At 52.7% G+C, this 57,671-nt stretch carries 47 protein-coding genes and 1 other RNA gene (2 of these 48 cut by a window edge); 22 read left to right on the top strand and 26 right to left on the bottom strand.

All coding sequences use genetic code 11. The annotated features are described in order from the left end of the window. Positions 1 to 1,406 carry the 5' portion of a DNA methyltransferase gene (locus ACOQPM_RS01935; protein WP_420627537.1) on the bottom strand. It extends 574 nt beyond the left edge of the window, so 1,406 of the gene's 1,980 nt are visible here — the first part of the coding sequence; its start codon is at positions 1,404 to 1,406; its stop codon lies off the left edge, out of view. A 263-nt stretch (positions 1,407 to 1,669) separates the two neighbouring features. On the opposite strand from ACOQPM_RS01935, the gene ACOQPM_RS01930 reads away from it, so the two are divergent. The 3 genes from ACOQPM_RS01930 to ACOQPM_RS01920 all read left to right on the top strand — a co-directional run bounded on the left by ACOQPM_RS01930 (position 1,670) and on the right by ACOQPM_RS01920 (position 5,684). Then, positions 1,670 to 2,617 carry an AAA family ATPase gene (locus tag ACOQPM_RS01930; protein ID WP_420627536.1) on the top strand — a complete coding sequence of 316 codons (948 nt, stop codon included), beginning with the start codon at positions 1,670 to 1,672 and terminating at the stop codon, positions 2,615 to 2,617. A gap of 77 nt (positions 2,618 to 2,694) precedes the next feature. Then, positions 2,695 to 3,978 carry a DUF58 domain-containing protein gene (locus ACOQPM_RS01925; RefSeq protein WP_420627535.1) on the top strand — a complete coding sequence of 428 codons (1,284 nt, stop codon included), beginning with the start codon at positions 2,695 to 2,697 and terminating at the stop codon, positions 3,976 to 3,978. Next, positions 3,975 to 5,684, top strand: coding sequence for a DUF4129 domain-containing protein (locus tag ACOQPM_RS01920; RefSeq protein WP_420627534.1), 1,710 nt, complete (start codon positions 3,975 to 3,977; stop codon positions 5,682 to 5,684). Before ACOQPM_RS01925 ends, ACOQPM_RS01920 begins: the two co-directional genes overlap by 4 nt. Before the next feature lie 229 nt (positions 5,685 to 5,913). Here ACOQPM_RS01920 and ACOQPM_RS01915 read toward each other — a convergent pair whose 3' ends face one another. Beyond that, entirely contained in the window at positions 5,914 to 7,149 is a 1,236-nt protein-coding gene (locus ACOQPM_RS01915; protein ID WP_420627533.1) for an MFS transporter, read from the bottom strand. Between the two features lie 29 nt (positions 7,150 to 7,178). Then, positions 7,179 to 7,325 carry a hypothetical protein gene (locus tag ACOQPM_RS01910; RefSeq protein WP_420627532.1) on the bottom strand — a complete coding sequence of 49 codons (147 nt, stop codon included), beginning with the start codon at positions 7,323 to 7,325 and terminating at the stop codon, positions 7,179 to 7,181. A 150-nt stretch (positions 7,326 to 7,475) separates the two neighbouring features. Here ACOQPM_RS01910 and ACOQPM_RS01905 point away from each other — a divergent pair, with 150 nt between their 5' ends. From ACOQPM_RS01905 to ACOQPM_RS01875, 7 genes are all read left to right on the top strand, one after another. Beyond that, a complete protein-coding gene (locus ACOQPM_RS01905) occupies positions 7,476 to 10,109 on the top strand; it encodes an ABC transporter substrate-binding protein (protein ID WP_420627531.1) in 2,634 nt (877 codons plus the stop codon). Positions 10,110 to 10,341: 232 nt separating this feature from the next. Next, the gene (locus tag ACOQPM_RS01900; RefSeq protein ID WP_420627530.1) at positions 10,342 to 11,457 is read left to right on the top strand and encodes a CehA/McbA family metallohydrolase; all 1,116 of its coding nucleotides are present in this window, start codon (positions 10,342 to 10,344) and stop codon (positions 11,455 to 11,457) included. A gap of 20 nt (positions 11,458 to 11,477) precedes the next feature. Beyond that, the gene (locus ACOQPM_RS01895; protein WP_420627529.1) at positions 11,478 to 12,221 is read left to right on the top strand and encodes a 1-acyl-sn-glycerol-3-phosphate acyltransferase; all 744 of its coding nucleotides are present in this window, start codon (positions 11,478 to 11,480) and stop codon (positions 12,219 to 12,221) included. 8 nt (positions 12,222 to 12,229) lie between these two features. Beyond that, positions 12,230 to 13,006, top strand: a complete 777-nt coding sequence (locus ACOQPM_RS01890; RefSeq protein ID WP_420627528.1) for a lysophospholipid acyltransferase family protein — start codon at positions 12,230 to 12,232, stop codon at positions 13,004 to 13,006. Between the two features lie 72 nt (positions 13,007 to 13,078). After that, a complete protein-coding gene (locus ACOQPM_RS01885) occupies positions 13,079 to 13,870 on the top strand; it encodes an SDR family NAD(P)-dependent oxidoreductase (RefSeq protein ID WP_420627527.1) in 792 nt (263 codons plus the stop codon). A 55-nt stretch (positions 13,871 to 13,925) separates the two neighbouring features. After that, positions 13,926 to 15,383: an FAD-binding protein gene (locus ACOQPM_RS01880; RefSeq protein WP_420627526.1), complete on the top strand. Its 1,458-nt coding sequence runs from the start codon at positions 13,926 to 13,928 to the stop codon at positions 15,381 to 15,383. Between the two features lie 199 nt (positions 15,384 to 15,582). Further along, entirely contained in the window at positions 15,583 to 17,118 is a 1,536-nt protein-coding gene (locus ACOQPM_RS01875; RefSeq protein WP_420627525.1) for a hypothetical protein, read from the top strand. 20 nt (positions 17,119 to 17,138) lie between these two features. Here the strand turns inward: ACOQPM_RS01875 and ACOQPM_RS01870 are convergent, their stop codons facing one another. The 4 genes from ACOQPM_RS01870 to ACOQPM_RS01855 all read right to left on the bottom strand — a co-directional run bounded on the left by ACOQPM_RS01870 (position 17,139) and on the right by ACOQPM_RS01855 (position 20,304). Beyond that, positions 17,139 to 17,501 carry a hypothetical protein gene (locus ACOQPM_RS01870; RefSeq protein ID WP_420627524.1) on the bottom strand — a complete coding sequence of 121 codons (363 nt, stop codon included), beginning with the start codon at positions 17,499 to 17,501 and terminating at the stop codon, positions 17,139 to 17,141. 128 nt (positions 17,502 to 17,629) lie between these two features. Further along, positions 17,630 to 18,730 (bottom strand): ABC transporter ATP-binding protein, encoded by a 1,101-nt coding sequence (locus tag ACOQPM_RS01865; protein ID WP_420627523.1) that lies wholly within the window; start codon positions 18,728 to 18,730, stop codon positions 17,630 to 17,632. A gap of 247 nt (positions 18,731 to 18,977) precedes the next feature. Next, the gene (locus ACOQPM_RS01860) at positions 18,978 to 19,319 is read right to left on the bottom strand and encodes a helix-turn-helix domain-containing protein (RefSeq protein WP_420627522.1); all 342 of its coding nucleotides are present in this window, start codon (positions 19,317 to 19,319) and stop codon (positions 18,978 to 18,980) included. Positions 19,320 to 19,329: 10 nt separating this feature from the next. Next, positions 19,330 to 20,304 carry a serine/threonine-protein kinase gene (locus ACOQPM_RS01855; RefSeq protein ID WP_420627521.1) on the bottom strand — a complete coding sequence of 325 codons (975 nt, stop codon included), beginning with the start codon at positions 20,302 to 20,304 and terminating at the stop codon, positions 19,330 to 19,332. A gap of 249 nt (positions 20,305 to 20,553) precedes the next feature. Here ACOQPM_RS01855 and ACOQPM_RS01850 point away from each other — a divergent pair, with 249 nt between their 5' ends. After that, the gene (locus ACOQPM_RS01850) at positions 20,554 to 21,198 is read left to right on the top strand and encodes an FHA domain-containing protein (protein WP_420627520.1); all 645 of its coding nucleotides are present in this window, start codon (positions 20,554 to 20,556) and stop codon (positions 21,196 to 21,198) included. A 26-nt stretch (positions 21,199 to 21,224) separates the two neighbouring features. Here ACOQPM_RS01850 and ACOQPM_RS01845 read toward each other — a convergent pair whose 3' ends face one another. Together ACOQPM_RS01845 and ACOQPM_RS01840 are read right to left on the bottom strand one after the other, a co-directional pair. After that, positions 21,225 to 22,364, bottom strand: a complete 1,140-nt coding sequence (locus tag ACOQPM_RS01845) for a LysM peptidoglycan-binding domain-containing protein (RefSeq protein ID WP_420627519.1) — start codon at positions 22,362 to 22,364, stop codon at positions 21,225 to 21,227. Further along, positions 22,364 to 24,226, bottom strand: a complete 1,863-nt coding sequence (locus ACOQPM_RS01840; RefSeq protein ID WP_420627518.1) for a PilN domain-containing protein — start codon at positions 24,224 to 24,226, stop codon at positions 22,364 to 22,366. The genes ACOQPM_RS01845 and ACOQPM_RS01840 overlap by 1 nt, the downstream gene beginning before the upstream one ends. Before the next feature lie 296 nt (positions 24,227 to 24,522). On the opposite strand from ACOQPM_RS01840, the gene ACOQPM_RS01835 reads away from it, so the two are divergent. Next, positions 24,523 to 25,884 carry a hybrid sensor histidine kinase/response regulator gene (locus ACOQPM_RS01835; protein WP_420627517.1) on the top strand — a complete coding sequence of 454 codons (1,362 nt, stop codon included), beginning with the start codon at positions 24,523 to 24,525 and terminating at the stop codon, positions 25,882 to 25,884. Next, entirely contained in the window at positions 25,877 to 26,287 is a 411-nt protein-coding gene (locus ACOQPM_RS01830) for a hypothetical protein (RefSeq protein WP_420627516.1), read from the top strand. Before ACOQPM_RS01835 ends, ACOQPM_RS01830 begins: the two co-directional genes overlap by 8 nt. A gap of 117 nt (positions 26,288 to 26,404) precedes the next feature. Here ACOQPM_RS01830 and ACOQPM_RS01825 read toward each other — a convergent pair whose 3' ends face one another. After that, positions 26,405 to 27,493, bottom strand: a complete 1,089-nt coding sequence (locus tag ACOQPM_RS01825) for a hybrid sensor histidine kinase/response regulator (RefSeq protein ID WP_420627515.1) — start codon at positions 27,491 to 27,493, stop codon at positions 26,405 to 26,407. A gap of 11 nt (positions 27,494 to 27,504) precedes the next feature. Then, the gene (locus ACOQPM_RS01820; RefSeq protein WP_420627514.1) at positions 27,505 to 31,059 is read right to left on the bottom strand and encodes a response regulator; all 3,555 of its coding nucleotides are present in this window, start codon (positions 31,057 to 31,059) and stop codon (positions 27,505 to 27,507) included. A 332-nt stretch (positions 31,060 to 31,391) separates the two neighbouring features. Between ACOQPM_RS01820 and ACOQPM_RS01815 the strand changes: the two genes are divergently transcribed. After that, positions 31,392 to 32,729 (top strand): glycosyltransferase family 39 protein, encoded by a 1,338-nt coding sequence (locus tag ACOQPM_RS01815; RefSeq protein WP_420627513.1) that lies wholly within the window; start codon positions 31,392 to 31,394, stop codon positions 32,727 to 32,729. A gap of 48 nt (positions 32,730 to 32,777) precedes the next feature. Here ACOQPM_RS01815 and ACOQPM_RS01810 read toward each other — a convergent pair whose 3' ends face one another. The 3 genes from ACOQPM_RS01810 to ACOQPM_RS01800 all read right to left on the bottom strand — a co-directional run bounded on the left by ACOQPM_RS01810 (position 32,778) and on the right by ACOQPM_RS01800 (position 36,463). Continuing rightward, positions 32,778 to 34,493 carry a nucleoside kinase gene (locus ACOQPM_RS01810; protein WP_420627512.1) on the bottom strand — a complete coding sequence of 572 codons (1,716 nt, stop codon included), beginning with the start codon at positions 34,491 to 34,493 and terminating at the stop codon, positions 32,778 to 32,780. A gap of 113 nt (positions 34,494 to 34,606) precedes the next feature. Continuing rightward, positions 34,607 to 35,344, bottom strand: a complete 738-nt coding sequence (locus ACOQPM_RS01805) for a zinc dependent phospholipase C family protein (protein WP_420627511.1) — start codon at positions 35,342 to 35,344, stop codon at positions 34,607 to 34,609. Between the two features lie 150 nt (positions 35,345 to 35,494). Then, entirely contained in the window at positions 35,495 to 36,463 is a 969-nt protein-coding gene (locus tag ACOQPM_RS01800) for a lytic transglycosylase domain-containing protein (RefSeq protein WP_420627510.1), read from the bottom strand. Positions 36,464 to 36,632: 169 nt separating this feature from the next. On the opposite strand from ACOQPM_RS01800, the gene ACOQPM_RS01795 reads away from it, so the two are divergent. Continuing rightward, a complete protein-coding gene (locus ACOQPM_RS01795; protein ID WP_420627509.1) occupies positions 36,633 to 37,022 on the top strand; it encodes a response regulator transcription factor in 390 nt (129 codons plus the stop codon). A gap of 100 nt (positions 37,023 to 37,122) precedes the next feature. Here ACOQPM_RS01795 and ACOQPM_RS01790 read toward each other — a convergent pair whose 3' ends face one another. Beyond that, positions 37,123 to 38,262 (bottom strand): peptidoglycan DD-metalloendopeptidase family protein, encoded by a 1,140-nt coding sequence (locus ACOQPM_RS01790; RefSeq protein ID WP_420627508.1) that lies wholly within the window; start codon positions 38,260 to 38,262, stop codon positions 37,123 to 37,125. Positions 38,263 to 38,350: 88 nt separating this feature from the next. Then, positions 38,351 to 40,711: a TolB family protein gene (locus ACOQPM_RS01785; RefSeq protein WP_420627507.1), complete on the bottom strand. Its 2,361-nt coding sequence runs from the start codon at positions 40,709 to 40,711 to the stop codon at positions 38,351 to 38,353. A 420-nt stretch (positions 40,712 to 41,131) separates the two neighbouring features. On the opposite strand from ACOQPM_RS01785, the gene ACOQPM_RS01780 reads away from it, so the two are divergent. Beyond that, positions 41,132 to 43,060: a protein O-mannosyl-transferase family gene (locus ACOQPM_RS01780; protein ID WP_420627506.1), complete on the top strand. Its 1,929-nt coding sequence runs from the start codon at positions 41,132 to 41,134 to the stop codon at positions 43,058 to 43,060. A 62-nt stretch (positions 43,061 to 43,122) separates the two neighbouring features. Here the strand turns inward: ACOQPM_RS01780 and trhA are convergent, their stop codons facing one another. After that, positions 43,123 to 43,794, bottom strand: a complete 672-nt coding sequence (trhA, locus tag ACOQPM_RS01775) for a PAQR family membrane homeostasis protein TrhA (RefSeq protein WP_420627505.1) — start codon at positions 43,792 to 43,794, stop codon at positions 43,123 to 43,125. 129 nt (positions 43,795 to 43,923) lie between these two features. Between trhA and cyoE the strand changes: the two genes are divergently transcribed. The 5 genes from cyoE to ACOQPM_RS01750 all read left to right on the top strand — a co-directional run bounded on the left by cyoE (position 43,924) and on the right by ACOQPM_RS01750 (position 47,499). After that, the gene (gene cyoE, locus ACOQPM_RS01770; RefSeq protein ID WP_420627504.1) at positions 43,924 to 44,865 is read left to right on the top strand and encodes a heme o synthase; all 942 of its coding nucleotides are present in this window, start codon (positions 43,924 to 43,926) and stop codon (positions 44,863 to 44,865) included. A 13-nt stretch (positions 44,866 to 44,878) separates the two neighbouring features. Continuing rightward, the gene (locus ACOQPM_RS01765; RefSeq protein WP_420627503.1) at positions 44,879 to 45,118 is read left to right on the top strand and encodes a glutaredoxin family protein; all 240 of its coding nucleotides are present in this window, start codon (positions 44,879 to 44,881) and stop codon (positions 45,116 to 45,118) included. Between the two features lie 106 nt (positions 45,119 to 45,224). Further along, positions 45,225 to 45,415: non-coding RNA, 6S RNA (gene ssrS / locus ACOQPM_RS01760), on the top strand. 168 nt (positions 45,416 to 45,583) lie between these two features. Then, the gene (locus ACOQPM_RS01755; RefSeq protein ID WP_420627502.1) at positions 45,584 to 46,441 is read left to right on the top strand and encodes an MBL fold metallo-hydrolase; all 858 of its coding nucleotides are present in this window, start codon (positions 45,584 to 45,586) and stop codon (positions 46,439 to 46,441) included. Continuing rightward, entirely contained in the window at positions 46,438 to 47,499 is a 1,062-nt protein-coding gene (locus ACOQPM_RS01750) for a hypothetical protein (protein WP_420627501.1), read from the top strand. Before ACOQPM_RS01755 ends, ACOQPM_RS01750 begins: the two co-directional genes overlap by 4 nt. 200 nt (positions 47,500 to 47,699) lie before the next feature. Here ACOQPM_RS01750 and ACOQPM_RS01745 read toward each other — a convergent pair whose 3' ends face one another. The 9 genes from ACOQPM_RS01745 to ACOQPM_RS01705 form a co-directional block, all read right to left on the bottom strand. After that, on the bottom strand, positions 47,700 to 48,587 hold the full coding sequence (locus ACOQPM_RS01745; protein WP_420627500.1) for a diacylglycerol/lipid kinase family protein: 888 nt from the start codon (positions 48,585 to 48,587) through the stop codon (positions 47,700 to 47,702). Next, the gene (locus ACOQPM_RS01740; protein WP_420627499.1) at positions 48,577 to 49,305 is read right to left on the bottom strand and encodes a glycerophosphodiester phosphodiesterase; all 729 of its coding nucleotides are present in this window, start codon (positions 49,303 to 49,305) and stop codon (positions 48,577 to 48,579) included. Before ACOQPM_RS01740 ends, ACOQPM_RS01745 begins: the two co-directional genes overlap by 11 nt. A 3-nt stretch (positions 49,306 to 49,308) precedes the next feature. Then, positions 49,309 to 50,619: an ATP-binding protein gene (locus tag ACOQPM_RS01735; RefSeq protein ID WP_420627498.1), complete on the bottom strand. Its 1,311-nt coding sequence runs from the start codon at positions 50,617 to 50,619 to the stop codon at positions 49,309 to 49,311. Positions 50,620 to 50,709: 90 nt separating this feature from the next. Next, positions 50,710 to 52,125, bottom strand: a complete 1,416-nt coding sequence (gene pyk / locus ACOQPM_RS01730; RefSeq protein WP_420627497.1) for a pyruvate kinase — start codon at positions 52,123 to 52,125, stop codon at positions 50,710 to 50,712. A 143-nt stretch (positions 52,126 to 52,268) separates the two neighbouring features. Beyond that, on the bottom strand, positions 52,269 to 52,607 hold the full coding sequence (locus tag ACOQPM_RS01725) for a hypothetical protein (protein WP_420627496.1): 339 nt from the start codon (positions 52,605 to 52,607) through the stop codon (positions 52,269 to 52,271). 95 nt (positions 52,608 to 52,702) lie between these two features. After that, positions 52,703 to 53,614 carry a lipoyl synthase gene (gene lipA, locus ACOQPM_RS01720; RefSeq protein ID WP_420627495.1) on the bottom strand — a complete coding sequence of 304 codons (912 nt, stop codon included), beginning with the start codon at positions 53,612 to 53,614 and terminating at the stop codon, positions 52,703 to 52,705. Beyond that, a complete protein-coding gene (gene lipB, locus ACOQPM_RS01715; protein WP_420627494.1) occupies positions 53,596 to 54,300 on the bottom strand; it encodes a lipoyl(octanoyl) transferase LipB in 705 nt (234 codons plus the stop codon). Before lipB ends, lipA begins: the two co-directional genes overlap by 19 nt. A 20-nt stretch (positions 54,301 to 54,320) precedes the next feature. Next, complete coding sequence (locus ACOQPM_RS01710) at positions 54,321 to 55,658, bottom strand: CpXC domain-containing protein (protein WP_420627493.1); 1,338 nt, start codon at positions 55,656 to 55,658, stop codon at positions 54,321 to 54,323. A gap of 90 nt (positions 55,659 to 55,748) precedes the next feature. Further along, complete coding sequence (locus ACOQPM_RS01705) at positions 55,749 to 57,347, bottom strand: ATP-binding protein (protein WP_420627492.1); 1,599 nt, start codon at positions 57,345 to 57,347, stop codon at positions 55,749 to 55,751. A 220-nt stretch (positions 57,348 to 57,567) separates the two neighbouring features. Here ACOQPM_RS01705 and ACOQPM_RS01700 point away from each other — a divergent pair, with 220 nt between their 5' ends. Next, on the top strand, positions 57,568 to 57,671 hold the start of the coding sequence (locus ACOQPM_RS01700; RefSeq protein WP_420627491.1) for a GNAT family N-acetyltransferase. It continues 1,486 nt past the right edge of the window; only the first 104 of its 1,590 coding nucleotides appear in the window; the start codon lies at positions 57,568 to 57,570; its stop codon lies off the right edge, out of view.

Raw genomic sequence — 57,671 nt, 5'->3', positions numbered from 1 at the left:
TCCACGCTACCATCGGGCAAATCCAACTGCGTCGAAGAGCCTTGCAGCAGCAAAAACCGCTGACTGCTCTCCGGCGTCATCTCCCTCACGGAATCCACCTCCACTCCACAATCCTGCTCCCCCACAATCGCCACAAAATTCTGCTTATTATTTACCGACAACTGCTCACGGATTACTCGCTCGCGCGGCTGCTGTGCCCACGAACGGCCGTTGCGAATGCGCGACTGAAACAACTTTTGTAGTGTTCCGGATGCCTTACGCGGGTAAACTGGATTGTTCTCCAGCGCAGTATACGGGAGTGAGTAAGCATGGTGGGAGAAGGTGTGCCGGATGGCACCCGCCCGCCGTTTGTTTTTGCCTTTATAACCGCACAGCATCGAGTTAAATTCCAACGAGGTTGAAACCAGCAGCCCCAAATTGAGCCGTATTTCAGCCGGGAATTGAGGCGGCAGTTGAACGGCGTGGTGCAAATAGAGAAGCTGGCGGCTGGAGAAGAGATCGAGGTAGTTGTGAATGCCGCGTAGCGTAAGCTGCCGCGATTTTCGTCCCGGCTCGATGGCAAAATCGGCGTGATCAAACGGCAGCGACTGGCGCAATTCATCCGCCTGTGCCAAACGTGCCAAATCATCTGCGTCTGGTACTTTGAATTTTAGCTTTTTCTGGCGAGGGCAGCGGGTGACTAAAACCAGCGGTTTGTACCGCTGATAAAATGGCAACGATAAATCATCCTCAAACGTGGCAGGTTCGCCAGCAAAGGTTTTGCTCCCTTTTTCCAGCAGTGGCGGCTTGTCGTTTGTGTGGCAATGGCAAACGGCCGTATCCACCAAAACCGCATGGCAGCGCGGACAAAGCTGGATAGTTGAACCGTCACTCTCAATTCGCAACACTAGCGAATCCACCATGATAACGGGACGGCCGTTACATTTTCTTTGAACCCCGTAGAGTGTGTAATTTACGGCCGTTTCTACACCACAATCTGCACATTTCGTTTGAAAAAACGGGGCAACCGCCTGACGCAAAGCGGTGTAAAAATCCTGATACGCTTGCTCCATTGCTGCCATATCCACTGGTGTTAAGGTAGCACGCGCCTGCAGCACCGGAATTGGCTCCAAATCCGCCCCGATGACGTGCGCCCCTAGCCGAATCGCCTCATGCAGCGTCGTGCCTCCCCCCATCATCGGGTCTAGAATGATTTTGCCAGCCAAGCCGCCCGGTGCATAATAATTTCGCTGCGCCTCATCGTCCACAAGCTGCTTCAAAATCAGGCGGAAGGTGCTGCCGCAGCGTCGCGCCCACCATTTGTGCAAATAGCTGTTGGGGCGATAATGATGCTTGTTGTACGCTTCCAGTTGGGCAATCTGGTTGGCAAAATCGGTGTCAAAATCGGTGTCGAGTGGTATTTTCATGCTGCGGCTATTTTATGCCGCGTTACTTGCCTGTGCCATACGAGTCTGAGAGTGGCGAGTGAATGTTAAACGGAACCAAGGTTTCTTAAATGCCCACATTTCTAGCCAATAGGACGCGGATGAACGCGGACGAGCGCAGATGACGCGGAAAATTGCTTGTAATCTGCGCTCGTCCGCGTCCTAAAATTGCGGTTACTGAAAAGTCCTATAATCTGAACTGACTAACTTGCAAACCCACCTACTTATGAGGGACAATAACCCTAATGAAAGAAATTCAGGATTTCGCCCAGACGTTATTTGATAATGTAGAAAATGTGATCATCGGCAAACGGCCGAATTTAGAGCTGCTGGTCGTCTCTTTGCTATGCGAAGGGCATACGCTGCTGGAAGATGTGCCTGGCGTGGGCAAGACGATGCTTGCACGCGCCTTTGCCGTGAGCTTGGGCATCCAGTTCAAGCGGCTGCAATGCACCCCCGACCTGCTGCCCAACGACGTGACCGGTGTTTCCATTTTTGACCAGCAAAAGCAGGGCTTCACGTTTGTCCCTGGCCCCGTTTTCAGCAATATTTTGCTGGCAGATGAGATCAACCGGGCCACGCCGCGCACGCAGTCGGCTCTGCTGGAAGCGATGGGCGAGCGGCAGGTAACGGTGGACGGGGTGACGCATCAGTTGGAACGGCCGTTTTTCGTCTTGGCCACGCAAAATCCAGTTGAATATGAGGGGACGTTCCCGCTGCCAGAGGCGCAGCTAGACCGCTTCTTCATGAAGTTGAGCCTGGGCTACCTGGATGAAGCCAGCGAAAGCCAAATGTTGCTCAACCTGGGTCGCGATCATCCCATTGAGAGCTTGCAGCAGGTGGTGGATGGCAACGACCTGCCCCAACTGGCGCGGCAGGTGTGGGATGTGCATGTAGATGACACCGTGCGCGACTACATTGTGCGGCTGGCCTTTGCCACGCGGCGGCACAAAGACCTTATTCTGGGAGCCAGCCCGCGCGGCAGCCACGCCCTATACCGGGGCATTCAGGCGTATGCGGCCGTTCAGGGACGTGACTTCACCTTGCCCGACGACGTAAAAAAGCTGGCGCCCGCCATCCTCTCCCACCGCTGCCTCATCCACCCAGAAAGCGCCCTGCGTGGCCACACCAACGCAGGCATCCTCAAAGAGATCATGGCCGATACGCCACTGGATATTGGGGAACTTGAGTAAATAGTGGGATAGTGGCTGGTCGCTAGTGATTGGTTTATGCGTCTAAACTAACCATTAACCACCAGCCACTAAAACAAATGGGAAATTTCTCTGCCTTAATCATCATCCTGTTGCTCATCGCCTTCTATTTGCGCGTGGATTTTATTTTCTACGTGATTTACGTGAGCGTGGGAATTTACGCTTGGGGACGTTGGTTGATGCCCCGCGCCATCAAAAATTTGACCAGCCGCCGCGTTTATGACCGCCAGGCGTTTTGGGGCGAGGTAGTGCCTGTAACCATCGAGCTGACGAACAACGGCCGTCTCCCAATCCCCTGGATTCAGCTACAAGAAAGCGTGGCAGTCCAGCTAAAACATGGCGAACCGCTGCATCAGGTGGTCTCTTTAAGCCGAGATGAAAAGGCCGAATTTCAATACGCCATCATCGCCCGCCGCCGAGGCTATTACCAACTTGGCCCGCTTCGCCTCACCACGGGTGATCTGTTTGGCATTTATCCGGAGCAGGTTGCCTTTTTGCCTGCCGACCACCTCACTATCTACCCGCGCATCACGCCGCTGACGCAGCTTGGGCTGCCCTCACGCCTGCCGTTTGGCACCATCGCTAGCCACCAGCGGCTGTTTGAAGACCCCGCCCGCCCAATGGGTATCCGCGACTTCCGCTCTGGCGATACGATCCGACAAATTAATTGGAAGGCCAGCGCCCACACCCAACATTTGATGGTGAAGACGTTTCAACCAGCGATTTCGTTAGAAACGGCCGTCCTCCTCAACTTACACACGCCCGACTACACCTTTGGCAATCGCAAAGACGTAGCCGAGTGGGGCATCGAAGTGGCAGCGTCGCTAGCGGCACATTTGGTAAATCAGCGGCAAAGTGTGGGGCTCATCACCAACGGTATTGACCCCCTAGCCAGCCAGCAGCACGGCTTTGATGAAGCAACCGGGCGGCTGCTGCGCCCCAGCCACGCCGAAATTCAGGCCGAGCCAGCAGCCTTCATGCCCGCTGCCATTCCGCCCCGGAACGGCCGTCCTCACCTCATTAAAATTTTGGAGCGACTGGCTCGCATTGAAGCGGAAGAAACAGTTGGGTTTACCGAGTGGGCCAGCACCGCCTGTATGCACCTGAACTGGGGCGTCACCATTTTGGCCATCACCGCCAATGGTAGTGAAGAAACGTGCCAAAGTTTGCATCGGCTGGTGCGCGCCGGGTTCAATCCCATCCTCATCGCCATAGAACCAACACATGAATTTGGCTTGGTGCGGGAACGCGCCCGGCGGCTGGGCTTTGCCGCCTACAATGTGCATACCCCGCGCGATTTGGATCGTTGGCGACGGCCTTATAACGTCGGGGGTGCCCAATGAGCCTGAAAGCTGCCGAAAGACAGCCCGATAAGACCCAAGATGTTTTCTTGTCAATAGATGACCCCCGGCTGGCATTTATCACCAACAAATGGTCCCGCACCATCATTCAGCCAATCTTGATTTCACTTCTTATCACAGCCCTCTTTTCTGCCATCTTGGTTCTTACAGAAATCATTACCGAAAGCGATGGTTGGTTGCCATTTAGCCTTTTCATCCTCTTTGTCACCCTAGAAGGCTGCTACACAACCCTCTGGCTGCAACAGCCAGAGCGACGACTGCTCAACCACACAGCCTACCGTGCGGCCGAGCTGCTGCTGCTATTTTTGCTGCTGCGGCTTTTTACTTGGGTAATAGCTGGAAATTGGCCGCAGTGGGCCGATTTACCGTCCATCTTGCGCTCACCACAGCTGCTGCTTTTAGATAGCAAACTAATCTGGGGTGGCATACTTGCGTTGGCCGCCTGGAATTGGGCAACTCGCTTAGGCATCACCTACACAGAGCTGTCAATTGACCAGGCCGAAGTTTATTACTATTCTCAACTTCCTTCCCACCGGAGCGCCAGCGACAAGCCAGTGCGTACCAACCGTGGCGAAATTGTTCTCTCGTTTTTCCGCCTGTGGATTATTGGCGCCGTCATTTTAGCGGCGGTCACCTCAATGAGCGGCTTCGATCTGATTAACATCAACAGCGACTCGCCGCTAAACATAATCCGGTTAGAATTGCGCCCGGAGCTACTCACCTTTTTGATCATTTATTTTTTGGCAGGATTTACTTTGCTTAGCCAGGCGCAACTAGCAGCTATGAATGCCCGCTGGCTCATCAATGGGGTAAAACGCGTTGGGCAGGTAGAAAAAAGTTGGCATCGGTACACGCTGTGGCTGCTGGGCAGCATTGCCCTCATTGCTGCTTTTTTGCCCATTGGCTCCACCTTTGCCATTAGCAACATTTTAAACGGTATTTTGCTGGGGGTAACGGCCGTTGCTGGCTTCATTATTTCACTATTTTCCACCCTGCTGGCGCTTTTCCTGTCTCTGTTTGCGGGGGAACCGCAACCTGAAACCGCTGAGCCTTTGGTGCAGCCGACCCTTCCGCCTATCCCCACCCCCTCCCCCATGCCTATCCCGTCTGCCCTGCCACCTTCCCCTATTGATGTCGGTCTCATCACCAGTTCGCTCTTCTGGGCGGTGGCCATCGTGATGAGCGTGATGGCGATTAGCTTTTTCTTGCGCGAGCGGGGGGTGACGATGAATACGGCCGTTCTGCAAAGTTGGTGGCGGCGGCTTTTGGCATGGCTGCTAATTCGGTGGCGCGAAGCAGGTAGCCAGGTGCAGGATTGGCAGCAAGCCGTCCGCACCCGTCTGCAGCGGGAACCAAAGGAGCGCGAAGATGGCAGCAAGCCCCCCTGGCGTTTTATTCGCATCAATGCCCTTTCGCCCCGCGAACAAATTCGCTACTTTTACCTCTCTACCATTAAACGCGCTTCAGACAAAGGCGTGGCGCGTGAAAAAGCAGAAACACCCCTGGAGTTTGCCGAGGATTTAAAAGAAAATTGGCCGGAAGCGGAAGAAGATGTAAAGGCTCTGACGGATGCGTTTTTGGAAGCGCGGTACGGCCGTTCCCCCATCGAGGCGGAAGATGTGAACCCGGTTAAAAAGCGGTGGCGGCAGGTTAAATCCAGCCTGCGCCGTGTAAAAGCAGGAAAGTAATTTGGAGTAAACAGAGCCATTTCTCCCGCTTTTACTTGAGTAAATCACAATTTCGCGGCCCATTTTTCATCAAAATACTTTTGTGATTTACTACGCAAACAAGCTTAGAATCTATCCAACAAATACCACAGGTTTGTGCTGAGCCCAGCCGAAGTAGGAAAAAGAGAAATTCAAGAAATGAACCTTCGCCTCAAAACTCTCTGTGGCTAATATTCAGATAGGTACTTACTTAGTCACCCAAATTTGGCAGCGGGGCGGGGTCGTGGCTGGGCAACCGCCAAAATGAAAGTAGGGCAACTAGCAAAAAGACAACGGCTGTCGTCACAAAGGTCGCTCGTAGATCAAACCAAAAGGCAACGCCAGAGCCAACCAGCGGCGCGGCCGCTCTGGAAGCAGCGACAATCGAGTTGTCTATGCCGTAGACGCTGCCTTCCTCACCGGGCTGGGTGTAGCGAGCCAGCAAAGCGCTAATTGAAGGAATGATACCGCCCGCCGCCGCGCCCGTGAGCGCTTGCAAAATAAGTAGCTGCCACGCCGTCGTGACCAAACTTTGGGGCAAAAAGAGCAGCCCCGCCGCCAGCGCACTCCATTTGAGCACCGGCCCGTGCCCAATTTTGTCACCCAGGCGGCCGAGGTAAACGGCCGTAATCGTCCCCGCCCCCGCCGAAACTGCAATAACCAACCCGGTCACGGTGTTGAGCCGATTGCTGTCTACCAGCAGCGTGGCGATGAACAGCGGTGCAAAAGGCGTCAGGATGACCCGACCCAAATTGGCTAAAAAACGCAGCGCATAGGCCAGAATCACGCCATCTGCCTGAAAAACGTGTCGCCAGTCGGCTAGGATGGATGGTCGCGCTTTGGCACTTTTTTTACGCGGGGCAAAATGCTCCTCGACCCCTCTGGAAACCAGCAAGCCTCCTACCAGCAGCAATGCTGACGTCAGCACAAAAGTTAGCCGATAGCCAAAGGCGTCGGCCAGCACGCCGCCAATCAACGGGCCGATGGCAATGCCCGTTGTTTGGCCCATGAGTAGCAGCCCCATGGCGTAACCGCTGCGCTCACGCGGGGCAACGGAGGCGATGAGGGCGTTGGAGGCAGCCACCGTGCCGGTGATCATGCCTTGCAAACCGCGCAGCAGCACCAGCTCCTCGCCAGAGCGCACAAAACCCATCAGCAACATGATGATTGCCCCGCCAAACATCGCGCGTTGCACCATGAGCTTACGGCCGTAGCGATCTGCCACCGCCCCCCAAAACGGCGATGCAATCATCATCGTCAGCGCCTGAGCAGAGAAAACCGCACCAGCTAGAAATTCCACACTGAACCCACGCTGGCTGCCGAGGTCGGTCACGTAGAGGGATAGAAAGGGGAAGATGACGGAGAAGCCAACGGCCGTAAGCAACTGAGCCACAAACATAATGGCCAGCGTGCGCTGCCACGGCACCACCGTACGGAGTCTTTGCAATAATCGTGAAAGCATAGCCAGATTGGGGATTATCCGGCGCGAGGTATTTTATGCAAGTTTAGGTAGATGAGAAACGGCCGTTTCCACCCACCCATCGCCGCTATTTCAGCTGCCAAACGATACGTTTCGGCGTCCTGGTACAGCCCACAAGCACCCTCAATATACCAAAAAGACACGCTTAATACCTTATTATGTCACTATATTGACACTTTTAAGCCACTTAGTTATAATGCAGGCGTGTCGGAAACGGCGCAGGCCGGCCACTTCAGCGCCGCCCCGGCACAATCCCGAAAAAAATGTCTCACACACCCAAAGGAGAATCAATTATGAAACGGAAATGGTTTATGATAGGCGTTGTGCTTCTGCTGGTGGGCTTTGTGCTCGCCGCTTGCACCAGCGCCGAGCCAACCACAATCGAGGTGACTCGCGTGGTTACCCAAACCGAGACTGTCGAAGTCGAAGGCGACACAACGACTGTGGAAGTTGAAGTAACCCGTGTTGTTGAAGGCGAAACGATTACAGTTGTTGAAGAAGTGCTTGTTGACCCCACCAGCGAAGAAGAGATGAATCGCACAGGCAGTTGGCTGGACACTATCGTCTTCGTCGAGGAGCCCAACCAGGATTCAGCCGTGGCCCGCCTGGCGGCTGAGGACATAGACATGTACGCCGACGACATCGGCGGCGCGGCGGCAGTACAGGCCATTAACAGCGCCGACAACGTCACGGCCGTTACCCAATTCGGCCTCTTCGATGAAATCCTCTTCAACAACGGCACCTGCGCCGACGAAAGCGTCCTCAATCCCTTTCAGAATCAGCAAATCCGCGAAGCCATGAACTGGGCCATTGACCGCGACTACGTCGCCGATGAACTGTATGCCGGTCTAGCCGTGCCCAAATACACCGTTATCCGCGAAGCCAGCGCCGACCGCAGCCGCTTCGCCGCCGAAATTCGCGCCCTGGAAGCCGAATACGCCTACAACCTCGAACGCGCCCGCGAAGTGGTCAACGCAGAAATGGAAGCATTAGGTGCAGAACTGGTTGACGGCCTCTGGACCTACAATGGTGAACCGGTCAGCGTCATCGGTCTCATCCGGATCGAGGACACCCGTCTGGAAATTGGCAATTACTTTGCCAACCAGCTTGAAGATCTGGGCTTTACGGTGGAGCGTCTGGAACGCACCTCTGGCGAACTGAGTCCGTTATGGATCAGCTCCGATCCGGCTGAATGCCAGTGGAACTGGTACACCGGCGGCTGGAGCCAAACCGCCATTGGCCGCGATGACGGCACCAACTTCGACTTCTACTACACGCCACGCGGCGTGCCGTGGCCGTCGTGGCAGGTCTTTGAACCCTCTCCCGAACTGGACGAGCTGTCCCTGCGCCTGTTCAACAATGATTTCGCCAACCTGGAAGAACGCGCCGAGCTGTTCCGCCAGGCGCTACCGCTAGCCAACGAACTGGCCACGCGCGTCTGGGTGACCAGCCGTACTACATTAGTGCCGTACAATGCAAACATCTCCGTCTCCACAGACTTAGCGGCCGGTGTCAGCGGCGCAGGTCTGTGGGCCAAGACAGTGCGCTTTGCCGACGAAGTGGGCGGCTCTATGACGATTGGTCTGCCCAGCGTCTTTACCGAACCGTGGAACCCGATTGGCGGCTCCAATTGGGTGTTCGACAATATGGTTAAACGTGCCGTCGGTGAACAGGCCGTTTACGCCGATCCCAATACTGGTCTGGGCATCCCTGGCCGCCTCGAGCGCGCCGAAGTCGTTGTAAATGAAAACTTCCCGGCTGGCGTCACCTATGACTGGGTAGAGTTCTCTACCGCGCCGGAAATCGTTGTGCCTGACGACGCCTGGGTTGCCTGGGATGCCGAAAATCAGGTCTTCCTGACGGCGGGCGAAGTGTACAGTGAACCGCAAACGGCCGTTTTCAAGAGCACCAGCTACTATCCCGAAGATATGTTCGATACCATTACTTGGCATGATGGCAGCCCGATGAGTGCCGCCGACTTCGTGATGGGTATGATCGTCACCTTCGACTTGGCAAATCCCGACAGTCCCTACTACGACGAATCCCTAGTACCCACCCTGGATCAGTTCCTCTCCTCGTTTAAGGGCGTGCGCGTCGTCTCCACCGACCCGCTAGTCATCGAGCATTACGCCGATAACGCCAGCCTGGACGCTGAGAACATGGTCATTACCTGGTGGCCCGGTTCCGGTGGCGGCGAAGCCTACGGCTTTGGCGATGCGGCTTGGCACAACATGTCGCTGATGCTGCGCGGTGAGGGTAACGGCAGCTTCGCCTTCACGCCCGACAAGGCCGAAGCCAACGAAATTGAGCGCACCAACATGATCGCCGGTCCGTCGCTGGCTATCTTCGCTGGAGAACTGACAACAGCCAGTGAAGAAAACTTCATCCCCTACGCCCCCACCCTGAGCCAATTCATCACCGAGGATGAGGCTGCAGCACGCTACGCCAATCTGGCTGAGTTCGCCCGCCGCTACGGCCACTACTATCTGGGCACCAACATCTACTTCCTGCAAGGCGTCTTCCCCGTGGAGAGCCAGGCCATCCTGCAACGCTACGAAGCGCACCCGGACCCGGCCAACCGCTTTGCCGGTTTTGCAGACCCGGCCATTGCCGAAGTGGAAATTGACGGTCCCAGCCGTGTTACCATTGGCGATGAAGCTGTCTTCGAGGTCTTCGTTGACGCCTTTGGCGAAGCATACCCAATGGACGACATCGAGGGCGTCACCTACCTGTTGTTCGACTCAACCGGCGTGCAAGTGGAAGCTGGCATGGCTACGGCCGTTGAGGACGGTCTGTGGGAGGTGGTGCTAAGCAGTGAAACCACCGACGCCCTGGCCGAAGGCTCCAACCGCCTTGAGGTCGTCGCTGTCTCGAAACTGGTAGCCCTGCCTAGCCTGTCCGATTACCAGTTTGTGACTGCTCCGTAATTCTGACTTGAGAATGGTTCAGCTTTTAAAAGTGAACCATTCTCACACAAATAAAATAGGGGCGGCGTACAGTCGCCCCTATTTAGACTTTGGCATTTTAATGAAGCCTTCTGCTGGTGCAGGAGGCTTTTTTCGTCTATCTACCTCCTAATCAACGGCTCGTGAACTTGGAAAACCGCGTTGAAAATGATAGCATTGCGACGTCCATCATGGTGGACGGAGGAAGAGAGCAATGGAGAAACAAGACGGTTATTTTCACGCTGTCGGCAACATGCACATGCACACCCTGTACAGCGACGGGGAAAAATGGCACGCGGGCATTGCGGAAGATGCAATTGCCGCCGGGCTGGATTTCATCATCGTGACGGACCACAATGTGTGGGTGAATGGGGTGGAAGGGTATTACGGGGATGATAGCGGCCGTATTCTCTTACTCACCGGCGAAGAAATCCACAATGTGCGGCGGGAGCCGCAAGCCAGCCACCTGCTAGTGTACGGCGCAGAGGCAGAACTGGCCGCCTGCGCCCCCAACCCGCAACAGCTTATTGATGCCGTCAACGAACGAGGCGGCTACAGCTTCCTGGCTCATCCCCATGAACACGATTGCCGCCTCTTCCCCTACCCCAACCTGGGCTGGCACGATTGGCCCGTAGAAAATTTCACCGGTCTGGAAATCTGGAACTACATGTCCAGCTTCATCAACGCGTTGGTTCACGCCTTAGACAGGCTGCCCATACAAATTGAACTGCTCGATAAGCTAACGGCCGTTCGCCTCGCCTTTAACCCAGAGAAGTACGTGGTAGGGCCAGAGCCGCGCACGCTGGCACTATGGGATGAGTTATTGGCGCAAGGGAAACGAATTACGGCCGTTGGCAACAGCGACGCCCACGCCACCCCCATGAGCATGGGGCCGTTTAAGCGCATCATCTTCCCCTACGAATACCTATTCCGCGCTGTGAATACCCACATTTTGTTGGAACGGCCGTTAACTGGCGACCTCATCCAAGACAAACAGATGATCCTCCGCGCCATTGGCAAAGGCAATAGTTGGGTAGGGTACGATATGCCCCACAACACGAAAGGGTTTCGCTTTAGTGCTGCCAGCAAAAGCAAAGGAATCATGGGCGAAGCTGTTCAGTTGGATGCGGGCGCAACGCTGCAAATTAGCACCCCCACCCGCTGCAACATCCGCCTCATCCGGCATGGTAAGCTGGTCGCCAGCATAGACAACGATACTCATCTTACCCACATCCCCACCGAACCAGGCGCGTATCGCGTGGAATGCACCCTCCCGTTCAAAGGGCAGGAACGCGGCTGGATTTATAGCAATCCCATCTATCTCTTGTAGCGTATTTTGAAGGTTTGCCCATGTCATTTATTCGCGGATATTATCGGCTCTCACTTTCTGCACTCATCTTATCCTCTTTTGCTGTTCTCATTATTATTGGCTCCTTTTTGCCCGTAACCATCAAAAAAGTCCCCCTGTCGCTGCGGCTGGCTCAGGTCATGGTAAAATCCATTTTGTGGATATTGAACGTGCGCGTTATCTGCCCAGAAAAAGAAAAGCTGCAAGGATTTGATGGCTTCTTTTTCCCCAACCACCTCTCTTATGTGGAGGTTTTGGCTCTATACGCCGTGATGCCCACGCGCTTTTTGGCTAAAGCAGAAATTCGGGAATGGCCAGCAGTGGGCATTATTGCCGCCGCCATTGGCTGTGTATTTGTGCAGCGCGGCGACAAGCAATCCCGCCAGGAAGCACGCCAGGCGCTAACAAAAGTCGAAACATTCCCACCCATCACCATCTTCCCGGAAGGCAAGCGCGGCCCTGGCGATGCGCTGCTGCCGTTCCGCTACGGCGCGTTTGAGATTGTAACGCAGGGTTGTTTTGCCTTTTTGCCCATCGCTGCTACCTTTAGCAATCTGGAAGTTGCTATTTGGCATCGAAAGGAGAATTTGCTCAAGGCCGCCTGGCGATTGGCTAGCCAGCCAGAGAAAATTGTGGTGAATTTAGCCCCGCTGGAACCACATCATCCCACCCCGGAAGACGACCCAGTTGCATTGGCAGAAAAGGTGCATGGGGAATTAACGGCCGTACTCTACCCAACCGAGTGAGAAGATTCATGAGATTTATTCGCGGCACCAGCCGACTCATCATTGTCTTTATCATGCTCATTCTCATCACGCTGCTGGTGCTGGCCACGGCCTGGATCCCCGTTCGCATTAAGGGTGCTCGGCTCTCTGCCTGGCTGCTGCCCACCTTTTGCCGCCTGATGCTGCCGCTATTCAATGTGCAATTTACCGCCCTGGAAGCAGAACGAATCAGGCAGCATGATGGCTTTATCTTTCCCAACCATCTCTCATTTTTAGATATTATCCTGCTCATAAGCATTTTTCCGCTGCGCTTTGTGAGCAAAGCAGAGATTGCCAACTGGCCGTTTGTCGGCTGGGTAGCGCGAGCGGTGGATACGGTTTTTGTAAAACGAGAAGACAAAGATTCGCGGGAGAAAGCGCGAGATGCCCTGGCGCAGCTGCGTACCTTTCCAGCGGTGGCGCTATTCCCGGAGGGTGGCATTTACCAGCCGCCCGACGAGCTAAAACCGTTTCGCTATGGTGCATTTGAGATTGCCCAGGCAGGCGGTGCGGCGTTCATCCCAGCGGTATTCATTTACGAGCCTTTGGATATTGTGTTTTGGCGGGATGAGCATTTGCTAACGGCCGTTTGGCGTTTTGCTAGCCGTCCAGAACCAGTCAAGGCACGGCTGTTCCTGCTGCGAACAGTCCACCCCGCCCCAGAAGACGATCCCCGCCAGCTAGCGCTGGAATCACATGGTGCCATGGCGGCCGTCTACAAGCACGGCGGCAACCGGGGAAGCGATGTGATCCAGTCGGGAATTTAGTGACTTTCTTGTGGTAAAATGCCACGTACTCAGTGAACAAACACGCACACAAAATAAGGCAATCAAATTTTTATGACATCAACAAACTCTACACCTCCCCCTACCCGTCCTTTAGAACCACAAAAACGCGCCATCGTTGTGGGCGCCTCATCGGGTATTGGGGCAGCGCTGGTGCGAGAGTTGGCGCACAGTGGCTACCGAGTGGCTGCCGTGGCCCGGCGCGAGGCGAAGCTACAAGAATTAAGCGATTTGGTAAATACGGCCGTTGCGCCCCAAACCGTCCTCCCCTACAGTCACAACGTTACCAACTACGATGAAATCCCTAGCCTCTTCCAAACCATCGTGCAGGCGCTGGGCGGGCTAGACATGATCATCTACAACGCAGGCGTCCAGCCCCCAGTAACTGTAGATGAATACAACTTTGAGAAAGACCGTAAAATGCTTGAAGTGAACTTGCTAGGAGCCATTGCTTGGCTCAACCAGGCCGCACTCCGCTTTGAGCGCGCCAAGCAAGGGCAAATTGTGGGCATCGGCTCCATCGCTGGCGACCGGGGGCGCGTTGGCTCACCAGTGTACAACACCAGCAAAGCAGGCTTCGCCACCTACCTGGAATCGCTGCGGAACCGCCTCACGAGGCATGGCGTCAGCGTCACCACCATCAAACCGGGCTACGTAGACACCGTGTTGCTGGCTGAAAATGCAGCTAAACCGTTCTGGGTGATCTCGCCGCAGGAAGCGGCCGTTCAAATTCACAAAGCGGCCAGACGACGCAAGCAAACGGTGTACGTGCCCGCCCGCTGGGGGCTAGTTGGCCTCATCATCCGCCACATCCCCTCCATCATCTTCCGGCGACTCAGCTTCTAAAATTTTGGACACAGATAAACAGTGACTGTGTCCAATCAAATAACAATCAACTCACATGATAGAAGAAAATATTCAACACGAGACAGACATTCAAACGCAACTTCCTTTACCAGCGGAACGTTTAGAGGCAGTAGCTGGTTGGGGGGGCGCGAACAGCGGCATGGCGTATCTGTATCGCCCCAGCACGGTGGCACAGCTCCGTGAGATTTTCCAGTGGGCAGCCCAAAACGGCCGTACCGTTGGCTTCAGGGGGGGCGGCAATAGCTACGGCGATGCGGCCATGAACGATGAAAGCATTCTGCTAGACCTAACCCGAATGAATCGCATTTTGGACTGGGACCCGGAAAACGGCCGTATCCAAGTTGAACCCGGCGTTACCCTCAAGCGCGTCTGGGAATACGTGATTCAAGATGGTTGGTGGGTGCCAGTGGCCACTGGCACGGCCAAAATCACCGTCGGTGGCGGGGCGGCCATGAACGTACATGGCAAAAATGCCTGGAAAGTGGGTACCTTTGGCGACCACATTTACGAATTTGACCTGATGCTGCCCAACGGCGAAATAAAAACGTGCAGCCGCGAGCAGAACAGCGATCTCTTCCACGCCGCTATTGGGGGCTGTGGCCTGTTGGGCTGCTTCACCAGCCTCACCCTGCACCTCAAGCGCGTCTACTCCGGCCTGCTGGCCGTCGAAGCACTTACCAAACCAAATCTAAGCACAACCATGCAGTGGTTTGAAGATTATCTCCACAACTCCGATTATCTGGTGGGCTGGCTAGATGCCTTCAGCAAGGGCAAGCGGCTGGGGCGCAGTGAACTGCACCGGGGCATTTACCTAAAACCGGGCGAAGACCCCAATCCGCAGCAAACGTTGCGCCTGGAAACACAACAGATTCCGCCAGAGATTATGGGCTTTTTCCCGCGTTCGGCGCTGTGGCGGTTGCAACGGCCGTTCTGGAACAACTTCGGGATGCGCTTTGTGAACATTGGCAAATTTTATGCCGCCCGCCTGCGGGATGGCGCAAAATACCGGGAACCCCACGCCCACTTTCACTTTTTGCTCGACTCGCTCGACTGGAAAAAACCGTTCGGCCCCGGCGGACTGATTCAGTACCAGCCCTTCATCCCCGCCGAGAACGCAGAAGCAGCCTTCAGCCAAATTTTGCAACTTTGCCAGCAGCGCCGCTTGCCCAACTTCCTCACCGTCATGAAGCGGCATCGGCCAGACCCATTTTGGCTAACCCACGGGCTAGATGGCTACTCGCTGGCGATGGATTTCCGCATTACGCGGCGCAACCGGGCGCGGATGGTCTCACTGGCTAAAGAGTTGGATGAGATAGTGTTGGCGGCAAACGGCCGTTTCTACCTGGCCAAAGACAGTACCCTACGCCCTGCCGTTGCCCAAGCTTACCTAGGTGAAGAAACAATCCAAAAATTTGTGGCACTTAAGCAACAGGTCGATCCACAAAACCGACTGCAAACCAACCTCTGGCGCCGCCTGTTTGGTTCACTTTGACCTCGCGGTTGTGCCGACGACGATGAATAAAATCCGCAAATTACGCAGATTTTCATAATTTTTCCGTAAGCGTTCAGACTTTTGAAGTTTGCACCTCTAGCAATCGTCACAAATTAGCCTGAAAACTTCAAAAGTCTCCAGAGGGACTGAACGGTTACATTTTTCCTTCATAATTCATAATTTCCATTGGAGAAGTCCCATGCCCCGCACCTACATTTCTGTTCTGGCTCTGCTAATTCTCTTTTTGTTGATGAGCATCCTCACCCCCCTGGCCCGCGCCGATGCCCCACTGCCATTGCCTAGCAATACCGTCACAGCCTTGCAAGATGAACCAGCCGAAGAAGAAACCCAAACCAACCCTGGCGACTCCTTCTTTGAGGGCGTTGGCGCCATTTTCGCCACGCTTGGCGTGTATGTGGTCACCATGTTTACCATGGCCATCGGCACAGAAATTGTGGTAGACATTTTCAAGGGAATTTTGGGCAAGCCGCTTGGCTTAAAAAGCCAGCCCAATTCGCGCAAAACATTGGCCGAATACCAGGCGTTTTTACCTGGCCAGCTAGAAGATTTGGGCGTTTCGGCCGAAGCCAAGCTAAAAATCGAGAAGCAAATTGCCCAGCTCAACAAGCTGCTGGAACCGGCATTCACGGCGGAGGCTGTGGTGAATCACCTGCGACAAAAAGAGTTTACGGCCGCTCTTGCCGCCGCTGGTCTGGAGAATATTGGGAATGACCAAATCGGCCAAGCGAAGGAAGTGACCCAGGCACAGCTAGACCAAGTAGTGGCTCAAATTGACACCACCACCTCGTTGGGCAAAGCGGTGCAAGTGGCGCTGAAGCGGGGTGATTTGGTAGAGAAGGCACACCGGGCGATTGATCGGTTGGCGCGGCAGGCAACGGCCGTAACCGCCGAACAACTTTACCAAGCCACCGCCACCCTGGTCACTGGCGAAGTGGCCGATGGCGTTACTGCCTGGACCCGCGCCTACTTCAACAGCCTGCAAGAAGAAAGCTACGAAACAGCCCTCTCTGTGTATGAAAATCAGCTAGAACCCCAAATTTTAGCCTTTGGCCTGCCAGAAAAATTGCAAAATCAGCTTACCGAACAGTTCAAAGAATATCTAGAAAATCTACGCACCTATCGTGGCACCGACGTTTATCTGGAATCGCTCAACCGCTTTTTAGCAGAACTTGAACAGCAGCGAGACCAGGTTCGCAGTGGAATCGGGCAACTATGGCGCACCTTTGTCAACTGGTTCAAGCGACTGCTCATCCGCACCCCCAGAATCCAAGACCCCATGCTCACCCCCAAAACCTACGATCCACACATAAAAGACAGCACCCACGCCGCCGCCAAGCTGGTAGACCTGGAACGATACGATAAAGAACTGGAAAGCAAACGCATCCGCCGCACTCGCTTTCTTTCGGTGCTTATTGGCATCTTTTTGGCCTTAATGCTGCAAATTGATTCAGCCGATTTGCTCCAGGATTTATTCCCAGCCGATGCCAACTTCTTAAAATTGACCATCCTGGATTATGACTTTTTCTTACGCTATGGGCTTAACAATCATCGGCTATCAGCGGGAATTATCCTGACGGGTCTGGCCGCTAGCGCTGGCTCTGGCTTTTGGCACGACCAGCTTTCGCGCCTGCAATCTATCAAGAAAGGTGTGGACCAAGCGCAGGCAGCCCTGCAACCCATCATCATTCAAACACAGAATGCCAGTGAACAGTAAACGGTGAACGGTAAAATCGATTACTGACGCTTGTACTGGTTGTAGCGGGTGAAGAAGTCGTGTTCGCCAACGAGGGTGGTAAGGCGCATGTGCAGCGGACGGCCGTCTTCCACCTCGTAGGCTAGCGTTACCTGATTCCCAATAATTTCGCGCACTAGCACCCAGTAAGGAATTGTCATCGCCTCTTTTGGGCGCATCTCCCCGTCTTTGCTTTCCTGCCGTCCGGCCAATAACTCATCTAGGCGCACTAAATATTTGTCCGCTGCTGGAATCGTATCCAGGATCACAGCCCGGAACACCGCACGAATAAAGTCGCCGTCTGGCAGCTTCCACACAAATTGCACCGGGAACCACTCCCCCACCATTCGTTTTGCTTCAGGCATAACTTTCTAATTTAGCCACAGAGTGCACGGAGAGAAATGAGAAATAGCATTTCTCTAATTCCTCTGTGACAAACAAAAAAGCCGCCTCCCAGTTGTTGGGAGACGGCCGTTTCAATTAAACAACTAACTTAGCGAATGGCCTCTTCCGTATTCTTATCGAAGATGTGCATGTTGCTCATGTCCATCACCAGACCAATCTTGTTGCCAAAGCCAACGCTCATGCGAGTGTCAACCGTAGCAACTAAGCTGTTGCGACCAGAATTGAGGAACAGATGTTGCTCATGACCCAACAGTTCAACAACTTCAACCGTTGCTTCCATCGGTGCAGCCTGAATGCTCGGCGGGGCAAATTCGGGCGCATGTACATGCTCTGGGCGCACACCGAAAATAATTTCTTTGCCTACATGGCTGTCATACGCCTGCTTGCGATCTTCTGGAACCTGAACGCGGAAGTCGCCAGTATCAACATACAGATTCCCTTCTTCACCAATCAGCGTGGCATCGAAGAAGTTCATGCTGGGGCTGCCAATGAAACCGGCCACAAAAACATTATCCGGAACGTTATACAGATTACGTGGGGAGTCGATCTGCATCAATTTGCCATCGCTCAATACTGCAATGCGGTCACCCATCGTCATCGCTTCTACCTGGTCATGGGTCACATAGATGAAGGTGGTGCCCAGCCGCTTGTGCAGCTTGCTGATTTCGGCGCGAGCCGTAACGCGCAGCTTGGCGTCCAGGTTAGACAGCGGTTCATCCATCAAGAAAACAGCGGGTTCACGAACAATGGCGCGCCCTACAGCCACACGCTGCCGCTGACCACCAGACAATGCTTTGGGTTTTCGGTCAAGCAATTGAGCCAAGCCCAATATGTCCGCAGCTTCTTTAACGCGCTTGTCAATTTCTGCTTTAGGGGTCTTACGCAGTTTCAGACCAAAGGCCATGTTGTCGTATACAGACATGTGCGGGTACAAAGCGTAGCTTTGGAAAACCATGGCAATGTCTCGATCTTTAGGAGGAACATCATTCACCACGCGGTCACCAATGAGAATTTCACCTTCGGTGATCTCTTCCAAACCTGCAAGCATCCGCAGGTTGGTGGATTTACCGCAGCCGGAAGGGCCAACAAAAACCACAAACTCTTTGTCTGCAATTTCCATGCTCAGGTCTGTCACCACGGTGACGTCGCCGTAACGCTTGTACACATGCCGATAACTTACACTTGCCATTTGTATCTCCTTGAAAATATGAAGCGTGAAGGGTTGGGTTTATCTTCACGCACACAAACAATTACCGTCTGAACGGCCGTTTCCTTCACTCAATTGGGGCTACACTACTTGTAAACTTGACTTGTAAACTTGTGTTGGTTTTGCTAGTTCACACAAAATCCTAAAAGAGGATGAGCAACTATAACGGCCGTTTTCACCACTGTCAAAAGATTTTATAAAAATGTCTAAAAGCGTGGTGTTTGCTCTTCTATTCGTCTTCCAGAGCCAAAATATCTGCCAAATTACCATCTAAAGCGGCCAATTCTAAAATGCTGGGTGGTAGATCAGGCGGCAGATAGTTAGCATAAGCGTTAATCCAGTTGGCCACTGTTTGGTGGTTTACCGCCAGCAAACGCCCAATCAGGCGCAAGCTCAACCCCTCCAAATGGAGCGCCAGCGCTTGGTGGCGTACTTCTTCATCGTACCCTTGCTCTTGCGGATTTGGCGTGTAGCGGCAACCGCACTTTTTACAGTGCATGCGCTGGCTGCCAGCGGCGGTAAAACCATGCTTAATTTGGTCTGTTTTGGCAAAGCATCTAGGGCAGCTCAAACAGTTTTCCTCAGACAATGGTTAACAAAACGGCAACAATAAAGAGCAAAAATGCAGCCAGCAGCAGTAGCCAGTTAGCCCGCAGTGCAGCGCCCAAACCAAGGGGGCTGGGATTCGGCAATTTGGTGCCGGGGCGCGACTGTAAGCCAAAAAAGACTTGCCGAAACAGCTCGACGTTAGACGGCCGTTCATCCGGGTGCATCTCCATCGCCCACTGAATGGCGTCAGAAACGTGAGGCGACACAGCTTCATTGAGCTGCTCCGGTGGCGGCAGCGAAGCTGGGTTCAAAAAGCGGGCCTTGGCATCTGGGGGCGGATAATCTGTCAGTAAGTGATAAAACGTCGCGCCCAGCGCATAAATATCAGAACGCACGTCGGTGTGGCTACCGTCGCCGCCGTACTGCTCCAGAGGCGTGTACAGTGCCGTGCCCCGCCCTTGCACGACCGTAATGGTGCGCTCATCATCGGTGGACATCACCTTCACCAACCCAAAATCCACCAATTTAATACGATTATCCAGCGTCAGCTTAATGTTAGCGGGCTTAATGTCTCGGTGCAGCACGGGTGGGGTTTGCCGATGCAGGTAAGCTAGTGCATCAATTATTTGTTCAGCCCAATCCAAAATCTTATCTTCAGATAACGGTCCCTTGTTTTCCTGCAGCAGTTGACGCAAATCTTTGCCCGTTACAAAATCCATGACCAGATAATCACGGCCGTTTTCGGTGAAAAAATCAGACACTTTAGGCAGGCTTGGATGGTCAAGTTGGGCTAAAATACTGGCTTCCTGTAAAAATTGTGTCTGTGCTTGCTCTCGGTACGTGTCATCTGCGTTGGCATCGGGCTGAACTTCTTTGATGGCACACAACCGGCCAGGCAAACGCAAATCCTCGGCACGGTAAACGCTGCCCATGCCGCCCTGGCCCACAATGTTGGTCAGCTTGTAACGTTCACGTAAAATAACACCTGCATCAAGGGTAGCAAACATGCGTTTATTGTATACTGGACGCATGATCTGGAACAACAATGTTTTCAAGAGATTGGGGGCACAATCTCCAATTTTCACATTTGGCTGAGAGTGATTAGACTTTACAAAATAAAGAGGTAATAAGATTGTCTTTCCCGCGCAGGCGGGAAACCAGTGGACGCCCGCGCAGGCGGGCGTGACAGGGAGAGGATTTTTATTACCCAGTTAAATCGTTAAATTCAATCACTCCTAGTGAGAGGGATGAGTACCATGAATGAAAATCCGGTTTTAGTTGCCCGTGAAGGACAATTAGTTGGTCAACGCTGGACAATTGAGAATGATGATTTTTTAATTGGGCGCGGCTCAGATTGCCACATCGTGCTACCAGAGCGGCAAGTTTCTCGTCATCATGTGCGAATTACCCAGGAAGACGGCCGTTACACCCTGCATGATCTCGGCAGCCGTAACGGAACCCACCTAAACGGCACGCAAATTGAAGGGCAAGCCATCCTGCAGGATGGCGACGAAATCTCAATTGCCCTGGCTGTAAAACTTGTGTTTGTGGGCACCGATGCCACCATCCCCCTCACCTTCGAGCCACCCACTGCAGAAGGCAACCTGCAAATTGATAAAGCTGCCCGTGCCGTCATCATCAATGACACAGAGTTAGAACCGCCCCTTTCTCTGGCGCAATTCCGTCTGCTAGAGTTGCTGTACGATGCCGAAGGTGCCGTGTGTAGCCGAGATGCCATCGTGGAGGTGGTTTGGCCTGGCACCGATGGATTGGGCGTTTCAGAGCAAGCGATTGACGCCCTGGTTCGTCGCCTACGTGACCGACTGGACGAGCTAGATGAACACAACTACATCGTCACCGTGCGCGGCCACGGCTTCCGCATAGATAACGAACCACATTAGTTTGATGTAACGCTCAAATGTAAGATTTACGGGATGATGAGCTGCTGGCCAGGGGTGATGTTGTTGCTAACGAGGCCATTGGCTGCTTTCACCGCATCTACGGTGGAGCCAAACCGGCGAGCAATCGAGAAAAGTGTGTCGCCCCGCTTCACCACATAGACGGTGGCTTCTGGCGTGGCCGTGGGTGCAGGGGAAAAAAGAGATTGCAGCGCAGCCTCCGCCTCTGTACCTTGCGGGAAGATGGCCAACGCCTGCTCAAACTGCTGTGCCGCACCAGTCGTATCCCCTAAACCAGCCAACTGATAGCCGTAATTCACTCGTGCCGCGTACAACTTTTCTGCCATGCCCGGCTCATTAGGAGCCTGCTGGCGAATCTCTTGAATGATGCGAATAACTTCTGGCCAATTTTCGGCCGCCCACGGCTCGTCTAGCTGGGCAACCAGATTGCTCACGTCTGGCGTGGCGGTGAGGGCTGGGGTGTTTGTCGGCTGCGGCACGGCCGTTGCTTCAGGAACTTCAACCGTCGGCAGCGGGTCGGGTAGGTCAGCTACAGATTCCCCAGTAGAAAACGGGGAGGTAAATAGCAGCAAATCCAGCGTTAGTACGGCAGTATCGCCTTGCTCGCTGCTGGTAATGACCATATTTTGCAGGGTTACGCTAGGAACGGCCGTTTGCTCCATACGCCCCACAAATTGATTAAGCTGCGGCAGCGCACCCGTCGCCTCCAGCCGGAACTGGCGCGTGTCGTAGACGGGCTTCTCCCCACCCACAGTCGCCCCTTGCGGCACTGCCTGCGCCTGCAAATCCACGATGGCAACGGCCGTTTGCGCCGCGTTATCATACAAGCCATCCAGAAAAACGGCCGCCTGGGCTTCCGTCAGGAATCTGTTAGCGGTTTCGCCAAATTCGGTCTGGGCAGCATCAATCTGTTGCTCGATCTGTCCGGCGGCAGCCTGCTGCTGTGCAGTGTGGTCGGCGTAGGCAGCTTCAATGGTTGCGCTGGCGGCTACCAGTTCAGACCGCTGCTGCCAGCGCGGCACCAGCGTGCGGATAGTGAAAACGAGGTAGCCAATCAGCAGCAGCGCAATGATGGCGACGGCCAACACTGTGAACAAATTTTCGCGCAGATAATCGGGGGTTTTCTCGAAATCGAACTCAAAATCCATTATGGTTCCACCGATTCCGGTTTGCCCAACGTGACCACAATCACAAATTCAACCGCTCCGGTTTGCTGCTGGGCAACTTTGGCAACGGGCAGGAGACGGCCGTTTTCCGTTGGAAATTCGCTCTGCACCGGGTCAATCTCAACGGTGACGGGAACGGTTTGGCGGCAAAAATCTGCCCAGCCCAGCGTAATCTCGCCTTCATTGGTCCCCTCCAGGCCAGAAATGTCGGCAACGACGTTGAGCGTGGCCGGCGTTGTGCCAGTGATTACATCGATGGTAAGCCAGGAAGTCTCGGTGGTCACCTCCCAATCCAGCGGCTCTGTACCTTCAATTTGCAACGTTTTGGTCAGCGGGCTGGCGCTACCCTGGGCCACCGTGCCAAAATTTAGCTCTTCGGGATCAACTGTCAGAAATGGTACTTCTTGCACGGAAACAATGTACGTTTTGCTGGGGTCAAACTGCTGCCCGACATTGCTGATGGTGGCAACGGCCGTACCGTCGGCCTCGGCAGGGAAGCAAACGGCCGAGGCAAAGTTGCCAGAGCCGGGCAGGTCGTAATCGTCGTTACTCCACGTCTCGCCATTAAATTGGACGGAGACGGCCGTATCCACCCCAACCCCCAGTTGCGAGGTGAGAATTTGGTAATAACGGCCGTTCTTCACCAAAAAGCCCACGTTATCCACGTCGCCATCTGGGAAAAAGTTATGAATCTGTGACTCGCCAATGGCTATGGGATTAGGGTCGCCATCATTTGGCTCATAGGCATCGCGCAAATCCTGGGTAGGGGATGGCGTGGGGGTGGGAGTCGCGTTGGTCGGCGTGGCGGAAGGTGTGGGCGTGGTAGGCACAACCTCCAGCACCAACAAATCATACCACTTGTCTGACCCATAAACGCCCCGATTTGTCACCCGCACCAGCACCTCTACGTCGCTGTCCGCAGGGGCTTGCACCGTGACGCTGGAGCTAAGTGTTCCCAGAGTGGCATCATCATTTTCCAGTACAACATCGCCATAGCTTACGGTCAGGAAGGTATCTACGCCCGGAGCCAGAAAATCGGTGCTAACCTCATACGTGCGTCCCATCTTGGCCAAAAAGACGACGTGATCCACATCAAAGTTGGGGTAAAAGTTGTGTAGCTGGGAGGGTGCGCCCACAAAGATCGGTTGGGGGTGGGTGTCGTCCCATTCGTAATCATCGGTGAGCTTGGGGGTGGGCGTCCAGGTGGGCATGGGGGTGGCGGGTGGTTGGGTGGGTACGGCCGTTGGCGCAGGCGTGTTGGTTTGCACAGGAGCAACCGTTGCCGTAGGCAGCGGCACAGTCGGTGTAGGGGATTGAAATGGTTCGGCAATTTGGGCAACGGATTGGATGATCACTTGCGAAAACTGCCCAGACGCTTCTAGCTGGCTGGCATACTCTATTACAAACCCTTCGTTGGCCGCCCGTCCACGAATCACAAGCTGGTTGCCAGTTTGCTCAATGCCGCTTAGGGTCAGCGCCGTCTCATCCACGTTATTGATGGCGTTCATAGCGGCGTTCCAATCCACATTTTGGGCCTCAAGGGTGGTCAGGATGCCGTTCATCTGGTCGGTTTGGTTGTGAACGGCCGTTAGCGTAACAATGAGTCCCTGAGCCTGCGGCGGTGGGTCTGGGGTAGAGGCCAGCACGGTTTGCAGCGGCAGCAGATCGCTTTCCAGTTGTGCCACTTCACCACCCAGCGTGTTAGACATTAAATAGAGGGGGATAAACAAGACGACCAATCCCAGCACGCCCAACCAAAGCATAACAGAGCCAAACGGCCGTGTGCGTTCTGGCTCTTCCAGGGCTTCTAGTTCTTCTAAATCAAAAGGACTATCTGTTTGCACTTCACTATTCAGCCTGACTGAACCCAGTCAAGCTCCCCATACATTTTGTTTTGTTGGGCACGCAATCACATCCGTCTTGCCGCCAAAAACAATTCTTTTACCGAAATTATGTCATATCCCTCCTACCCAAGCCGTGAAAATAACGCGCGAACGCCGTGAAAAAACCGTTGGCGTCTTCTTAATGACAAATTACCTGCACAAACAAGCCCTTCTGATACATGTAGGCTATTGTCATGCAATTTTGCCTTACCTATGATTCAGGTGTTGACAAACAAAGTAGGCAAACAAACGTTTTTATGAAAAGACAACCACAACAGACCTATACCCACAACAACGGCTCTACAGAGGCTCGCTTGCGCGAAGAAAGTCTAAAGCTTCAGCGCACCAATGAGCTGCTGGAAAAAGAGGTAACAGCACAAACAGCGGCCTTAAAAAGAACCAACGCAAGGCTGGCCAAAGCATTACAAGCCAAAGATAAGTTTCTGGCCAACATGAGCCATCAATTGCGAACGCCGCTCAATGCCATTTTAGGTAAATCAGAAATTTTGCTTGAGGGTATTCATGGCTCGCTCAACGAAAAACAGTCTGCTTCTTTGCAAGTCATTGGTGACAGCGGCAACCATTTACTTGAGCTTATAAACGATATTTTGGATATGGCCAAAATAGAAGCTGGCAAAATCCAACTAGACATCCAAAACGTTTCATTGGCAACTGTATGTGAAAGCAGCATGCAATTTGTGCGCCAAGTGGCGCACAAAAAGCAAATTCGGCTTCAGGCCGACATTGATCGCACCTTAAAAACGTGTCAAACAGACGAACGGCGCTTGAAGCAGATATTGATCAACTTATTGAGCAATGCGGTTAAATTTACACCGCCCGGTGGCAAAGTTGGCCTAATCGTCCTTCATGATTTTGACCGGGATGCTGTTCAGTTCCAGGTGTGGGATACAGGCATTGGTATTTCACCAGAGGATATGGAGAAGCTCTTTAAGCCATTTGTGCAGTTAGATAACAGCTTGGCTCGCTCGCACGAAGGAACCGGGCTGGGGCTCTCGCTTGTTTACCGACTGGCTGAACTGCTTGGGGGCAGCGTTTCTTTAGAAAGCCAAGTTGGGGTTGGCAGTTGTTTTTCCATTACCCTGCCCCAAAATCTAAAAATAGATTCTAAACAGTTACAAAAACAAGCTCACACAGATCGGCAACAGTTGGCAACTGGCGTACTTAGCAGCGATTCGGTGGATACGGCCGAAAAAAGGCCTCTGATTTTGCTGGTGGAGGATAACGAAACAAACGTTGAAACTGTAACTGACTATTTGCCAGTTTGGGGGTACCGAATTTCAGTTGCCCACAGCGGGGTAGAGGCCTTAGAACGGGCAAAAAAGGAACTACCCGATCTGATTTTGATGGATGTACAAATTCCTGGGCTAGATGGGTTAACGGCCGTTCGCCAAATGCGTCGTGAAAAAGCGTTTGAAAAGACGCCCATCGTGGCAATTACCGCCCTGGCAATGAACGGGAACCGGGAACGATGCCTGGCGGCGGGTGCTAATGAATACATGAGTAAGCCAATTCAACTGCATCAGCTTGCCCTAACCATTAACGAACTACTAGCTAAAAAACCGAAGGCCACGAATTTCAAGGAGCCAAACCATGCATAATGTTACGGCCGTTTCACCCACATTTTCCCTCATCAACAGGAATCATACTCCCACAGGTCGCCTGCTAATCAATGATGCGGATGAAATCATTTATGCCAACACACAAGCGCGCCACTTTTTGGGGCTACTTTCAGAAGAATCTTTGCAAGCTGAGCAGAAATTGATGCCGCTGCTGCACCAAATGTACCAATTTTACCCGCATACAGCCTGGCAAGGCTGGCCAAAACGGCCATCCCCTGCCACCAATCGCTATCTCATTTATAGGCCGCCTAACAGCATCCATCACGCCATGCTCAAAGTAGAGATCGTCGAGAAAATTTTGCTTGGCGGCAAAAACATTTGGGCAATTAATATGCAGCTAGTAGAAACGCCGCGAATGACCGTAAAACATCTCACTGTTTAGCCAATTACGCTTCCAGGACACATGGGGGATGTGGTCCAGAACAACGGATTTTCGCTTGAGCTAGATTTGCCAACACAGTCTCAGTTTGTCTTGATTGACGGCACCTTTTTATAGCTTTTATATCTCGACGGTGAAGATGGAGCCGCGTGGCTGGTTGGCATCAACAGAAATACGGCCGTTATGCGCCTCCACCACCATCTTGCAAAATGCCAGCCCCAGCCCCACCTGCTTCACGTCTCGTCGCCCAGTAGCCACAATTTTGAACTTATCGAAGATCGTCTCGTAATGCTCCGGGGCAATGCCGGGACCTTCATCAATCACCTGCACATTGAGGTGAGGCGAACTACCGTTGCTGCTGGCCACGCCAGAACCATCGTAGCGCACCCGCAAAGTAATGTTGCCGCCAGTCGGCGAAAACTTCACTGCGTTAGAGACGAGGTTGTCCAGCACGCGCCGCCACAAGTTAGCATCCAGCGATATTTTTTTGGTTTCCTCTGGCAAATCGAGTGCCAAATCAATTTCTTTCAGGCGGGCTATCGGTTCGTAGCTGTTGCATACGGCCGTTGCCAATTCATTTACATCCACCAGTGACTGGCTCAACATGAGACGGCCATGCTCCATTTTGGCCATCATCAGCATATCGGTCAGGAAAGAACTCAGGCGATTGGCCTCACCACGAATCGTTTCCAGAGTTTGCATGCTGCCGCCATCCAACTCTGCCTCCAACAGATCGCAGTAGATCAAAATGGTAGAAAGCGGACTGCGAATATCATGAACAATCATGTTGGCCAAATCTTGTCGCATTTGCAAGGCGGCTTGCAATTCATCGTGCCGCAGCTTAATGCGAAGCATGGAGCGTACACGCGCACGGAGTTCCAGTCCGTTGATTGGCTTGTGCAAAAAGTCATCTGCCCCTGCTTCCAGCCCCCTTGCCAAATCTTGCTTGCTATCCAGCGCGGTTACCAAAATGATCGGCACATGGCTCCATTTTGGGTTTCGCTTGATGCGCTGGCATAGTTCAAAACCATCCATATTTGGCATCATCACGTCCGATAAAATCACATCTGGAATTTCATCATCAAGCTGTGCCAGAGCCTCGTGGGCGTCCTCGGCAAAAAACAGTTCATACGCTTCTTTCATGAGCAACATTTCGATTGCTTGCCGAGCATATGGTTCGTCATCAATAATCAATATTTTGGGTTTCATTTCTATCATTTTCAAACAGTTACAACCCGTTTTTGGGCATCCTCTACTAAATGCGCCTCAATTGTTTCTAATAAACGGCGCAGGCTAACTGGTTTACTTAAATATCCATTGGCCCCAGCTTCTAAACAGGCTTCTTCGTCACCAGGCATGGCCAATGCAGTCACCGCTATGATGGGAATTTGGGAAACGGCCGTATCCTCATGCTCCCTTATTTTCCGAATCGCGTCCAGGCCATTCATCTTTGGCATTTGAATATCCATCACTATCAAATCGGGTTTGTCCGATCCAGCCCGTGCCACCGCTTCTACACCGTTCCGCGCCAGAACGAGATCGAACCCTTTACCTTTCAAGTAGCTAGAGAACGTGATGATATTAGCTTCATGGTCTTCTGCTAGCAAGATGACGGGTTGAGAAACGGCCGCATCCTTCCGCACAAATCCATTCCGCTTAACGGCCACAACCTGGAGTGCCATGTGCATTTGCGCTCGTGTAAACGGCTTCATCAAGCAATAATCTGCCCCAGCCTCCATAACCCGTGCCTGGTCATCCATCACTGACACAACTAGCACGGGTAATTCGGCCGTTTGCGGCTGATCACGCAACTCCGACAGCAAGACTAATCCTGAGCTATCTGGCAAAAACAGATCTAACACCACCAAGTCTGGTGGGTCTGCCAAAATGGATGCCTTTGCTACTTTGCCCTCAGCAAACAATCGCACCTGTACGCCGCTAGCATCAAAATACCGCTTTAGCTGTGCCTGAGCAGAGGGTGAATCTTCTACAATAACAACCGTATGCCAGGGGCCCAGGTATGGTGGCGTATCCAACAAATCGGCATCAGCCAGTTCCTCTTGCTTTTCGCCCGTTGGGTGCCAGGGGAACGAAACGGTAAATCGGCTCCCCTTACCGACCTCACTTTGCACCAACACGCTGCCACCGTGCAATTCTACCATCCGTAGCACCAGCGAAAGCCCCAGTCCTGTGCCAGCATATTCACGCGATAACCGGCTGTCTAGCTGCACAAACGGCCGAAATAGCTGCTCTAAATGTTCTTTGGCAATGCCAATGCCAGTGTCCCAAACCGTAATCAAAATAGCGTGGGCTTCCTCATCACCCATAACTTCCAGCCCAATTTCGCCCCCTTCTGGCGTAAATTTAACCGCATTGCTCAATAAGTTAACTAAAACCTGCTTCACGCGCCGCTCATCTGCTACAAGGGAAGTAACATTACTGTCATAAGAAGAATGAATACGCAGCCGCTTTTTGTGGGCGTTTTGCTTCACCATGCGTAAACTTGCTTTGCAAACCGATTCTACCGAAGTGAGAGCCATTTCCAGTTCCAGTTTGCCCGCTTCCGCTTTGGATAAATCTAAAATATCGTTAATGAGTTCCAGCAAATGACGGCCGCTTTCTTCAACACTACGCAGCGAACTAATTTGCTTTTCATTCATTTCACCGAACACACCCTCTTGCAGCGCTTCAGATATACCCAGCACTGCATTCAAGGGAGTACGTAATTCATGGCTGACGCTGGCCAGGAATTCATCTTTCATTCGGTTGGCTCGCGCCAGTTCAGCATTGGCCGTTCGCAAATCGGTCGTGCGTTCTTCAACGCGGCGTGCTAAATGTGCGCGCTCAATTTCCAGAGCAGCCTCGGCCCGCTTCCGCTCTGTAATTTCTTGCTGAGACTGTGCAAATAGCTGGGCATTTTCAATAGCGGTGGCGGCGGGCACAGCCAGACGTGTAAGCAAACGCAAATCTTCTTCGTCGAAGGTGCCGTTTTCTTTGTTGATGGCTTCAATTGCCCCAATTGGTTGCGCTTTTACCAGCAGCGGTACGCACAAAATGGAGTGCGCCTGAAAACCGCTTTGCTCATCAAAATCACCAAAGTAGCGGGGGTCGGTTGCGGTATCTTGCACGAGTAGCGGCTCACCAGTTTGGGCCACCCAACCTAAAATGCCCTGCCCTAATGCCAAACGCTTGCCCTGCACAAATTCAGAGGCTTCGCCAGACGCGGCCGCAAACCATAAATCGTTGGCTTCTTTATCGTGCAGCACCACAGACGCAGCAGCCACCTTCAGCAGTTCGGTGGTGTTTTGGGTGATAATGGTTAAGGTTTCGGTTAGGTCCAACGTGGAGGTGATAGCCTGGCTAATGCGGTTGAGCGTGGTAAGTTCGGCCACACGCTTTTGCAACTGCTGATACAGATCGGCATTTTCAAAAGCGATGGCAGCCTGGATAGCAAAATCTTTAAGCCGAGCGGCGTTTTCAGGTTGGTAAAAGCCGGGTTCGCTATAGTTCAATGCCAAAAAAGCAACAACTTCACCCTCTACAATGATCGGCGCGCCTGCCCAAGAGCGCACATGCGGAGATAGTTCTGCATCTACCCACAGCTTGCCTGCTTCGTAAGTGTCCGGGATGATTAGAGGTTCGGCCGTTTCTACAATTTTGAGCAGGCTGGGACGAGAATTTATATGAAAGTGGCGCGGCTGGCGCAGTTCTTTGCTAAGATCGTAACCACGCGTTACGACAATTTCGATCTCATCTTTGTGTACCAGCATGATATTGGCCGTGTCATACCGGAGAACCGGGCCAATCTGATCCAGAAAGTTGTTGAGCAGCAGGTCAAAATCCAGGGTGGAATTTAAAGCCAAACCGACTTGCCGCAGTGCCTCGGCGAGGTTGCGATGTTCTTGTTCCGCGGCTTCAGCGCGTTTACGTTCTACAATTTCGCGCTGTAGGGCTTCGTTGACATTGCGCTGGCTTCTAGCAGCTTCTTCTGCCTCATTGAAAATGGTATACATGCTAGAGAGCAATCCTACCAAAACGCATAGGTAGCCGATTTGCTTGAGCAGGACGGCCGTATCAAACAAAGCATCAAATGGCGTGCGGGCAAAAAACATAAACAGCCCTTGCGAAGCAACGTTTATCATTAGGGCGATGATGAGCCAATTTTCAAAGGTGTCTTCTATCCATTCTCGCTTATACAAATAACCAATGAGGCCAATCAGGAAAAAAACTGTGGCAAAAACGGCCGTAATTCGGCCTGGTAAATATTCTGAAGAGGTAATGGCTGGTTGGGGAATCAGCGCAAAAATAAAGAGGCCAACCAACGCTACCGCTCCAATCACAACATAATATTGTCTCAGCGGAAGTTGGTGTTGCTTATCGCGCTGCCAAATCATCCAACTGCCGGCAATTAATATGGACAGAAAGATGGGGGAAGAATTCCATTGCCACAGTTCTGGTGTAATGGTGGTGGGATCAAGCAGGTTCAATATTGGCACAGTTCGCACGGCATGGTACGCATCCAGTAATCCAGCCCCCAAAAAGCCAGCACCAACGAAAAAGTAAACGCTGCTTCGTTTAGTGTAAAAGCGAACCAACGCCAACGTCCCTACAAACAAAGCCAACGTAGCCGACACAAACTCAACCAGCATGTGCAAAGTGGCTGAGCCAAACCAGCCTGACTGCCCTACAAGGATACGCCCAAGAACAAGCAGCAATAATACGGCCGTATAAACAGTTATTCGTTTTACGTTCAGAGATGGCTGGCTGGCGATCATTATCCAGTTCTCAGGCAGGGTTTTATTGGTGCTGAGATAAAACCGCTATACAAACCATATTTGCCATTACATACATAAAACTGCTAACTATAAGGACAAAATGGGCTACTAAATGGCTACTTCCTCTTACATACAACATGCTTTGCCAATGGCATTATAGCCATATAGTACCAGTTTACCTAAGCCGGTTAGATATACCTATGGTACTATTGGACTGGTTACCGAACATAAAGTTGTCATCTTGTCACTTTGTGCCTGCTTTTTCCCCACAAAACCACAACGACCATCCAAACTTACTCGCCAATTTTTTTAGAACTCGCTAAGATTACAGCATGATGCGAGAACGATGGCCCTTGCTGCTTATTTTGGCATGTTATTTGTTGGTTGGCATTTTGTATGCAGCCCAGGTGCCAGATTGGCAAGCCCCAGACGAACCAGCCCATTACAACTACGTGCGCCAGTTGGCAAGCGGCCGTCTACCCATCATCACAGACGGGGATTACGACCAGGCCTATTTAGAAACCATCACCGACGCACGCTTTGCGCCAGAATACTCGATTGTGGAAATTGAGTATGAAGATTGGCAACCGCCACTTTACTATTTGCTCCTGACCCCTGTATTTTTGCTCACAAATGGCTCGCTGTTTGCCTTACGCTTTACCTCAGTGCTGCTGGGGGTGGGAATCATTTTGCTAGCGTATCAGATCGCTCGCCTGCTGCTGCCAGAGGCAAAATGGGTGGCGTGGTCTACGGCCGTATTCGTTGCCTTTATTCCCCAGCATGTGGCCATGCTCGCCTCCGTAAACAACGACAGCTTGTCTGAACTGCTCATTGCCCTGCTACTCTACCTCACGCTCCGCTGGGTCACGCGAGAGGGCATCCGCAAGCTGGACGATGATCGACGCTGGCTTATTGGGCTTGGCGTGGTGTTGGGGCTTGGCTTCCTCACTAAGGCGACCGTTTATTTAATGGCTCCGGTGCTGGGGGTGGTCATTTTGTGGCAATTTTGGGGAAACTGGCAGCGACTGTTCCAGGCTGGCGTACTCTTGTTTGCCCCAGCCTTCATGCTCGGCGCAATTTGGTGGGTGCGAAATGTGGCTGTTTATGGGGGCCTGGATGTGCTGGGCACGGCTGCCCACAATGCTGTGGTTGTAGGGCAACCACGTACGGCCGAATGGGTTAACCTGTACGGACTAGACGGCACCATTCAACGCTTCTTCCAGACAACGTTCAATAGCTTTTGGGGACAATTTGGCTGGATGGCGGTTCCCATGCGTGCTGAGGTGTATTGGCTGCTGCTGGGTTTGTGCGGAGCGGCCGTTCTTGGGCTACTCCTTTACCGTTTTACCACCAACCAAGTGCCGGTTCAATTTCGTTCCAAGCTGCCAGTGCTGATCTTGTGGCTGGTTTTTCTACTGACGTTGGCCATTCATGTAGGTTACAACGTCACTTTTGTGCAACATCAGGGGCGTTATCTCTTCCCGGCGCTTATTCCCATCTCATTAGGATTTTCATTAGGGTTGGGAACCTGGCTACTGTTGGTAGAAAAACCGTTTCGGCGGGAACGGCCGTTGCTGGTCAACCTCCTCCCGCTCGCCATTGGCACAGCCTTTATCCTGCTAGACCTTTTCGCCCTCTTTCGCTTCATCCTGCCCAGCCTACGGCTGTAAACAGTAATCGGTAATCAGTGGCCGATTATCAAACACCAATTACCGAAACTAACTGCGCCACGGCTCAAATGTTTCCAAAATAGACCCTCCAATAAACTCCCGCAAAATCGAATCGCTGGCTATCAATTCCAGGCCCTCTGTTGGGATGGGATCGAACCATTGTAAAAAAGCAAGCAGCCGATTGGCCTCCACACGTTCTGGCGTCCCCGGCTCTACCTGCAGCAGCAGCGGCTCAGCCAAGCGCTTCATGGCAGACATCTCATACACCAGGGCTGAATTGAAGAAGAGATTGGCATTGTTTTGGTATGGGAAGATGTGTCGCTTTTCGCCACGGCGCACGCTTGCCCAGCGCGCAATGGTGTCGGCGGCAGAGTAGCCTCGGTGGGCGGCATCGCGCACAATTCGGCGCAGCAGGCGGGTGTCGGTGGTTGGCACACGGTTGTGTTTGTCTAAGTTTAGCTGTGTGAAGGCAGAAATAAATACCCGGTACATCGCCTCTGGCGCAATGCCCTCAACCAGCTTGGGGTTTAAACCGTGTATTCCTTCGATGAGCAAAACATGATCGGATCCAATTTGCAGGGTTGGCCCCTCCTCTCGCTGGCCAGTGTGAAAATTGTAGATGGGTTGTTCGATTTTTTCACCGCGCATCAACTGCTTTAAATGCTGCCGGAATAAGGGCACATCCACTGCTTCCAATGCTTCAAAGTCATAATCTCCATTTTCATCACGCGGGGTCAAGCTGCGATCGACAAAGTAGTTATCCATGCCAATGGCGACGGGAAAGATGCCTTGTGCCATAAGCTGAATGGAAAGGCGCTTGCTGAAGGTGGTTTTTCCGGCCGAGGTTGGCCCTGAGATGAGGACTAATTTGATTTCGTGGCGGCGGCTGGCAATTTCGGCCGTTATTTGGGCAAGCTGCTGTTGGTGAAATGCTTCGGCTACGAGGATGGTTTGTTGCAAACGGCCGTTTGCCAACGCCTCATTCAACGCCGCCACGCTGGGTAAACCGATGATGCGTAGCCAATCATCATATTCCTGGAAAACACGCGCCAGACGCGGTTCATCTTCAAACGGCTGCAGCCGCTCTGGTTGGTGGCGACGAGGAAATTGGAGAATGAAACCGTCTTTGTACGGCCGTAAATCAAACAAGTTTAGGTAGCGAGTGCGTGGCACCATAAAGCCATGGAAATAATCCCGCACGCCGTTAAGTTCATACATCGTCAGGTAATCTTTGCGCCGCTTGGCAAACAGGTTCGCCTTTTCCAAATCGCCTTGCTGACGGAAAAGTTCAACCGCCTCATCTAGCGGCACGCGCACCTGCTTGATTGGCAAATCGGCATCCACCAGCGCCTGCATTCGCTGCTTAAGCTGCTGTAGGCCGTCTGGCAAGGCGCAGTGGACATCTGAGCATTCGCAATAATAGCCGCCAAAGGGCATGGAGTGCTGAATGGTAATGATTTTGCCTGGCCACATCTCGGCGGCAGCGGCAATCATCAAAAAACAAAGGGAGCGACGGTAGATACGCCCGCCATCTGAGTCGGCTGTGGTAACAGGTACCAGCAACGCATCTTCCCGCAATGGATGGGAAAGTTCACGCAGTCTGCCATTTTTAAGCGCGGCCACGATACGGCCGTTCACCGACAATTTTGCTGCATCAATAAACGCCTCAAGCGGCGTTCCACGAGGGGCATCAAACGCGCGTCCATCAGGAAAACGCGCCTGCACCATATCTCGAATGGGAGAGGGAGTGGGAAGTGGGTTCATAAGTTATTCATCCTTACTAACAAATAGTGGGAAACCGTATTATCGGTGAACAGTAATCAGTATTCAGTAGTGGGTCTAACTGATTACCGATTACTGCTCATTGAATACTGGTGCTAAGGCAGGTAATTTTGAATCAGTTCAATACTGCGGGGAACGGCCGTTTGCAAAATCTGCTGCACCTCGCCGACTGGAATCTTGTCGAAGACCTGCGCTTTCATCCAGTCTGGGTCTTTTAGGTTGGCGGCAAATTCTGTTGGCGACATTTTCAGGCGTCCAGCATAAATTTCAACCGTTCTAATGGCTGCGCCAGGCGAAAGCTGTTCTGTGAGCATGTCTCGCCAGGCAATCAGGATCGAATCATCTACGAAGGGCAGCCAGCAATGGGGTTGCGCTGCTGCCAGGGTAGTTACGGCCGTTGCTGGCAATGCTTCAACAGCAATCAAGTCTAGATACGTTAGCAAGATAAAATGCGTCAGCTCACGCTGCTTTCGATCGCCCAAATGATCCGCCTTAAAGAAAAATGGATACACCACCTCACGCAGCCAAATGAGATCAAGCATGAGATGGGCGCTGTAAGCGGCCACACAAACAGCCTGCTCCAGCGGCATAGCAACAAAATCTGTGAGTTGCGGGTATTGCGCCAGCATAGAGCCATACGCCGTCTCCTCTGGCGCAGGTGGCACATCATAAAAATGAGTACTCACGCGCCGCAACGATGAAATGGCATTCACATCTGGAGCAACGCTACCTAGATAAAAAGCTGGCCAGTCAGCCGATAAAGTTTGGTGTAAACGGCCGTTCCCATTTACTTTAACGGTATCAAGAATAAGTTCTGCAGTATGCAGGTGCATAAAAGGCGTAGGCATAAATAGTCAATTTGATAAAAAGATAAACAAGGCCACAACCAGTTGCGGTGACAGTGAATTCTTTTACTAATAAATAGTATGCTAGATGGGTAAATTAGAAACGATTACGATCGTCCCATTGTGATGGAACAAATGTCAACGATGCCAGGAGGGGCATCCAGATGGCGCAAACCACCGGGTGCTGGCAATACCACGAAGTCGGCTTAAACTGGGCAAGCAAGCCAAAATAATGCGCGGGTTGCTGGTATCAATTTTCACATCATCGCCACTTAGGCGCGCCTGCAAATGAATATCAATCTCGTCTTCCCAACCAGAAACAGCGGTACCAGGGTCTGTGTAAGCTGGTGCAACCAAAGCAACTGGCACGGCATAGCCGTTGATGTAGTAAGAGTGACCAAAATTATCCACGTAATCAAAAACGCGATGGGGCGCGTAAGTATATAAACCCGATATGGGCTGCTCGCCCAAAATCAAAAATGAGTTATGAGGCACATATCCCCTGTTTAACTCAACTGCAATGGTCCATTGTGAAGCAATATCTGGGGAGAGCCCTTGCCGGATCAGAACAGCGCGTGCGTAATTGTCTAAAACGCTGGCAGCATAGGCACGCGGAACCGTACTGCCCGCATATTCCCAACCACCGCTATACGCAGCCAGTGCTGAAGCCAGGTCACCACCCGCCTGTCGCACTACTTCGGCCAAAATAGCAACACCCCAACGCAGATTAACGGCCGGAATCATCAGCTCTTCCGTTGTGGGTCGCCACTCTAATCCGGGGCCCTGTGGCATAACGCCCATCAGACCAACGGCTCCCACAGAGCTAATGCCATCCACAATGCCGTTCGATTCCTCTTTGATGACCGCAGCTATAAAATCCGGGTCCAGGCCATGCTCATTTGCTAACACACCAATGTGCGTGGACCATTGCCGAATAATGGGACTCCACATTGGGGAAAGCAGGGTTGCTTCTGGGCTGTTTTCTGAGCGATGCAGGCCCTGGCGTAAGGCGGCACTTGTTTCCGAAGGATTGAGCAACAAAAGAAGGCATGTTAGCAGCAAACCGACCACAAAGAAACGGCCGTACCGCTGCCTCACCTGCTTCATTTCAACCCAAAATCCCTGCAAAAACATGACAAAATTTTAGCATAAGTTCAGAAAATGTGTCAAAGTTTTATGTAAACTCGTACATTTTCCTCATTTATAGTTCCAAGCTAGAATATGCGTTTGGTTCAAATGCCAAGTGAATCAAAGTTGAACCACCAAAGGAAGTGCGATGCCCGTTATTCTAGTAGTAGACGACAACCCCAAAATGGTACAGCTTCTGCAAGATATGGTTCAGCTTGCAGGCTACAAAACGGAGGTTGCCTTTAGCGGGCTAGAAGGATTGGACAAAGCCAGAGAAGGCATGCCCGATCTAATCTTGGTGGATTTAATGATGCCAGAAATGGATGGGTGGGAGCTTTACAATCGCCTGCGAGATTACAGCAGCATTCCCGTTATTTTTGTGACAGCTTACGATACACCCCAGAATGAAGCGAAAGCCATTGCGCTCGGTGCGGAGGGGTTCATCGGCAAGGATTTGACGCCAATGCAGCTTATTCAACATATTGAATTCGTCCTCAAGGCAAATGATCCACCTGTCCAAAATGAATTGCTACACTAAGAATCTATCCGAAAAAGCCACAGAGGAAAACGAGAACTCTGAGAAACGAACCTTCGCCTCAAAGCTCTCTGTGCTCTCTGTGGCCAATATTCGAATAGGTCTAAGGTTCTGAATCTGGTGTTGGCTCTGGGGTAGCAGAAGGGGCTGGTGTGGCTGTGGGCACAAACTCAAAGTTGGTAGAAATAATTTCAAAGCTGGTTTGGCCAGGAAAAATCTCTACTTCTCGTTCGTAAATATGCACGCCGTCGTTGGCATCAATAGTTAAACGGTATCTCCCGGCAGGCAGGTCGGCAAAAACAAAGTTTTCGCGCCATATTTCATCGGAGCGGACAGTGGGATAGTAGGTACTTTGCTTGCGTACGGCCGTATCTACATTCAGCGGCAGCAGCGTCAAGCTAGCACCAGAAATCATCTGGCTATTCTTGTCCACAAATCGGCCAGCCAGTGTGCCCCACCCCTCAAATGGGGCCAACCACAAGGCCGGGTTTTGGGTGCTGCCGTAATTGTTTTCGCCCACGCGCACCTCAAAATGCAAATGTGGCCCACTTACCTCGCCAGAACTACCAACCCCGGCGATAAGCTGCCCTTGCTGCACAAAATCTCCTTCTTGCACAAAAAGTTCCAGCGTATGCGCGTACAGTGTAAACACATCCTGCCCTTGCCACTGCCAATCGTGCTGAATAATGACGGTGTTGCCGTAATAATTGACACCGTTGCGCGGACTGGGCAATGGCCCAGTGTGCATAACCGTGCCGCTACTGGCGGCTAACACAGGCGTTCCCGTCTCGTTGGGAAAATCAACGCCATGATGAATACGGTAAGAGGGCAGCTCCGGTAGCTGCACATCGTTGCCAAATGGATACCATTCCAAATCAAAGTTACGGCTACCAGACGGAATCGGCCGGGCCAGCCAATAATGATCGTCATAATGGAGCGAGTGTGGCACTTCATAGGGGGGCGGGCGCCAACCTTCGGGTGGCTCAGGGCCAGCATCGGGCACCCAAAGCTGTTCTGCTTCGCTAGGGCGAATGCCAACGCCAGCAGGCGTTGGCACGATTTCAGACTCGCTACCGCCGCTGCTGGTTCTGCCTCCGGCTACCAATTGCGGGTCTGACGCGGCCGTTTCTGCAACTTCTGTTTGCTGCGACGGGGGTAATTCAAGAACCGGCACTAATGTCGGGGGGGTGGTTTGTCCACCACCACAACCAATCAGCAACAACAATAGGACACTAATTGACACATATTTATAATTGTATTGCGTATTGCGTATTCCATCTTTTACGCAATACGCAATACGCACTATTTTTAGAGGGGAAAACATGGGGAAGTTACGGCCGTTCCAACACCGGCACCAATTCCTCATCACTGTAAAGCTCCCGCATCGCTTCTTCCCAAGTCAGGCCATCCTGCTTTTCGTAGTGCCAGAAGCGGATATCCGGGAAGTAGGTGCGCCAGTTGTCGTTGGCTGGCACCCAGCGCCAGCCATAATCGGCCGCCAACGCGGTGAAATCTATGTAATATCCTTCTGGTACCGCGTCACGCCATTTGCCCCCCTGCTCATAGTAGCTGGGGTCGTCGCCGCTACGGGCCTGCAAATCCCAGGTGAGCGTTCGCAATGGTTCACCCTGGCTGCCATCCTGTACGGCCGTTCTCACAAAAACGCGCCAATACACCTCACCATTTAGCTCCAGCTTCACCAGCTGCACCTGCGGGTCAAAGCCAAGCGCCTCGCGGAAATAAAAGTCGAAAGCACGTCCCGCCTTGTTCCACGATTGCGCCGACTGGCCAGGCAGCGGACGCGCCTCGAGGGCTTCAAACATGCCGTCAAGCTGGCCTAAAAAGTCCCAACCCGCCTCTACAATCACCCGCTGGCGCAAAGCCGCAAACGATTGGTCTACAGCGTCGCTGAGGTATGGTGATGGGGCATTGACCGCCACGGGGAAGAGCAAAGAGGGTGGTTGCCCGGCTTGCGGTTCCGCTAGTGCTTCTACAAATAGCGAACCGCTACTGGCTACATTGCGGTCAATGTTTTGCAGGCGGCTGCTCATGTCTGGCGTCAGGCGCACGGCCGTCCACGAAGGGTCTGCGATACGGCCGTCTGTCACAAACATCTGCGGCACCGCACTCCACGCCTCCACGCTGCCAGAAAGCAAAAAGCTGCGCTCGCCCTGGTCATACACAAATAGCATCGAGCGTCTGTCTGGCGACCAGGCCGGGGAATGCCCTTGCTGCCCCAAACTGTAGGCGGGTGCTGCCGGTTGGTACGCTTCCGTGAGTGGCAAGGCATATATGACGGGGAAGCCTGCGCTGTGTTCGGCATAGACAAGTGTACGGCCGTCTGGCGAAAATGCCGCTTCATCCTCATCCAAATCAGGCGTTTGTGTCAAGTTTACTACCCCGCCGTTAATGCCGGCATCCAGAGACCGCACAAAAATGTCCCGGCTGCCGCTACGCAGGCTGGTAAAGGCGATGTGCCGTCCGCCTGGCGACCAAGCTGGCTCAAAATCAGGCCAGGGGCTATCGGTTAGCCGGAAGGGGCCTTCGCTGCCATCTGCCTTGATGAGAAAAATGTCCAAATTGCCGTCCCGGTACGATTCATATGCCAGCCATTGGCCATCGGGCGACCAGCTTGGGGCGGCATCATACGCCAAGTCACGCGTGACGCGGCGCAGCTCCCGGTTGGGAATGTTGTAAACATACAGCTCCCAGTTGCCGTCCCGACGCGAAGCAAAGGCAATCTCCGTGCCGTCTGGCCCCCAGGCAGGGTCGCGGTCTGCGGCGGGATGGGTTGTTAGCCGGATGGGATCGGCCTGGTCAACGGGCAAAATGTAGATGTCGCTGTTGCCCGCTACGTGTTGGGTAAAAATAACTGCTCCGCCTCCGTCTAGCGGGTTTGGCGTTGCCCACGGGGTCAATTTTACAGAAACGGTGGGCAAAACGGTGGGCGTGGGCGGCTGCGGCGTGGGAGTTAGCACAATAATTTGCGGGGTGGCAGTTTCAAACGGCCGATCATCCGCAACGGCCGTTGGCTGAGATTCCCGCATACTGAGCATGCCCACCACCACAATCAGTGCCAGGGCAGCAACGGCCGTTGCCAACCGAAACGTTCGCACCGCCCGCAAATTTTCACGCGGCCGTTTGGGAGCTACCTGGGCAGATATTGGAGGCTTGGGGCGACGCATGGCTAGCCGGAGGTTTGCCTTGAGCAGTCGCCAGCGGGAACTCACGCGACGGCCGTACACAGCCCGCTGTGGCGCACTTTTTTGCCAAATGAAGTTGCCAAATCGCCGAATTTGCTGCCCCAACCAAAGGATGAACCGCCAAACGGTGTGCAGCAACCACAGCACAGAGGGTTTAAGGACGCGCTGGTAAAGCCAGATGAACGGCCGTACCACCAAAGTCACAAACCCTCGCCACAGATAGGCTGTGAGCAAATGGCGCAACGCCAGCCCCATGCGGCCAACAAATCGCCACACGGGAGGAACGGCCGCTGCCAAAGAATCCCACAAAATCCAGCGCAGCGGCAACCAGACGGGCATGGTGAGGTAAAAAAGGGGCTTCCAAATAATCCAAATGAGGAGATTGCGGAAGGCTAAACCAACTCTGCCAAGAAAGAGCCAGATGGCGGAACTAACTACCAAAAGGTGTTGCCAGACCCATTTTGCGGCCTGCCGAAATCGTGCGCGCATGTTGCTGCCAGTTTAGCACGGCTCATCACTATGTCAAGTTAATATTATCCTATGTCAAGTTAACTGGGTGGTGCAAAGTGGCCATTTGGAGCCACAAATTTCGCGGAATTTTGCTGATTAGCTCCAGCGGCGTGGAAAGAATCCGCGGCGACTATCGCTTCCATAGGATGGTAGAGCTACTTCAGGAGAGCTGTAAGAAACGGCCGTTACTATCCCCAACGTAGAGAGCCAAAAATAAGAGTACAGCTGAAGTTATGGTTAGTTGGCTCCCTGGACGAAGAGCAATCTTGCGGTCAAAAGGGTTAAACCAATGCCAAGCTAAAAGTCATAGAAAGGCTCTCTACTTACGGAATTATTCAGCCACCAGTCACAAGCTGGTGGTTTTTTTGTCTTCTGGCGAGGGTAAACGATAATTGCGCTATGCTACGCTGTCTGCCCACTTTTGCCACCCTGCGCCAACGATTCCCCAGGCTTGCATTGCCTCTGGCAGTGCTTTTAGTCGTAGCGGCCGTTTGGCTAACCACCATGCCCACTCAAATTGCCATCGCCAACGATCCACTGCCCGACCCCACGGGCGAATTCAGCGGCATCTTGCAGCTCATGGACGATTCTGGCGAGTTTGTCATCGCCTGGCACACGTGGGGCGTTACGCACGCCCCCGGCTACCCACTGCTCAGCTTGATGGCCAATGTGGGCGTTCGTCTACTTGATCCGTTTAAGCTGTACCCAATAGTGGCGGCAAATTTGCTCTCATTTTTGTTTGCGGTGGGGGCGTTTGTATTGATGAGTTGGCCTTTTGCGCGGCTGGATAGGTCTGGAACGGCCGTTGCTGCCGCATTTTTATTGCCTGCCTTTGGCATTTTGGTCTGGCTGTATGCTGTGGTAGCAGAAGCATATGCGTTTGGGCTGCTGCTGGCCTTCGGCTCGTTAAGTCTTGCCTGGTCATTGGGGCAAGCACCCACACGGCGCAAGCTGCTGCTGCTGGGGCTGCTCTTTGGGCTGGCAGTGGGGCATCATCGCACGCTGCTGTTTTTGGCTCCGGCGCTGCTGCTGGCCGCCTGGCCTGCTCGCAACCTGGGCTGGCGGAACTGGATTGAGGCTGGATTCCTGTCCGCCGTCTCTTTACTCATTTACCTCTACCTGCCGGTAGTTGCCTGGGCGGGATCGCCGTGGGTGTACGGCCGTTCTCCTACCACTTGGGCAGGCTTTACGGATGCTTTTTTGGCGCGTGAATACAGTGCGCGGCTGGCACCGCCAACCAGCTTGCCGGAAATTGTTGCCGCTTTGAACGGCCGTCTGCGCTTTTTGGCTCAAGAAATGAGCAGTTGGGGCTTAGGGGTAGGCCTGCTGGGCTTTCCACTCGGCTTGCTGCACCGCAAAACTCGACGGTTGACATTGGTGCTGCTGCTAGCCTTCGCAGGTTACTGGCTGGCCCCTGTCAGCCAGGGGCTGCTCATTCGCTCCTACATGATGATTTTGGTCGCTAGCCTTACGCTGGCCGCGGCTTGGGGAGTGGGTTTGGTGGCCATGGGACAGCGGCAGCAATGGCTACCTGCGCTCGGTCTACTACTCACTATCGGCATTGCCGCCAATAATCTTGCCACGCACCGTGATTACGTTTTGTTTCACACCAAAGACGAAATGGGGCAAGCGATTTTAGAAGATGCCGCTCGTTTGCCGGGGGAATCACCTGTCGTTGGGGAGGTTTGGGGGCCGCGTTTCTTTCCGTTGGCCTACGGCAAGCTGGTCACTGGCGAACTAGCACACATGCAACTTGTTGACCTGCGCGCCGATTTAAGTGGGCTGCCCACCCCGCCGCCAGCGGAGATTTTTGTCAACCAATCGGTACTTTACGCCGTGCCGGTAAGTGTGTGGCAAGAGGCGTTTGGCACGGCCGTTGCCATAAGCAGCCAGGGAAATGAGCTAATCGCTATCCGAAGTGCGCCTGAGGTTGTGCCAATTGCCACTCAGCCTTTGGTGGCTTCTGAAGAGATTCAATTGGTGGCGGGAACGGCCGTTCTCAACCCAAACCAAACTCTGAGCGTGCAGCTAACCTGGCAGGCTCTCCAAATTCCAACGACCGGTTACAGTATCTTTGTCCACGTTACCGATCAACCTCGAATTACCGGCTCCGACGATTTGATTGTTCAAGGAGATCGCACCCATCCCGTACACGGCTTCTACCCCACCACCCACTGGAAACCGGGCGAATTGGTGCAAGATAACTATCTAATTTCGTTGCCAGAGGAACGCACACCGCAAAAGGTCTTTGTGGGTCTGTACACCGTCGCTGCAGATGGTACCTTTACCAACCACCTCGTTCATGAACTCCCTACTAGTTCGGATTAGCAGAACGAAGACTTAAGCTGATTTTTAGATTGCTCTGCGTAAATCCACCTCCAATTTTGGCTTCAAGTTGCTGCTGGGACGACATGCCAACGTATGAACAAAAAGTGACACAGGCTGCCCCCAAGTACGAACAGATGCCAGATTTCGTGATGACCAAACACGCTCGGCCAGGGATCGGGCCATTGGCGGTAGTAAACCAAAAAGCCAACCGAGTAGATTAGCCCGCCTAATAACAACAGCAGCAAACCGCCCGGCGGCAGCCAGTGAGCCACGTTGCCTGCCAGTATCAGCGGCACCACCCCGCCCCAGCTTACAATGAGGTAAATTGAGGCATTCATAAAGCCGTGAATCTTCTTGCTGAACAGTTTGTAGGTCATGCCCACAACGGCCGTTCCCCACACCACAATCAAAACTGGCCAACGCCAGCCGTTGGGGAAAAATGTGTAAACAATCGGGGTGTACGTCCCAGCAATCACCAGAAAAATGGCCATGTGGTCTAGTCGGTTTAGAAATCGGTGCAGTCGGGGACGGGGCTTCACACCATGCAGCAGCGTGCTAGATAAAAACATCGCCGTCATGCTAAGGCCGTACACTAGCACAACCATCACGACTGGCCATCTTCCCCAAACCAGCCACACCAGCCAAGCAGTGCCAACCAAAGAAGCAAAAACGCCCAAGAGATGGGTTAGGGTGCTGGCCGGTTCATACAAATGATGGTGTAACCAGTTGTACATAGAGATAATTTAACGGCCGTTCACCACATCTGCAAATCATGAACAAATCTCGCCCTGCCAGTTTGTGCCCCCTTGTGAATATTGCTACAATTGCCGCTGAAGTAAACAAACACCTCATCCGGAGACCGAATGTCACTTTCTGACACAAGCCAAAAAAGTAGCCTAAACAGCTCCTCGGCAACGGCCGTTTCATCCACATGGCGCAGCAAATTAAGGCTCATTGTGGTGCTGTTTAAGCTTCGCATCGTCTTTTTGCTGCTAATGGCAGCAACGGGCGGCGCATTTTTGGCGGCGAGCGGCTGGCCAGGGCTGGGCAATTTGCTGCTGCTTTGGCTCACGGGCGGCATGGCGGCGGCGGGGGCCTCTGCCCTCAACCAATATTGGGAGCGAGACTCTGATGGACAAATGGGACGGACCGAAAAACGGCCGTTAGTCACCGGAGAAATTACAAACCCCAACTGGATACCATATGTAGGCATTGGGCTGATTTTGTTGCCATCGCTGGCGGTGTTGCCCTTTAACCCAGCACTTACCTTCTTTTTGCTGCTGGGGGCCGTCATTTATGTGTGTATCTACACCATCTGGCTCAAGCCGCGCACATTGCTCAACATTGTCATTGGGGGTGCGGCAGGCAGTGCGGCCGTACTCAGCGGCAGTGCGGCCGTAGGCAACTGGAACGACACGGGCGCGTTGGTACTGTCTCTACTGCTATTTCTATGGACGCCGTTCCACTTTTGGAGCCTGGCTCTACTTTACCGTAATGAGTATGCACGCTCAGACGTGCCCATGCTGCCGGTACACACCACGCCGCGCCAGGCCGCCTGGTGGGTGATGTCGCACACCCTGCCAACCGGGTTGGGCGGCTTGCTGCTGGTGCTGCTGCCCTCACTGGGCTGGGTGTATCTCATTCCAGTCGCCTGGGTAACCTTTGATCTTTTCCAGCGCAACACACGCCTCATTCGCAACCCATCCGCTCCAAACGCCAAAGCATTGTTCATGTCGTCCAACATTTATTTACTGGTGCTGCTACTAGCCATTTGCGCGGGCACGGTAGCTGCTTCAGCTTCATAGGTAGCATAACCCCTTGATCACCATTACATTATTCACGAAAGCGGGCTGCGGCCTATGTAATGAAGTCAAGGACAACTTAGAACTTCTCAGGACCAGTTTCCCCCACCAACTGCTAGAAGTGGACATCTCTGAAGATGATGGCCTGTTTCAAAAATATCGCTACACCATTCCTGTCGTGCATATTGGGGAAATTGAGCTAGCTGCGCCAATAACGGCCGTGCAGCTCAGAACCGCCCTACAAGATCACGTCTAACGCTGCTGATCTGACCAGGATATTCTCACCTTTCCCGCCAGCCGCATGCCGTTTTGTGAAGCCTTGAACAACCTTGTCATCACTTTGTGACTGTGTTAGTATCTCGTGAACCCTGCTGTGTGCGTGATGAGCTTGCCAGTGTTGAGCCAACGCTTCACAAATGGGGGTCGAAAATACGCTGAGGGGATGTAGTAGCTCACGGCTTCGGCCGTCCGGCCAGGCAGATACTCGCGACAAGGCTCCCACCTGCATATGCAGGTTCAAACAACGGGGCTCACACGGCATGGCGGGGCTACTTGGCAAGCACCCTTGATCTACATCAGGGGTCTTTTTATGTAACACACAAGTAACTATTCATATCCCTTGAGCGAAACCCGCAGGGTTTGGTAAATTAAGAACGATGCGATTCGAGGCAAAACTCTTCGGGTCTGTATAGTTATACTCAGAAAAGGATTTAGCAGCTTTATGGTGCGTGAGCGAATTGCTGACGACATCTATGTATTTACAAGTCAGTCGTATGCCCAGGTAACAGCGGGTGCCATTCTTACCAAAGAAGGCGTCATTTTAATTGACACGCTGTATTTTCCGGAAGAAACCAAAGCAATTAAAGAGTTTCTGGAAGACAGGCAAGGCTTGAAGATTCGGTATGTCATCAACACCCACTACCATGCAGACCATACCCAAGGAACTTACCTCTTTCCTGAAGCCCAAATTGTAAGCCACGCCATGTGTCGTCAACTTCTGGACGGGGTAGGTCGTACGGGATTGGCAGAAGCCCAGGCACAAAACCCGGAATTGGAAGAGGTTTCCATCATTTTGCCAGAGCTGGTGTTTCGGGACGGTGTTTTGAACCTTTACCTAGGCGGTAAAACGGTGCAGTTGCACCACATGCCAGGGCATAGCATGGATCTCGCTGGGGTTTACATAACTAACAACCAAATTTTGTTTGCCTCCGACAATTCCATGCCAGTACCTACTATTTTTGATGGCAGCTACTTTGCCCTGGTTGATTCTATGCACAAAATGTTGGCTCTGGAACCAGACACAATTGTACAAGGACATGGTGAGGTGATTTTGCGGGGTGAGGTGCAGTCGGTCATCCAAAATGACTTGGATTATCTAGCCAAGATCAAGGATGAGGTTTCGGCCGTTTTGCAAAGCAACCAATCCCCCGACGTTTTGGACGCAATTGACATTGAAAGCTGCGGCAAGTCGCGCATTCCACTGAACGGGCTTGTTGCTGATTTGCACCGGGCCAATTTGTACCGTTTGTATGAGGAGCTTCAGGAGGAAACGGCCGTGCCTGAAGGTGGTGCGGCGTGAAGCATGCTAGGCACCTCATGGGTGCCTTAGCAACCAAATTCGTCCTTCTGATATTTTTTCTGGCAAGTACCGTTTCCCTCACGAGTTGCCAAACTGATTTCCAATTTCTAACCGCCAGCGAGCCGTTGCCAACGCTGGTTCCTACGCTGGAAATCTTGCCCAATCCACCCACACCGCAACTAGCTCCCACCCTAATTATTGAGACAGCAACACCAACGAGTACGAGTACGGCCGTTCCCCCCACCCTCACCCCAACCAACACCGCCACGCCTACCCAGACCCCAACCGCTAGTTACCAACTCACACTCGATGCCGCCCAGCCACAGGGCTACTTGAGCCAATTTCGGTTGGTCGCTTTTTACGGTAGCCCCACCGGGCCAGGGCTGGGCATTTTGGGCGAACTCCCTCGCCAGCAGATGCACCAACGGCTTCTAGCCACCATTGCTGAATATGAGCCATTCTCTGACCGACCCATTTTGCCCACCTACCACCTGGTTACCACGGTGGCTAACCCACACCCACCCTACTACTATCATCGAGTAGATTTGGAATTGATTGAGCGTTGGGTTGAAGAGGCGAAGGCATTGGAAACGGCCGTTATCCTCGACATTCAACCGGGGCGCGGCAATATCATGGCCGAATTTGAACGCCTGGAACATTTACTATACGAACCGCATGTTCATTTTGCCATAGACCCGGAATTTGTAATGAACAGTTGGCAAGTGCCACTCGTAAACGTTGGGCAGCTACACGCCGCGGAAATTAATGAAATTCAGGCACGGATGAATGACATCGGGGCAGAAATTAGGCTAAACCGGGTGCTCATTTTGCACCAGTTCAAACCCTCCATGCTGCCAGACAAAACGCTAATTGAAGATTTTCCCTACGTAGAAATCGTGATTGACAGTGACGGTGTGGGGCCAGCGGCAGCCAAAATTCGCAACTACACCACCTACGCCACGGAACCCGCTTTTGAGTTTGGCGGCTTCAAGCTCTTCCCCACTGACGGTGACTACCCTGTGCTAACCCCCGCGGAAGTGATGAATTTAGAGCCTTAGCCCGTTCTCATAATCTATCAATGATCTTTTGCCGCGGATTTCGCAAATTTTTGTCTCTCAAGTCTCTGTGCGCTCTGTGGCAAACTCTAAGTACGATCAAAAAAGAAACGAGGAGTGAGCATTCTCAAATGCGAACGGGCTCGGTCAAGACGCATCTGAGGATGCTTTCTCCTCATCAGATAAAACATTTTTGTTTGTACTTAGCTTTGCAGCAAGGTCAATTTGCCGGGAAGAATCTTATATTCAATCTGCGTAGCAGCTTCGGCGATGATTTCGCCGTCGGCGTGGATGGGGGTGCCGGGGCTGCTACTGATGCTAATGTGGCGAGTACGGCCGTACACCACCTGTGGATGATCAATGTGTGTCTTGCGGAACAGCTTCACCAAAATGGAGAGTACCGTCAGCTTTGGCACTTCTGGCGCAAAGACAAAATCAAACAAGCCATCATCAACGGTCGCATTCGGTGCCATGTAAAAGCCCCCAGTGCGTGGCCCGTTGCACACCGAGAGCAAATAAGTGGGGCCATCATGCCCGCCATCATCCCAGCGCACTTGCATACGCCACGCCTTCAGCTTGACCAGCCCTTTTAACAAGGCCACCACGTAACGCAATTCGCCAGACAGCCGCTTCATCCGAATATTTTCCAGCGTAATCATCGGCTCCATTGCCACGGCACAGTTGTTGATGAAAAAGTGATTGTTGATGCGCCCGGCGTCAATTTGGCGCGTTTGGCCTCGCGCAATGATTTGTACCGCCTGAGTCAAATCACGCGGCAGGCCTACCATGTCGCTAAAATCGTTGGCCGTGCCAATGGGCAAGATACCAAAGGGAACCGTCGGGCCATCTCCAGCAGCGCGCAGCAGCCCGTTAGCAACCTCACTGAGTGTGCCGTCCCCTCCGGCAGCAACCACGGCATCGTACCTAGCGGAAACGGCCGTTTCTGCCAACCCAATCGCCTCTTGCGGTTTTTCCGTCTGGACAATCTCAGGCGTCAGATTAGCCGCAGCAAACGCCGCCTGAATGTCATTCAAACGCGCACCAGCCTGCCAGCGGTTGGCGTAGGGATTCAAAATCACCTTAACTTTCATGACCGAATAACGCTTCCCGAATCAATTTCGGCTTATTGGTAATGATGCCATGAACACCCAACTCAGCCAGCCGCTGCGCCTCGGTTGGATCATCCACCGTCCACACGTTCACGCCCCAGCCATTCTGTTGCGCCCAGGCCATGTAATTGGCATTCACCATTTTGTAATATGGATGCACAGCCTGAACCGGAATGAGCGAATGCTTGAATTTGAAGCCAGATTTGTAGCTGAGATGTGCCACCCAGGTAGAGTGGGTCAGGTGGCGGCGAGCGTAGCGCACGGCTAGCGGATTAAAGGAAGAAACGACCGTCTGCCGTGCCATGTTATGCGCCTCAATGCGCTCAGCAACGGCCGTTGCCAAACCTGTGTCTCGCCAAGCGGCCGTTTTCAATTCCACATTGTATAAAAAATTGGGGCCGAGCGTCACAAAAACCTCGTCTAGTGTGGGAACGGGCTGGCCTTGCCCGGCATCGAATGTTTGTAGTTCCGCAACCGCAAAATCTTGCACCCGGCCGCGGCCGTCTGTGGTTCGATCTAGCTTGCCATCATGAATGACAACGGGCCAACCATCGGCTGAAAGCTGCACATCCAGCTCAATGCCATCCGCCCCCTGCGCTTGCGCCAGTACAAATGCTGCCAGCGTATTTTCTGGTGCTTCTGCACTGGCTCCCCGATGACCAATGATGAACGGCCGTTTCCCAGAAGACCAATCCGGCATCGCCTAAAGCTGCACAAAATAAGAGTCAGCCGCCTGATCAAGCAGCTCTTTGGTCAGCACCGGCTTCACACCCAAATAATCGGCAATGTCCAGCAGTTGATCCAAAATATCGCGGGGATGGTTGGCCCGCAGCTTCTGGTTTCGCTTGATGTAATACTCTTGCAGCAGATAGCGGACGCCTTGCTCATCATACTCAATGCGGCGGCGTTCACAGACACGCTTAAAGATTTCCCGGTAGCCGTCAAATGTTGGTGATGTGACCTCAATCTTGTGCCGAATGCGGCGCAAGAACGCCTCATCTACCAAATCGCGCGGCGGCAAGTTGGTTGAAAAGACAATCAGCACCTCAAATGGCACTTCCACCTTGCGCCCCGTGTGCAGTGCCAAAAAGTCAATCTGCTTCTCCATCGGCACAATCCAGCGATTCAGCAAATCGCGCGGCCGTACCTGCTGCCGTCCAAAGTCATCAATCAGAAACATGCCGCCGTTGGCCTTCATTTGGAAGGGGGCTTCATAATATTTATTGGTAGGGTCATAAATCAACTCTAGACCATCCAGCGTCAGCTCGCCACCCACCATAATCACAGGCCGCTTAATGCGAACCCAACGCGCATCCCCCCGGCGTGGTCCAAGTTGGCCAGTGACCATTTTGCGCTCCACGTCCGGCACGGCCACATGGTTAATCTCATCATACACTTTGATGATTTGGCCATCCACTTCTACCGCATATGGAATGTACATATCGTTGGTGAGAATCATACGGCCGATGCTTTCCGCAATGGTTGTTTTACCGTTTCCAGGAGGGCCATAGAGGAAAATAGATTTACCAGAGTTGGCCGCAGGCCCAATCTTGCCAAAAACCGTGTCCTCCAATACCAAATGAGACAATGATTGCTGCATCATCTTAGGATTTACTCGCAGGCGGTTGCCGCCCTGCGCTTTAATGGCCGCCACGTAATTGTCCCACGGCACTGGGGCTGCACCTACGTAAGTGGTGCGCTCTAGCTGCTCACGGGCACGCTCCGCCCCTTTGCTAGTAATAGAATATTGGTACGTAGCTGCCCCTAGCCCGCCAGAGCCTTTCACCTCGCACATCTGCTCCCGCTTCAAAAAATCCATAATGGTGCTTACTACAGTAGCAAAGGGAAGGTGCATATATTCGGCAATGTCATGCCCGGTCAACTGACCCCGAAAATACATAATTTTTAGGGCTAAATCTTGCAAAAAGCCTTGGGTCAATCCCGTATCTTCAATGCCTTTTATTGCTGGTGGCTCCCAATCCAATACCTGCGGCCCTATTCCTGCTGTACTCATGTAATCTTCTCCATAAAATCCCTTCAACTGACGAAAACGAATGGATGCTTATTGTAAAACGCCTAAGTTAAATTCACAAGACGAGTTCAGTTATTGAGTCATTTCGTGTACCTGGATCAGGTTGGTTTGACCTGCAAGGCCAAAGGGAACGCCAGCCGTAATGACGAGCTTGTCGCCTGGATTTAAATTGTAACGCGACATAGCAGCGGCCGTTTCTGCCAGCATGCCATCTGTATGCGAAAAATCATCAACCAGCACGCATTCAACGCCCCAAACCAACGCCAATTTTCGCTGGGTTTTGGCCAGTGGCGAAACCGCCATTACTGGCGTGGGTGGTCGGTGCCGCGCAATTTGCCCGGCCGTATAGCCAGACATAGTCGCACTCACAATGGCGCGGGCGTTAATTTGCTCGGCAATATCGCAGCAGGCAGCGCTGATCGCCTCTGCTACATTCTGGGATTCAGCAACTTCTGCCTGCCGCCGATTGCGCCAATCGGTGTACGGGAAAGCACCCTCAATAATTTCGCTAATTTGTCGCATCATCAACACCGATTCCACAGGGAAGTTCCCCGAAGCGGTTTCGCCAGAGAGCATAACGGCATCGGTGCCATCCAGAATGGCATTGGCCACATCGCTGGCTTCTGCGCGGGTGGGGCGCGGATGCTCCACCATAGATTGCAACATCTGCGTCGCAGTGATCACTGGCTTGCCAACGTCATTACAGGCGCGAATGATGCGCTTTTGCAACAACGGCACTTCCTGTGGCTGTACCTCAATGCCTAAATCACCACGAGCTACCATCATGCCATCCGCTGCTTCACGAATATCCAGCAGGTGATCGATTGCCTCGCTTTTTTCAATTTTGGCGATGATGGGAATGTTGGCATTTTCGGCCTTCATTAAATCGCGGAGTTCCTGAATGTCTGCGGCCGTTCGCACAAACGAAAGCGCCACAAAATCCAGTTCCAGAGCGCAAACCAACTTTAAATCTTCCTTATCTTTTTCGGTAATGCTGGAAATTGGCAAATCGGTGCCGGGCGCGTTGACACCCTTGCGCGATTCTAACAACCCTGCGACAGTGGTAATGCAGCGCAAGGCATCCCCAACTTTCTCAGCAACGGTAAATTCCACTTCGCCATCACCGATGACCAGACGAGCCCCTGGTTCAAGCACCTCCATGAGGTCTGGATGGGGCATATGGATCATGGCGGGCTGACCACGATGTGGCGTGAGAACAACCTCTTCCCCAAGGGAGAGCTGAATACCGCCCGTCTTGACATGTCCAAGGCGAATCTTGGGGCCTTGCAAGTCACCTAGAATACCCAGAACTTTGTTTTCGCTCTCTGCAACTTCGCGCAGAATTTTGACTGTTTTTGTGTGCTGTTCATGGTTGCCGTGTGAGAAGTTGATGCGCGCTACGGTCATACCGGCGGCAATCATGCGGCGAACGGTTTCTGGGTTATTGGAAGCGGGGCCAATAGTAGCGACGATCTTTGTTCGAGCCATAAATAGTCCTTAGATAGCGTTGTCAGATGTTTACTTGGGTAATGTTATCCCATGCAGAAAACCCTTTCAACTCATAATAGTTTTGCAATTGAACAAAGAAACTTAACGGCCGTTCTTTTCACAAAAATCATTTGCATACTCTACTAAACATCCTGGCATGGGTGCCAAAAATAAAGCCCCCTGCCATTATATTCACCCATAAGCTCCGTATAGGTCCATAAATATTCGCCAAACCTTGTAGCCCGAATCTTAAAATCAGACTGGGTAATCATGTTTCTTTTATGAAGCGTAATTTCAACATACTTCCCAGACATCTGCCACTCCCCTGAGTCAGTTAAGCGGGAAGCCCCTCCACTATCAATAATTGTGCTTTGCTGCTCAAATCTGCCATCTTCAGAAAAATCCCATCTTAAGAACGGATAAGGAAGTGAGGAACACCATTGTTGACTCGCCAAATGTTCTCTAGATACTGATCCCATCATCAAAAATATTAGGGTCACCACGGAAAACAGAAAAACGACAATCCATCCCCTTCGCTTGCGAAGCCAGGGTAAAACAGTCCTTTGCATATTACCAATTACTGCTTACCAAGCAGCATCTCAACTTGCTCATGGGCGCGGTAGCTGCTGCGAACCAGGGGGCCGCTTTCTACCCAGCGGAAGCCCATTTCCAGGCCAATTCGTTTGAGTTCGGCAAATTCTTCTGGCGTGTAATAGCGCTCAATCGGCCAATGTTTGCGGGTAGGCTGCAAATATTGGCCAATGGTGAGAATGTCTACGTGCCAATCGCGTAAATCTCGTAGGGTGGCCAGCAGTTCATTCCAGGTTTCACCCAAACCAACCATGATGCCGCTTTTGGTAAGCAAATCTGGAGCCATTTCTTTGGCGTTGGTGAGGGTCGCCTGCGCCCACTCGTACCGATCTTGGGGTTGAATGGTGCGGAAGAGCCGCTGCACAGTTTCTACGTTGTGATTGAGAATTTCCGGGCGGGCGTCCATGACGGTTTGCAGCGCGTCGCGGCTGCCTTTGAAGTCAGGAATGAGCACTTCGATGGAGCAGTCAAGCTGCACTTCGCGGATTCGGTTGATGCAAGCGGCAAAGATGGGCGCACCGCCGTCCGGGCGCTCATCCCGGTTGACGGAGGTTATGACGACGTGTTTGAGGTTCATGGCGCGGACCGCTTGGGCGACGCGCTCTGGTTCGACCCAATCCATCGGCAACGGCCGTCCCGTTTTCACATCGCAAAAAGCACAGCTACGGGTGCAGGTGTCGCCCATGATGAGGAAGGTAGCGGTACGGGAACCCCAGCATTCACCAATATTGGGGCAGCGGGCTTCTTCGCAAACGGTGTGCAGCGATTTTTGGCGCATCAACTCTTTGAGGAAATGGTAATTGTCGTTGGTATCGTGGATTTGGCGGACTTTGATCCAGGACGGCCGTCTTTTCGGCCTGGGAGCTTCACTGATTGAATCTAATGGTATGCGAGACATGACTCTCCTAGTTGTGCGTGAACCTGAAAAACGTTGGCAAAAGCGGTTATGAGATGAGGTAAAACATCTGAGATGGTCGTGGGACGAGGCAGCAATTGTGCCAAACTCATCACGCCATGATCACGAATGCCGCAGGGGATGATATTGTCAAAATAGGTGAGGTCGGGATTGACGTTGAGGGCGAAGCCGTGGCTGGTGATGCCTTCTTTTTGTATACGAACCCCAACTGCGGCCAGCTTATCCCAACCGCTACTTGTTTCAACCCAAACGCCGCGATGCCCCTCAAGCCGCTGGGCCTCAACACCAAAATGGGCCACCGTTTGGATAAGTACCTCTTCCAAATCGGTGATGTAGCGACGCACGATGCCCAAGCCGGGCCGGTTATAAATGCGCTTGAGGGGAAGGATGGGATACCCTACCAATTGGCCTGGGCCGTGATAGGTAATATCGCCGCCCCGATCCACTTGGTAAAAGGCAATTCTTTCTGTTTTAAGTTGGTCTTCACTGAGAAGGAGGTTTTGTAAACGGCCGTTCCGTCCCAAAGTGTATGTGTGCGGATGTTCCAACAGCAGCAATTTGCCTTCAACTTCTGGTTTGGCAGTGCGCTCGGCAATAAGTTCTTTCTGCCACTCCCACGCTACCAGATAATCCAGGCACCCCACCCATTGAACATCAACGATTTGCATGATTTGCTCTTATTATCGAACTAAAGCCGCGCCTGAATCAAAGTCTTGACGGATTGGAGACGGCCGTTCAAATCCTCCTGCCCCTGCTCGCCAGCCTGCTCCATTACCTGGTCAATCAATTTGAGCAAATCATCAGAAACATAATCTGCATTTTCATCCAGAAGCTGGATCTGTTCTTCTGGCGATTCAGAGCGCACAAGCTGGTTTAGAAGCTGCACATGCGGTGGCAATGTGCGCTCCATTTGAGCGTAAATGAGGCCATGAATCTCGTTAAGTGCCTGGAATTGCGGCATATCTTCTTTTTGCTCTGCCTCGTTCATGCGAGCCACCAAAACCGACATGAAGGCCTCGTCCACTTTTTCAGCATTTTCCACGAGTGCTTGCTCTTTGTTGGGTGCGGCCAAAATGGTATCCAGGGTGGTCATCGCTTCCTGTAGCATATTTTTGGATTGCTCCTGCATCCCCTCGTACAGTTTCAGCAGATCTGAGCGCATTGCCGTGAGGCGAGAGGCAGATTTTAGATCACTCTCTTTTTCGGCTTTTTCGATTTCGGCCGTAAGGTGGCTGAAAAACTCATATTGCAATGCGCCTTGCCCGGCCATCACCAGCGCATCTACTACGTGGGGCTGCTCCTGGTTGGCCACAACGTGCTTTGCCAGCATGGCGGGCGTGAGGCCATCCTGCTGCTTGGCCTCGCGGCTCAGTTTGTGTAGGGCCATTTGTTGCTGCTCCATGCGTTGCCCAACGGCCGTTTCCGTCATCAATCGGGCGCGCAAATTGGTCAGCTTCACCATCTGCTGGTTATCCTGTAACTGGGAGGCCATATCTACAAATTGTTGCAGCATGGCAAAAAAGGTCTCGTCAATTTCATCGGCACGCTCTTGTAGCAGCACATCCTGCACATCTTTGTCGGCCGTGATCAGCGTTTGCAGCAGCTCCGACTGCTTCTTTTGCCGGGCAATCATTTCTGGCGTGATGCCCTCGGTTTCCAGTACTTTTTCCATAAATGTTTGCCAATTCAGCATGAGTTGCGGCTGAAACATGTAGGCGCGGCGCTCTTCAGGCGGCATCTCATCCATCACCTGTTTGGTGAGTTGGCCAATCATCTGCTCCCGCTGCATCTGGTTCAGATTTAGCTCGGCCGGTACGTGTACCATAAACATTTCGTGGTCGGCATCGTGGAACAGCATCAGGGTTGCCATTTGGCCACCTGCGCCACATTGTGGACAGACGGCTACGTTGAGCTGGCCGTTGAGTAACTGCTGTTTCAAGTGAGGTGTCCGTTTGGAATCAACAACCTGATGAACTTCGGCCGTATAGGGCGTGCCGCACTGCGGGCACGTAAGTTGCGTGTGCATAATTGCTCCTAAGTTTTAGTTGTTAGTTTGTTAGTGGCTAGTTTGTGAGTTGCTCGCTTTAGAACTAGCCACCAGCCACTATTTACTAGCTTAATTTCTTGGTAAGGAAAAGGTGAAGGTTGTGCCGGGGCCATCGGGGTTTTTGTGGAACCAGATACGGCCGTCATGCGCCTCGATAATTGCTTTGCAGAGGAACAAACCAAGCCCAGTGCCTTCTGTTTTGCGGCTCAGGGCATTGTCCAGCCGCGAAAATTTTTGAAAAATACGATGCTGCTCATGATCCGGAATGCCAATGCCGCCGTCCCGCACCGAAACGGTGACGTGTTGTGGATGCACCTTCCCCCGAATCATAATCTCGCCACCATCGGGCGAATATTTGATGGCGTTGCTGATAAGATTATTCATCACCTGCCCCAGCCGCCGCTCATCGCCCCAGATTGGCGGGAAATCGTCGGCAAATTGCACAATAATTTCATGCTTCTCAGACTGACTGCCAAATTTACGTGCTGTGTTTTCAACCACGCGGTTAAGCTGAAGGTCTTCGCTCACTTCCAGATTAAAAGTACCTGCCTGCAAGCGTGAGACTTCCAGCAAGCTATCTATCAGGTCTGTCAGATTGTCTGCCTCTTCTTCGATGACGGCAAGCGAATCCTGCATAACTTCTGGCGACCAGTTGGCATCCTGCCGCCGCAGCGTGCCTGCGTATCCTTTGATGATGGATACCGGCGTTTTTAACTCATGGCTGACGACTGAGATGAACGTTTTTTGCAATGCTTCTTCTTCGCGGTAGCGGGTCAGGTCACGCACATTGGCAATGATGTCGGTCATACGGCCGTCTCCATCCATCAGCGGCGCGTAAGTAATACCCAAACTCACCCTCTTGCCGTCGGCCGTTTCCAGATTCTCATCGAACGGCCGTTGCAAATCCCCCTCTACATACAAATGCGCTGCCCCCGGCAGCGGCCAGCCGTTGGTCAACGCCTCATGCAAATCCATCTCCGACTTGAGCGACAGCCATTGGAAGATTTCTTCATGCGGCCGCCCAATCACCTCTTCTGGCAACCGCCCCACCATCCGGCTAAGCGCCTTGTTAAAATCTGTAATCCGCAGCGACTGATCCAAAATCATCACCCCGTCTGCGTTTTGCTGGATAATGGCATCCAAACGCTGCTTCTCTTTATTCACCTGCTCATACAAACGCGCGTTTTTCACGGCGATGGCCGCCTGCTCGGCAAAGCTACCCAACAGGGAAGCCGCATCTTTAGGCAAATGGTACGGCGTGCCAGAGAGGAACACATAAATCAGGCCAATCGTCTCGCCACCGCTGACCATGGGCAAACGCACCATCTGCGTAAAGCCCAAATTGGAACGATGCGCCACCAACTGCAGCCGACGGGTTAGCTCCGCTTCCTGCTCACCAGCATCCACCTGCGGAATATCCCGCAACAGTGGGGCAAAATGATCCACCAGCGGAGCCGGAATGCCGTAAACGGCCGCAACGCGAACGCTGTTATCCAGTTCCGGGTGATGCAGGGCAATCATGCCCGCTTTTCCGGCCACCAAATCCACCGCCGCCCGCAAAATAATGCGAAAAACATCATGCAGATCCAATTCGGCCGTGACCGCCCGCGAAATTGCCAGCAAATATTCTCTTTGCAGGATGCGAACATCCACTAAACCATGTGCCATCGGGTCACTCTTCCATTCACAACACCTGGCATTACACCAAGCGACAATTTTAACATAGGTAACGGCCAACAGACAGGCCAAACGGGAGCCAATCTAACACATCGGCATTATAGTTGCGTAAAAACAATCAAAACGAATCAATCTTCGAGAAAAGTTGCCACATTTCCCTAAAAATTCGTATCATGTGCAACGTCTTGGTTATCTCACAAGGAAAAGGTTTATGGCAGTCTCAGTAAACGTCCGCCCCGTAACAGAAGCTGATCTCCCCGCCGTGCGCGACCTGTTCTACCGTAGCTACGGCGAAGAATACCCCTACAAAGAGTT

Origin of the sequence: Candidatus Leptofilum sp., assembly GCF_965223525.1 — a bacterium.
Lineage (GTDB): Bacteria > Chloroflexota > Anaerolineae > Promineifilales > Promineifilaceae > Leptofilum.
Note: the sequence above shows the minus strand (reverse complement) of the source record. Positions and strands in the feature narration are given on the sequence as shown.

What these genes read in the sequence shown, in the direction of transcription:
- ACOQPM_RS01930 (WP_420627536.1), top strand. Translation starts at nt 1,670, where the DNA reads ATGAAAGAAATTCAGGATTTCGCCCAGACGTTATTTGATAATGTAGAA.
- ACOQPM_RS01925 (WP_420627535.1), top strand. Translation starts at nt 2,695, where the DNA reads ATGGGAAATTTCTCTGCCTTAATCATCATCCTGTTGCTCATCGCCTTC.
- ACOQPM_RS01920 (WP_420627534.1), top strand. Translation starts at nt 3,975, where the DNA reads ATGAGCCTGAAAGCTGCCGAAAGACAGCCCGATAAGACCCAAGATGTT.
- ACOQPM_RS01905 (WP_420627531.1), top strand. Translation starts at nt 7,476, where the DNA reads ATGAAACGGAAATGGTTTATGATAGGCGTTGTGCTTCTGCTGGTGGGC.
- ACOQPM_RS01900 (WP_420627530.1), top strand. Translation starts at nt 10,342, where the DNA reads ATGGAGAAACAAGACGGTTATTTTCACGCTGTCGGCAACATGCACATG.
- ACOQPM_RS01895 (WP_420627529.1), top strand. Translation starts at nt 11,478, where the DNA reads ATGTCATTTATTCGCGGATATTATCGGCTCTCACTTTCTGCACTCATC.
- ACOQPM_RS01890 (WP_420627528.1), top strand. Translation starts at nt 12,230, where the DNA reads ATGAGATTTATTCGCGGCACCAGCCGACTCATCATTGTCTTTATCATG.
- ACOQPM_RS01885 (WP_420627527.1), top strand. Translation starts at nt 13,079, where the DNA reads ATGACATCAACAAACTCTACACCTCCCCCTACCCGTCCTTTAGAACCA.
- ACOQPM_RS01880 (WP_420627526.1), top strand. Translation starts at nt 13,926, where the DNA reads ATGATAGAAGAAAATATTCAACACGAGACAGACATTCAAACGCAACTT.
- ACOQPM_RS01875 (WP_420627525.1), top strand. Translation starts at nt 15,583, where the DNA reads ATGCCCCGCACCTACATTTCTGTTCTGGCTCTGCTAATTCTCTTTTTG.
- ACOQPM_RS01870 (WP_420627524.1), bottom strand. Translation starts at nt 17,501, where the DNA reads ATGCCTGAAGCAAAACGAATGGTGGGGGAGTGGTTCCCGGTGCAATTT.
- ACOQPM_RS01865 (WP_420627523.1), bottom strand. Translation starts at nt 18,730, where the DNA reads ATGGCAAGTGTAAGTTATCGGCATGTGTACAAGCGTTACGGCGACGTC.
- ACOQPM_RS01855 (WP_420627521.1), bottom strand. Translation starts at nt 20,304, where the DNA reads ATGTTTGCTACCCTTGATGCAGGTGTTATTTTACGTGAACGTTACAAG.
- ACOQPM_RS01850 (WP_420627520.1), top strand. Translation starts at nt 20,554, where the DNA reads ATGAATGAAAATCCGGTTTTAGTTGCCCGTGAAGGACAATTAGTTGGT.
- ACOQPM_RS01845 (WP_420627519.1), bottom strand. Translation starts at nt 22,364, where the DNA reads ATGGATTTTGAGTTCGATTTCGAGAAAACCCCCGATTATCTGCGCGAA.
- ACOQPM_RS01835 (WP_420627517.1), top strand. Translation starts at nt 24,523, where the DNA reads ATGAAAAGACAACCACAACAGACCTATACCCACAACAACGGCTCTACA.
- ACOQPM_RS01830 (WP_420627516.1), top strand. Translation starts at nt 25,877, where the DNA reads ATGCATAATGTTACGGCCGTTTCACCCACATTTTCCCTCATCAACAGG.
- ACOQPM_RS01825 (WP_420627515.1), bottom strand. Translation starts at nt 27,493, where the DNA reads ATGAAACCCAAAATATTGATTATTGATGACGAACCATATGCTCGGCAA.
- ACOQPM_RS01820 (WP_420627514.1), bottom strand. Translation starts at nt 31,059, where the DNA reads ATGATCGCCAGCCAGCCATCTCTGAACGTAAAACGAATAACTGTTTAT.
- ACOQPM_RS01815 (WP_420627513.1), top strand. Translation starts at nt 31,392, where the DNA reads ATGATGCGAGAACGATGGCCCTTGCTGCTTATTTTGGCATGTTATTTG.
- ACOQPM_RS01810 (WP_420627512.1), bottom strand. Translation starts at nt 34,493, where the DNA reads ATGAACCCACTTCCCACTCCCTCTCCCATTCGAGATATGGTGCAGGCG.
- ACOQPM_RS01805 (WP_420627511.1), bottom strand. Translation starts at nt 35,344, where the DNA reads ATGCACCTGCATACTGCAGAACTTATTCTTGATACCGTTAAAGTAAAT.
- ACOQPM_RS01800 (WP_420627510.1), bottom strand. Translation starts at nt 36,463, where the DNA reads ATGAAGCAGGTGAGGCAGCGGTACGGCCGTTTCTTTGTGGTCGGTTTG.
- ACOQPM_RS01795 (WP_420627509.1), top strand. Translation starts at nt 36,633, where the DNA reads ATGCCCGTTATTCTAGTAGTAGACGACAACCCCAAAATGGTACAGCTT.
- ACOQPM_RS01785 (WP_420627507.1), bottom strand. Translation starts at nt 40,711, where the DNA reads ATGCGCGCACGATTTCGGCAGGCCGCAAAATGGGTCTGGCAACACCTT.
- ACOQPM_RS01780 (WP_420627506.1), top strand. Translation starts at nt 41,132, where the DNA reads ATGCTACGCTGTCTGCCCACTTTTGCCACCCTGCGCCAACGATTCCCC.
- trhA (WP_420627505.1), bottom strand. Translation starts at nt 43,794, where the DNA reads ATGTACAACTGGTTACACCATCATTTGTATGAACCGGCCAGCACCCTA.
- cyoE (WP_420627504.1), top strand. Translation starts at nt 43,924, where the DNA reads ATGTCACTTTCTGACACAAGCCAAAAAAGTAGCCTAAACAGCTCCTCG.
- ACOQPM_RS01755 (WP_420627502.1), top strand. Translation starts at nt 45,584, where the DNA reads ATGGTGCGTGAGCGAATTGCTGACGACATCTATGTATTTACAAGTCAG.
- ACOQPM_RS01745 (WP_420627500.1), bottom strand. Translation starts at nt 48,587, where the DNA reads ATGAAAGTTAAGGTGATTTTGAATCCCTACGCCAACCGCTGGCAGGCT.
- ACOQPM_RS01740 (WP_420627499.1), bottom strand. Translation starts at nt 49,305, where the DNA reads ATGCCGGATTGGTCTTCTGGGAAACGGCCGTTCATCATTGGTCATCGG.
- ACOQPM_RS01735 (WP_420627498.1), bottom strand. Translation starts at nt 50,619, where the DNA reads ATGAGTACAGCAGGAATAGGGCCGCAGGTATTGGATTGGGAGCCACCA.
- pyk (WP_420627497.1), bottom strand. Translation starts at nt 52,125, where the DNA reads ATGGCTCGAACAAAGATCGTCGCTACTATTGGCCCCGCTTCCAATAAC.
- ACOQPM_RS01725 (WP_420627496.1), bottom strand. Translation starts at nt 52,607, where the DNA reads ATGATGGGATCAGTATCTAGAGAACATTTGGCGAGTCAACAATGGTGT.
- lipA (WP_420627495.1), bottom strand. Translation starts at nt 53,614, where the DNA reads ATGTCTCGCATACCATTAGATTCAATCAGTGAAGCTCCCAGGCCGAAA.
- lipB (WP_420627494.1), bottom strand. Translation starts at nt 54,300, where the DNA reads ATGCAAATCGTTGATGTTCAATGGGTGGGGTGCCTGGATTATCTGGTA.
- ACOQPM_RS01710 (WP_420627493.1), bottom strand. Translation starts at nt 55,658, where the DNA reads ATGCACACGCAACTTACGTGCCCGCAGTGCGGCACGCCCTATACGGCC.
- ACOQPM_RS01705 (WP_420627492.1), bottom strand. Translation starts at nt 57,347, where the DNA reads ATGGCACATGGTTTAGTGGATGTTCGCATCCTGCAAAGAGAATATTTG.